Origin of the sequence: Lysinibacillus sp. BPa_S21 (genome assembly GCF_023337795.1) — a bacterium.
Lineage (GTDB): Bacteria > Bacillota > Bacilli > Bacillales_A > Planococcaceae > Lysinibacillus.
Genome location: NZ_JALIRS010000004.1, coordinates 288,357 through 346,027, shown reverse-complemented (window position 1 = coordinate 346,027; position 57,671 = coordinate 288,357). Strand labels below are relative to the sequence as shown.

Below are 57,671 nucleotides of genomic sequence, written 5' to 3'. Positions count from 1 at the left end.
TAATCCTTTACAAAATCTAAATTAGCTATTGTATGTATATCGCTGGATCGCTCTGATAACCAGCTTTCAAAAAAATATGTTTGGGCATCCAAATAATGCGTCATCTCTTCATTTTGATGTTGGATGGTTTGTCGATATTCAATATAAAGTGTTGGAATAAAAATACAAAGGCCAATAATAAAAGTAATCCAAACAAGAGCTCGATGAAGTTGACCTTTTATTGTGTTTGACTGTGGAAACTTTTTTAAAACCCTCAAAGCATTTACCTCCAAATTAATCTAAATATTTCCTTAAAATGGGCAATAAATAGTATTTTATTCATTAAAAATACCACAACCGAATGATTGTGGCAGTGAGAAATTTAACTTCTTTCAGCAAATATTTTCTGTAGCGTTAGCGAAGCGCCAGCTACAAATATTTTCTGTAGCGTAAGTGAAGCGCCAGCTACAAATGTTTTATTTAACGTAAGTCATAAAATTTATTGCAATAAAATTTGTAGAATTGTAATAAATACAGCCGTGACGATGGGCAATAGTTTCAAAGAGGTATAGCCGACTGAAGATGTACAAATTGGCTCTAACGGATCCTTCGTTGGTGAAGCTAAATATTGAATAAAACGTTGCCAGCGACTTTTCTTGTAGGTCATTAGCTGCTTAGGAATCTCCACTTTATCTTGATCTAAGCTGTCTTTTAACCATTGCTCCTTTTGAAATTCATCCTTAAGCATCGAAATCCTCCTTTAGCTCTTCCTTTAAAGTCCTAATCGCATTATGCAACCTTGATTTAACTGTACCAAGGGGAATGGACAAAATTTGTGCTATTTCCTCCTGTGGCAAATCATGATAATAAACAAGCAAAATAACAGCACGTTGCTTTTCGGGTAACTGGAGTATGGCTTCTTGTATCGTTAATTTTTCATCAGTTGATAGACGACGACTTTCTGTTGGTACTAAGAACGGAAAGAGTGTGCGCCACTTTTTACGTCGATTTAATTTATTGATCATTAAGCGATAAGCGATTTGAAATAAAAATGCTTTCACCGTTCCCTTTTGCTGGTCAAAGTCTTTTTTTATATATTGTAAACGCTCAAAGGTATCTTGCACAATATCAATGCTTAGCTGATTTTCCCGAGTATAGCGGAATAAAAAGCAGTACAACGGCTCATACAAACGACTATAGAGCTGTTCAAAGCCCTCGACTTGGCCGTTTTTGTAGGCCTCCATCCACTCCTCATTGCTTATCATCTAGCTCATCCCCCCAATGAGCCTTTATGGACTTTAATGTTATAGAAACACGAGATACCAAATAGCCTACTATTACAATGACCCATGCTTGCGATTGATTTGTAAAAAACTGTACATATGGATTTTCGATTGTTTGGCTACGAAATAAGAGCATATTTAACGCTTGTACACAGAATATTGTATAGATGGCTAAAACGAGCGTTAACGTATCAAATACATTCCAACGTAAATAAATTGTTGTTTTTTTATAATTAATTTTTCCATTTTCGCGAACAACATATTTTTTATCCATCGGGATTGTAAATCCTAAAATAATAATAGTAAACACTACAATTGCAATTAAAGATACAATAAATCCAATTCCCACCAAATCACCTACTTACTGATATATACTTTTTTAGCGATGGATGCTAACCCAAAGCTAATCACTGCTAAAATTATACAATATTGATACTGCGGAAGCCATGTGTCGTTAATTAAATTCAAGTACTTTTGCAAACTATCATTTAAATAAAGCATTGGATTCCAGCTTAGAAAAATATAATAATCATGTGGGTTTTTACCCCCAATTGTTAAGAACATCGTTGTCATCGTTACTGAAAACATGAATAAAATCATAATTGGCACTAGCATACTTTGAGCTACTTTCTCGTTTTTAAATAGACCTGCTAATATAAAACTCAATGGATATAATGCCAGTAAAACAAAATTACTAATCAAAATAATCATAAAGTAAGATGAAAGTGAAATATCAATGATGAAGGAATAACCAATGAGTAGTAACACTAAAAATACATTTAATAATGTAAAGACACCAATGCCCATCCCCATATAGTAAGTGTGTGGCTTAACGCCTGTTCGCTGTATCCATTGGAACGTTTTATTAGCCTTCATATCTGCCAAATATATAGTAGCGCTAGAAAATGCAAATGAAAAAATTAACATTAAAATTGAAACCGGTAAAAACTGACCTTTAACCAGATAATCAAATGCTTCTCCGGACATCATGTTTTTACAAATAACTGACATGATCAAAAAAATAAAGGCTGGTGACAAGTTTCCAATAGACATGCCTGTATTACGTATACTTTCTAACATATAAATTCGTGCAATTTGTTTCATCATCCCGCTCTTCCCCCTAAAATTTGTCCTGTCACTTCATAGTAAAGACCTTCGATTCCCGGCAATTTCGCCTCAGTGTATTTTCTATAAAGCTCATCTTGTGTGTTATTTTCAATAAGCTTCCCGTCCTTTAAGATCACTACATAATCAAATAACTCTTCTAATCCTGCTACCTCATGACTAATAATAATAATCATTTTGTTACGTCGACGAATTTCATCTTGTAAGTAAAACATCAATTGCTTTTTCTTCGTTAAATCTAAATCAGCAAATGGCTCATCTAATATGATAATCGGTTTATTTAATAAAAAGGAAAGGTAGATCGATACTGCTTTTCGCTGACCACCTGACGCATTTTTTAATAAGATGTGGTCATAAGTTGGTAATCCTAATATTTCATAAAGCTCTCCCAAATCAACCTTAGTGTTTGTCAATGTAGTAAAAAGAGCAATGACTTCACGAATTTTCAGATGCTGATAACTCGAAAAAAATTGGTACTGCAGTGCAACTTGCTCTTGTACATGTTGAGACGTCTCGTTGAATACAATGGTACCTGCATCAGGTTTTACATCTCCAGCTATACATTTTGATAATGTAGATTTACCCGCTCCATTCTGACCTAACAATAAATAACAATACCCCATTTCAAATATGGCCGACACACCATCCAAAACGTTCACACCATTATATTTTTTCACAAGATCCTTCACAATAAGCTCCAAAATAATCCCTCCTAATTTTTATATTCACTGACTATACAAACGGGAATTGCAAAAAGTTCATTTTATTTTTAAAAATATGAAATAAAATTAGATGTTTCCATAAAATTATTTTTTTATATAAAATGATTATTATTGGAAATTGAGTGAAGTTACAGGAATATCGCTATAAAGTGAGCTTCTACGACTTCTTTAAGACATCCATCTTTGCAATTTGTGGTTCCTTTGAAAAATCAACAAGTTCATTGCTCTGACGAAGCATATTATCTTTTAGCACAACAATATCGTAGATCGCCATGTATGGACTTAAATTAAGGGTTTCTTGATTAGAAATCATCAGGGGCACCAACAATTTTTTTAAAGGAAAGCGTGACTTGTTTGGAAAAGCATCGCTCGACTCCTGCGAGACAGATGAGACCCCTCACGAAGCGTAGGCGCTCGGCCGTGGAAAGCGAGCGGAATGCTTCGGAAAACAACAGTAGAGTCACAGTGCCAAATAAAAAAGCGAGGTATTTGAATACCTCGCGAAGTGAGAAGATATGGACTTTTTCAGTGCCCTCCGCAAAGGAAGGGTCTTTTTGTTGTTTAAGATTTCATTATTTTCCAAAACTCTGCTCCATAGCTTTTATTATTAAATTCAACAGTAGTTTGTGTTTTTACAAAATTCTCACCAACGTCTATCTTGTTTACCTGATTTTGTACTGGTGAGCCAAATGAAAATTCCAGTTGCAAATCAGTAAGGTTAAACAAAATTGAATGTACTGTTCCAAAGCTTTCTTTGTAATTATGGACGGATAATCCTTTAGGGAACTCTGTTAAAAGAAGTTCTTGGATTTCGCCTATAGATCTTTTTCCACTTTCTTTAAATTTCTCCTCTAAAATATCATATCTTAGTTGAGAATGCTCGAGCTTGCCAGGCTCCATTTCTTGTATTGCGGAAAATAGTCCGTGGTTAGTGGCAATAAGATAATCTAGTTCTGCACGTTTCACTTCTTTTATTCCGTCATATGTTCCAATCAAAGCTGCGTCGCCATTAGCATCAGCCAAAAGTAAATTCATATTCGTTCCTACTGGCATATTGTTAACCATATAAATTGCTTCTTCGACATTTTTACAATTTTCTAATAGGGCTCTAACAATAACCATAAACTGTAATCCAGGTACTACTGGTGGTCTCATGCCAGGATATTTGCCAATGGGCATGCCACACGATGCATAGGCAACACATAGCCCCTTCTCATTTAAACCTTCACTTCGACCGAATGTTGAAACAGAAAATCCTGTATGAGTATATTTCCCTTCCACACGAGTAGTACATAAGCGCATATCCGAAATATCAGGAGATAAATCATAATTTCTTAAAACATATGTTTTACCATCCGCCATTTTCCCAGGTAAAATAGCCCCTAAACTACACCCTCCAGGAATTAACCACGCATTTTGATAAAAATTTAGTTGTTCAGGCGCATAACCAAAGCCTTCTGCAAATCCTTCTAATTCTTTATTTAAACCTGGGCAATACTGCTCTATTTGTGCTTTCATTTCAAAATAAGCGTTGTTCGAAGTTAGTTTTTCCATAAAGAATAACGATTTTGCAAAAGGGTTTTTTTGAAACTCTCGCGCTTGTTGTTGTCCTATCTCGTATGAACTACCTTGAAGAAATGCAAACTGTCCTGTATTTGTTTTCATCGATATACCCCATTCTATATTTAAGTAGCAAGACATTTCTTATCTTGCTAAATACAGAATAAAGTCTCCATCTACTGGAGAGTTTAGCTAGTTTCTTATTTTCACAAATATTTTTGTCAAAAAATCATTTGGATGTAGCCCAATATTTGGTTTAATATTAATTGGATTTACTACTTCAGTTGGGATTAAGCCCTTTATGTACTGCTCCATAAATGTCCCTTCTGCCTGAAGAGCCTGCTCAGTCAGCCATTCCTGCAAGCGACTATAGCCAAAATGTAACTCTGAATACGATCCCTTTACATGTATGCAAGCATACCTGCCTTCGGGTATTACTTTAATATACTCTGTCAGTTGAGCTGCTTTTACAGGCAACAGTAGTTCAACATCCGCTATATTTTGCTTCCTATACTGTTGATGAAAAATTGCAGTTAGCTCCCCTTCTATCTCTAATTGATAAGCATAGATTCGTTCAAATAATTTTTGTACTAGCCTATCCATGTCCATTACATTAATCTTTTCACGGATGGCAAGCACCTGTATTTTTGGTCGTTCTTCTATGTAACAACTTGATAATATTGGCTTTGGATTAAACGTTTCAGCGTTCCTAATAGAATTTTTTACTTGGACAATATTTTGAATTTGTTCAGCAATTATTTCTTGTTGATGCTCTAATTCCAGAACTTTTTTATGTAATCTTAGCTCTAAATCTTGCCAATCATTTTTTCCTTTCATAATCTGTTCAATCTCTTTTAATGAAAAATGACAATTTTTTAGTACCTGAATCGTATTCAGTTCTTTCATTTTATCGTAATCAAAATAACGATAGCCGGTCACTTCATCTATAAAAGATGGTTCGAGTAATCCAATATCACTATAGTAACGAATAGTTTTTACAGGAACATTACACAGGTTCGAAAATTTCCCAATGCTATACATAAAAACACCTTCTTTTTAAATAGTTACATGTGCTATGTCATTCATTTTAAATGAATTAAAATAAACCTCTCCTTGCTTAGTTATTGTACGTTAAAGTAGTAGTATTTGTTTCACTATAATGAACTTATTAACATGGTATACGTTTTAACAAATATCATCGACAACTTGCTCAAAAAACAAAAGAGTATGCTCATCATTTTTTGATTTGAGCATACTTCTTTTGGTTATATACTAATTTATTTCGTACGGGTAAATACCCTGCTTCCGCGGGTATTTACCTTCCTTCCACGGGTATTTGCCCTGCTCCCGCGGGTATTTGCCCTGCTTCCGCGGGTATTTGCCCTGCTCCCGCGGGTATTTGCCCTGCTCCCGCGGGTATTTGCCCTGCTTCCGCGGGTATTTACCCTGCTTCCGTGCGCGGGTATTTACCTTCCTTCCGCGGGTATTCACTCTGCTCCCGCGGGTATTTACCCTTTTTATATCAAATTTTTCTAATACGAAAACTGGGTTTTCAACAAGTAAAATTGCAAAGAAGCTTTGAATTGCAAGAGGAATTATATATTCCAATTTGATAAGATTGTATAAACCATAAATCCACCTACTATTAAGTTCCCAATAATTATAAATGGTAAGTTTCCTTGTAATTTAGTATTTTTCTTTTTCCCTACTCCACCTAACGCAGTAATCCCTATAAATAAAGACAATGCAGGATATATAAAGATAAAATACTTACTGCCGTTTAAATTGGGACCAGCTATGTTGAAGGTAATAGGAATCTCATCCGATATATTTTGTACACCAATAATTGAAAACGCCAAAAACAAGGCACAAAATATCCAAGAAATTATACGTACTGACTTTTTAGATGTATTCATGATAATCTCCATTCTCTCCCGTGTCCGCTTCACGATACAAACAGTAATGAAAGCGAGTGAGCGGAACACTCTATTTTTCGATTTTTCAATTAATTTCAGTCTTTATTTAGCTTACTTTTTTCAATAATATTTAATAATTTCATCTTCACACTACTCTTCCCAAATTAAATAGGCTCACCATTTATTGTTTTTGCATATAACATGCTAGTTACGATGCCCAAGCATAAAATAATAATAACATCATATATACCTACTATCGAACCTAACCATAGTACTCTTGGAACTGCTGCAATGAATACCAGAATCGCTGCACCGAAAAACCCCAATACACTTGATATACTCCGCTTTACTACTTGGAGTTCTGATTGCCAACTATAATTGACAAATCTTAAATTAATAGCGACTCCGTATATTGCTGAAAATACTGCAAATGCACATGGAAGAAGTACTAATGTCATGGAATGAAATAATGTTGCTTCAAACACTCTTCCGATTATTATTCCGTTTATTATTGTAAGAGGTATTGTAAGCGTAAGATTAACAAGTATCTTACTCTTTACAACCAATTCTTTCGACAATGGAAAAGTTTTGATTATCCAAATATTTTTACCTTCAAGTGAAAAAGACACGCTACTTGTATTTGATAGGCATACCATCAATGACATTATATACGGTGTTACGCCATACAGAGTCTCTACTGTATTAATAGTATTTATCGGCATATTTTCCATCACTTTTGTAATTGAAATCATTAAAGAAATCGTAAAAATAACCATCATGATCATTCCGAATGTTGTGTTTATTAAGTACGTTGTGGACGAAAATAGTCGTTTGATTTCTTTCACATATAATGCTTTTAATTTACTTGATCTTTTTAATGTGTTTATTTCATATTTTTTGTTACTACTCATTGATCGAATTTTAGTATTTAGTCCTTTGTATACAAACGAGAGACCTATAATGAAAATCACTGTTAACACTATTGAAACTGCTATATATATAAGAAAATCTCCCACTTTTCCTGTAACCAGTATTTTATTAAACAAATAAAACATTGGATACACTTGGTTAGCCTGATTCAATATATTTGTTAAGATCAATTTCATATCGCTTGGGTCTAATTTATAACTACTCAATGTTGGTGCTAATACTAAAAATAAAATAATACACATATAGCTAAATGAAGAAACCGCACGAGAATATTTTGCTCTCGATGAAACTTCTAAAACTACTATACTAACAATTGATGCTATAATTGATGGCACTATTGCAACTGTAAGTATCCCAATCAGTATCTTTATCCAAAAAACGCCGCTTACTGTTCCTGTAAAGAAATATACTGCTCCCATTAGAATCATGATTATTAAAGATACTACCGTATTCAAGAAATATATATATAAGAATCTACTTACTACTATTATCGATGTTTTAATAGGAAGTGACATTAATGTGTCATAATCTCTTTTTCCAAAAAACTCATCACTAGCACTAAAAAATGCTATAAACAATGATATAAGAGTACTCACTAAAAATGAATATGCAAGTATGTGTTCTCTCATATTATATTCATTCAGCAAATATCCAAGACTTGTAATATACGCTAGCCCGAAAGCACACGCAAGAAATATACCAACAATAGCCATTTTATCACTAAAGTTGGCTTTACCTTTTAGGGTATTAAGTCTCACTAGTGAAATAATCCTAATTTTCAGAAGAATCGATAAGTGTTTCATCTTTTAACTCCTTCATAAAGAACTCTTCCAATGTTTGATTTTGTATTATGTCATCCATCGTACCACTATAAACTAGCTTTCCACGATTAATCATGGCCACCTTATTACAAAGCTTTTCTGCAACATCTAAGACATGTGTTGAAAAAAATATTGCATTCCCTTTAGCAGTCATTTTCTTCATTATCTCTTTTAAATCAACTACTGCTTTTGGATCAAGACCTACAAATGGCTCGTCCAGAATCAAAAGCTTTGGTTCATGAATAATAGCCCCAGTTATTGCTAACTTTTGCTTCATTCCGTGAGAATAAGAGGATATTAGATTTCCAAGACTTTCTGTTATTCCAAACATTCCAGAGTATTCTTTTATTCTCTTTACTCGAACATCTTCCGGAACTCCGAAAATATCTGCTACAAAATTTAAATACTGGATTCCTGTCAAATGTTCATATAATTCGGGACTATCAGGAATATAAGCAAATTTCGATTTGCATACAAGCGGCTCTTTCTTAATAGAATGCCCATCAATGTAGATGTCGCCTTCTTCAAAATCTAGGATTCCTACTACTGATTTGATTGTTGTACTTTTCCCTGCTCCATTATGACCTATAAATCCAAAAACATCGCCATTTTCAACACATAAACTAATGTTATCGACAGCTTTTTTTTCACCTTTATACACTTTTGAAAAATTTTTAATATCTAGGATTCCCATTCTTTCATCTCCTTACCTTATTATTACCGATCGATTACTTACAACCTCGCTAATGACCTTCGTAAAGCTTTCACGGAAATCATCACAAGTAAATGAAAAAAGTGGTTATCATCAAACGTTTGAAGTTTAAATCCATCTGGAACTTTGCTTCAGAATAGGGGTTATCATTACTTACTATTGGTTTTGAATGGGAGCTTTGCAAACTCTAATTTTTCAAGTGGACTGTTGCTAAATGGCTTTCGGATAGTCTTCGTTCTGATCTCTACGATTCTCTATTTTATGCTCACAAAGTACAGTTAGATTCAGAACTTATAGTTTAACTTGGCTTACTTCCTATGATTGAAAGTAAACCAAGTTCTTTTCTATTATTTTTTATGCTCAGACCATCTTTCAAGTCCTTCCTCACCTTTGAAAGCGCATTCTCTTATATCGCTTTGGATTGGTGAAGAAAATATAATCGCACTTTTAATTTCGCCTAATTGTATATCAGAAACTTTCACTATCGATTCCTTTGTAGAATCAGACCTTCTCCATTCCTAGTCTCTATTTCTTAATAAATTGCTGGATGGCTGGCAACAATTCTTTATGAAGTGGTAATGATGGGTCTGAATACGTCGCTAAATTTTTCGAGCGATCGGCTGGAGCATTTTTTAACACATGATTCATGCCGTCCATATATACAAGTTCGGCATCTGGTTTACCTTTCTTTAATGCTTCCGCATCCGTTGCAACTACTTGTAAGTCAGTTGTTCCTTGAATAATTAAAACTCGGCTGCTTACTTTTGCTAACTCACTTGCAGGGTTATATTTTAACCATGAAATCATATATGGTTGAATGGAAGAGCGGAAGAGAGATTGTAATTCTGGTGAAACGTTCTTCACTAGCTTCCCTTTTTTCAAGGATGCAAGAGCATCTGTTGATTCTTTTAGAAGGGCTGGTGTAAACTGACCTTTTACTTGCTCTAACAGAACTTCATCTATTGGTCTTCCAGTGCCTGCGATGGAAACAAAGGACTCTACCTTTGCTTTTTGTGCGGCTAGCAAACCGATCAGTGAGCCTTCGCTATGACCAATAATATGAACACTTGAATAAGCTTTGTCGGCTAACAGGGTATTAATTACTTGAACTGCGTCATCTACGTATTGGTCGATCGTTAAATCCTCTTCCTTTGTTAAAAGAGATTGATTATCGCCAATTCCACGTTTATCATAGCGGACAGTTGCAATACCATCTTTTGCTAAGCCTTCTGCAATCATTTTTAAGCTATTATTTTTACCAGCTAAGGCTGAATTTCCATCCTTATCAGTTGGACCAGAGCCTGCTATAATAAGCGCAACTGGAGATGATTGGTTGCTAGCCTTTTGAAGAGCCGCTGTTAACTCACCATCTTTGACGGGAACCTTTAACGTTTCATACGTAACTGGTTGTTTTGGCTGTTCTTTGAATGGCTTTAAGACAAGTGGGAATTTGCCACCATTTTGTTGGAATGTTGCTTCTATTTGCCCATCTTTTAATATGCCTTTAATTTCAATTGCAGAGCCATTTAAGTTGATCGAAACATTCACTTGATCTCCATTATATGTAATGCTTTTAAATAGATAATTCCCTTGCCCAGGTACTGATAGTTTCCCGTTATCTTTTTGCAAATCAACAATAATTGGAAATGCTCCATTCGGTGTCTCAATATTCCCTTCCCATTTACCTATTAGTTGTTCATTCATTTTATTGTCCCCTTTCGTCTCTTTCCCTTTTGTGTTGTCTTCCTTCTGAGCGCATGCTGTTAATAATAAAAGTGCACAACATAAAACTAATAGTTTTTTCATAAAATCTCTCCCTCTATATGAAAATGACTAACAAGATTGGTAAAAATATGACAAGTAAAATGATATAGCTCCATTTATTCGCCATATTCACAGTCCAACCAATACCGTATTTCTTTTCTACTAATAGTGAAGGGTCATTTTTATTACTATAAAAAATACCCCATTTCCAGTATCGATCATCGGCTGAAGCTGTTTCGTTTGTATGTAAATCATCAAAGCGCTCATTACTTTTACTTAATTTCCAATTGAAGAGGATAAGTCCCCCTAAAGAAACGATCATAGATACAATAAAAAGAGGGAAGAAATAAGGAGCTGTTTGATCTTTTAAAATCACTGTCGTGTAATGTAAAACAACAAAAAGAATGGTCATATTATAATTAATCGCCGCTAAATACCAGCTGCCATATTTACGCTGAGTAAGCTCTCTATTGGCCGAAGCTTCTTTCGCCTGTGCGCTCAATTGAATTTTGGCACTTTTCATACCAAAACTTATAATGAATAAGCTAATTTGTGTCCCTAGTAAAATAAGTGGCATGACAATTACAGAGATCCACGTTTTTTCAGTCCAACCGTCTGCCTCACCTGCTGCATTCCAATGGGTTGCAAACACATCCGGAATGGCATTGTAATTCATATAGGTAAAGGTAATCAACGCTAACGTGATAATAATTGGTAATGCGAAAAATACAGGTGAAAGTACTTCATCTCTATCACGTATAGATAGATCCGTCACATAAACAGTTTTGACATGTGCCTCCCAATTTTCTTGTTTTTTTAGTTTTTTTATTTTTATATGATAAGACATAGAAAGAGCAGCTGATAGGAGAAACATGACACATAGGAATATAAAGGATAGTAAAACAAATTTCTCTTCCTGAATGGACGTCAATAATAGTAAAATTTGGCCTAAAAGAAATGCAGCTGCGATGCTCCCTACAAACATGCTGTAGTGCTTTTTAAATAGTTGTAATTGCTGATGTTGCACATAGGGCTCTGGAATTGACACACCAAACACTGTTGTTTTTCTCGACAAATATGGTGTTACTGTTTCCAGTACCCCTACAAAGATAAAAATGCCTATTATAAAAAGCATATTTCCCCTACTTCCATTGTTTTAAAATTCGATGAAACAAACTTGTCATCTGATCTTTTTCGAGGCCACGTGCAAAGGCCTCTGCCATAATTGGTTTTAATGCATTTTCTACTTTTTCAACTTCCGTCTCTTGCAATTCTTTTTTTTGACCACCGATAATGAGAGCCTTTGCTTTCGGCTTTAATTCGATTAACCCTTTTTCTTCGAGTTCGTGATAGCTCTTACTTACCGTACTGACATTAATGCCTAAATCTGCAGCCATTGAACGAACTGAAGGTAATGTATCACCATTTTTTAGCTCTCCCTTAGCAATTAACTCAATTAACTGATTTGCTAACTGTTTGTAGAGCTGTAATTCACTGCTTGGATCTAAATGAATATTCATTTTACCCCTCCAATCTGTACCGCTTATCACCAAACAGAAATCTGTCATACTTAGAGTAGTACAGATTTTTGAAAAAGTCAAATTTTTCTATAAAGTAAAACTGAATCAGCGGGGTTTTTTTCCGCTAAAAAAAGGACCCAGAAAAATTCTGGATCCAAGAACACTTATTTCTATTTGATTTGATCTGTATCGGTTTTTGCTTCTTCTTAAGATACAGTAAAACAGAATATCCTCTGCCTCACCTTTTCCTTAAGATTTTAGAAGCTCACCCTATACAGTTGTGGCGGACTTTCCTGAGATTCCTGGTCTTTGGGTGTTAGACTACTCATTCTACATCCTCCTAATCACATTAGATTAATAAGTGGTTCCGCTTTTAATATGAACTGTTTCACGAATGTTTATTCACCTGATGCGCCTTTTTATTTAAAATCCTTCGTATAGCTTGAAACATCAAGAAAATTTTACGCTCCTTCTTTAAAAACCTGTTGCGCTATCATTAAAGCATTTTGTACACGTGGAAAACCTACATATGGCACTAATTGTAATAGTGCTTCGACAATTTCTGTCTGAGTCAAACCTGCATGTAAACCACGTTTAATATGTGTTTTTGTTTGTGGGGCAGCACCTTGCGTTACTACTGCCGTAATGACAACTAGTGCACGGCTTTTTGCATCTAGCCCAGGTCTTGAATAAACATCCCCATAGGCAAATTCAATAATCATTTTGCGTAAATCTGGTGCAATGTCAGCTAGTATATCCGCCTCAAGCATTCTTGCCGCTTCTTCATTTGTCACATACTGTTTAATTGTTTCTAACCCCTTTGTCAAACGCTCATTCATTGAAAATCCCTCCTATTATTATTTTTATTACACAAAAACCCCAATTCCGCGTCTCCAGAATTGGGGATTGTCCTTTACCTATGTAAGGGGCTCTTTTTCGTTTCACCCTCTGGCTCTAACAAAAAAGGAAATGTTTTTTCATAGTGCCTCACTGGACAGCTTTAATGAATATCTATGCAAAGTCACAAGGACACGCACGCAACAATAATGATTACATAAGACAAGCTTTTGCCTTTTCGATTTGGATAATTACTTGGTCAAATCCTGTTCCACCTAATGAATGACGACGACGAACCGCAGCTTCAGGTGCTAATACATCATAAATATCAGCCTCGATAAGCTCACTTTCTTTTTTCATGTCTGCAAGCGGTAAATCTAATAAATAGATGCCCTTTTGAATACATGTGAATACAAGTTTTCCTGTCACTTCATGTGCTTCACGGAAAGGCATACCTTTTGTTGCTAGATAATCTGCAAGCTCCGTAGCGTTGGAGAAGTCAGCGTGTACTGCCTGGTGCAAACGCTCTGTATTGACAGTCATCGTGCGAATCATACCTTCAAAGATTTTTAGTGAACCTAGAATTGTATGGACTGTATCGAACATACCTTCTTTATCTTCCTGCATATCTTTGTTGTATGTTAACGGTGTTCCTTTTAAGACTGTTAATAGGCCCATTAAGTTACCGTAAACACGTCCTGTTTTCCCACGGATTAACTCCGCCATATCAGGATTTTTCTTTTGTGGCATAATAGAAGATCCTGTTGAGAAAGCATCATCTAATTCAATAAATTTGAATTCATCTGTCGACCACAATATTATTTCTTCAGCAAAACGAGATAGATGCGCCATTAATAATGATGAATTACTTAAAAATTCAACGATAAAATCACGATCACTCACTGCATCCATAGAGTTTGCATAAACCTCGCTAAAGCCTAAAAGCTCGGCAGATTTTAAGCGGTCGATTGGGAAAGTTGTACCTGCCATGGCACCTGCACCTAAAGGCAAAATATCGATACGCTTAAGCGACTCTGTAAAGCGCTGTTTATCACGCTCTAACATCCAGAAATAGGCCATTAAGTGATGTGCAAATGAAATTGGTTGTGCACGTTGTAAATGTGTATAACCAGGCGCAATTGTTTCCACATTCTCTTCAGCCTTTTCTAGCAACGTCTTTTGGAAGGTCTCGATTAAACCGATTGCTTCCTTCACACGTTTTTTCAAGAAAATATGCATATCCGTTGCAACTTGGTCATTACGGCTACGACCTGTGTGAAGCTTACCACCTACAGGACCAATTAAATCAATGAGCATTTTTTCCAGATTTAAATGTATATCTTCATTTGCAACTGTAAATTCAAGCTCACCTGCGCTTGCTTTCTCTTTTAATTGTGCAAGTCCACCAAGAATAGCCTCTACGTCCGCAGCTGGTAAAATTCCTGTTGAGCCAAGCATCGTAACATGCGCAACGCTGCCTTCAAGGTCTTCTAGAACAAGCTGTTGGTCAAAGCCAATCGATGCGCCAAATTCGTCAACCCACGCTTCTGCTGATTTTTGGAAACGTCCGCCCCAAAGTTTTGTCATAACAGCTCACCTTTTCCTTTGTATAAGGTGCAGCATAACACAAAGCTATCCCACACCTTGCTTGTCAAAAATTGTTTTTATTTATTTACAGAAGAATTAACCACTGTTGGAAGGCCCCATAATTCGATGAAACCTACTGCTGATGCATGGTTGAATTGGTCTTCTTTAGAGTATGTTGCTAGCTTTTCACTATAAAGTGAATTTGGAGATTTACGTCCTTCCACAATTGCATGACCTTTGTAAAGCTTCACACGCACAGTTCCGTTTACAAATTTTTGTGATTCAGCAAGGAAAGATTCCAGTGCAACACGTAATGGAGAGAACCATAAACCATCATAAATTAATTCAGATAATTTTTTCTCAATGACTGGCTTGAAGTGCGCTAACTCTTTTACAAGTGTTAAATCTTCTAGCTCTTTATGTGCAGTTAATAGCACTTTTGCTCCTGGAATTTCATATACTTCACGAGATTTAATACCAACTAATCGGTTTTCTACGTGATCGATACGACCAACACCGTGTGCACCAGCTACTGCATTTAGCTCTTGAATTAAATCAGCAAGCTTCATTTCTTTACCGTTTAACGCTACTGGCTTACCAGCAACGAATTCAAGTTCTACGTATTCCGCTACGTCTGGAGCGTTTTCCACAGAAACGGTTAAACCGTAAGCTTCTTCTGGTGGAGATACCCATGGATCCTCCATTACACCCGCTTCGTTTGCACGGCCCCATAAGTTTTGGTCGATAGAGAACGGTGAATCTAACGTTGCTGGAATCGGTACATTATGTTTCATGGCATATTCGATTTCTTCATCTCGACTCCAGCCCCACTCACGTACAGGTGCTAATACTTCTAAGTCCGGATTTAACGCCTTGATAGAAACTTCAAAACGAACTTGGTCATTCCCTTTACCTGTGCAACCATGAGCTACTGCATCCGCTCCGACTTGATTCGCAATTTCCACTAATTTTTTTGAAATTAATGGACGAGAAAGTGCCGATACTAATGGGTATTTTTGTTCGTACCAAGTATGAGCTTGTAATGAAATTAATGCATATTCTTCTGCAAACTCATCTTTCGCATCTACCATATATGATTCAATTGCTCCTACTTGAAGAGCTTTATTTTTTACGAATTCAAGGTCCTTACCTTCACCAACGTCAAGGCACACTGCAATAACATCCCAACCTTGTTCTTTTAACCATGGAATTGCTACAGAAGTATCAAGACCACCTGAATATGCTAAAACTACTTTTTTATTTGCCATAAAAAATGCGCCTCCAATTAATCTATAAGTTATGTATGTTTATACATCCAACTAAAAGTTTATACACGAATAGTATCATGTTATAAAAATAAAAACAAGTGTATTTTTATAAATTAATAGACTTTTATGTTTATTGTAAAAAGTGTGTCATTCCAATACTTTAAGTGCTTGTGCGAACTATGTATATTTTTACTCGGAAAAACGATTTTTTACTTATAACTTGAATATATATAGTATAAATTTCGGGAGTAAATGGCTCTTTTGCAAAATGAGGGGTTGATTTCCGTTCCGACTGGGCGCTTTGTAGCTGACGCTTCGCTTTCGCACAGAGCAAAGCTTCCTGGGGGCGTCCGATGAGCCGCTTGGGCAAACACGATTTTGGTCACGAAGGCGTTATCACAGGATGTGATGCTCTTAGCCTTCGTTCCCCTATCGCTAATCCCCAAGGAGTCGCCCAGTCTCCACTCCAATCAACTGATTCACATAGCATGTGTTTCTGGCATGTCTCTATAATTTATTGTTTTTAAACGCTATTAAAAAGAACCCATTGCGTAAAATGAGTTCTTATGTCTACAAAAAGGTCAATATTAATTTAATGTGTATAAATAAGCAAAGGTTGGTTTTTAACTCTTCGTTGGCGCTTTCCACTGGTTTGGCTTTAATCACCTTGATTAATTTATACATTTGAAAGGGTACGCTCAATTGGTTCATCTAATATTCTGAGCAATAAATAAGGCTTTTTTTCTCAAAGATTGTTGCTTCTGCCTTGACTATCTTCTTCAACTTAAGCTCTCCGATAGTTGAAGAAGAACTATAGTTTTTTACCACAATCACACCTAATAAACATTTATTTGGATATCCATTCATATTGAATATCAGCTAAATTTTCTTCATTTTCATGCCCTCTCCCTATGATTTCAAATCCTTGTTTTTCATAAAATCGTTGTGCATTTTCATTTACTTCGAATGTATATAATGTTAATCTCCCACTTGATTGTGCTTTAACTTTATCAAGTAATGTATGACCTATCCCAATTCCTTGATAATCTATATGAATATATAGTTGGCTTATTTCCCTTTCATTATAGGCAATCATTCCAACTACTTTTTCATCAATTAACGCTAAATCTATTTGGAACTGTTCAGATAATATATGATTTAAAAAATAAACGTGACTTTCAAAGCTGTGACTTTCTTTCTGACCAATAGCCTGTTCCTTACTATTTCGCCACATGTCCACTGTTTGTTCAGCGTATTTGGGATTATACGAAGTAATTATCACTTTGTGTTGGTTCACTACAATACCTCCTCAAATTTTGTTTACTTTATAATTGTTTTCCTACTATAAAGTCGATGAATACTACCTGTTGCAGGTATTTTAACATTTGCAAAGCTTTTTTCTAGTTTCTACTTACTCCGTTAGTTCAATAAAAAAAAAGAGCTGCATATGCAACTCAATGATCTCTGATAAATGCCCCGGTTAGTTGAAGAAGAAAAGAAATCTTACTAAAGTATTTTTTTATTATCTTTCTCTTTTTATTAGACTCTCTATAAATTCGTAGAAATCGCTATTCCTCATTTCGTAGTTTATGAAATAACCTACATCTTCATCTTTAGTTGTAAAAATGATTGTTTTGCCGTTGCCGTAAATATAAGTTGTAAATACCATCTTTCGATATCCACAATCAAAGTAACTCTTTTTTTGAAGTGCGATGGAATTTTAAATTCTTTAATGATTGAACGATAGTATCTTTGTCTTCTTTTTACATTTCAGCTTTATGCAAAGTATAAAGCTTTCGTCTACAAATCTATGAATTAATGATAGCTAACGGTTCTATTTGTTCTCAAATTAAAAAGGCGTATAAATGTTATTTTCCTTTAAGCACGTGGTCGTTTATTTTTCTAGCGATCGTTTTTTGATCGTCATTGATAACGGTTAATATGTCTTGCTTAATCGTTACAAGGACACCTAAACCACGTAGGAAAAATTCATCCACTTTCATCGCATGTAACTCAAGTGGCATTGTAGCTGGCAGGAAAATATATAAGCGATGATCCTCTTGTAACGCTATTTCCACAGCATGTTCAGGATGCTCCTGGAGTTGGTATTTACCTTCATAGCTTTGTAAAACTTCAATTGGTAAATGTACAGCTTTATATTGCTCAGGCCTTTTCGGCAAATGGAATTCATGTGTCGTTAATACTTTTTCAATCGCTTCGCCGATAGCTATCTCATAATCTATTTCTTGCTCTTTACTGCGTAAAAATACAAAGACCGTCTTAGATTGCGGATAAATTTTAAAGGTTGTTGCATACCCCGGCCATCCTCCGTTGTGCCATATACATTTTCCAAGTTGTTCATCCTCGGAAATAATCCATCCCATCCCGTAAGAAAAAGGCTGGTCTACTGTAAGAGTTGAAGGTGTAAAGGCTTGCTCAAGTAAAGCTTCATCCCACAGCTGTGCCTGCATAACAGCACGCCCTAATTTCCATAAGTCCTCTACCGTTGAATAGATTCCACCATCGCCAGTAATATAGTTCAAACAAGTAGTACCTTTCGTTTCCTCAAATTCTGAAGGGTCCACGTGTTGTCCGGCATACACATCATACACATAGCCCTGTGCAATTTCATTCGTATATTGTTCAGTAAAAGTAGTTGATGTTACCGTTGTGTTTATCATATTTAATGGTTGAAAAATAGCTTCATCCATATATTCAGAATAGCTTTTATTGGTCACACGCTCGATTAAAAGAGCTAGTAAGACGTAACCTGTATTGCTGTATTCCATTCGCTCACCTGATTCAAAAAGTCGCGGTGGTGCATATTGAATTAGTAGCTGTAACGCGTCTTCATTTGTAGCAGCTGTTGTTTCATCCCAATTTGAAAACAATGCCATATAATCAGGTAAACCTGATGTATGATGTAATAAGTGACGTACAGTAATATTTGAGTAAGGGAAATGATCGAACCATTGATGAATATCATCATCAAATGATAATTTCTTTTCTTGTACTAAAAGTAAAATGCCCAATGCTGTGATTGGTTTTGATACTGATGCTAAGTTAAAACGTTGATGGAGTTCCATAGGTGCGTGTGTTTGAATCGAAGCTTCGCCATAGGCACCTTGTAATAAAATGGTCTCATCTTGTGCAAGCAACACAGTACCATTAAACGTATCATCAAGCTGTTCTTTCACTTTATTCCAATCCATTTGAAATTTCCTCCTCAACAATTCGATTTAAGCGCTGGATTAAGCTACGCAATTGTTCTAAATCTTCCACCGGCATTTTGCTATAAATCTTTTCAATAATGAGTTCATTAATTTGCTCATCGCGATGATAATACGCATCTCCATTTTCAGCCAACATAACAACCACTTCTCTGCGATTGTTAGGGTTAATATCGCGTTTTAAATAGTTTTCTTTTTCAAGTCTCGATACTATTTGACTCACTGCACTCGGGGAGATTTCCATATAGTGAGCGATTTCGCCCATTGTACACTTCTTATGCTTGTGTACAAAATCAATGACCAGCGTTTGTTTCATCGATAAATCATCTGTAAATAGAGCTTCTTGAGCCTTCGCTAATTTTACATTCATTTCATAAGTATATTGATTAATGTCATCTACAATTTGCTTAATTTTCTCAGTCATTTTTACCAACCTTAATATTTTAGTTAACTTAAATATTAACCAAACGAAGTGTTTTGACTACTTATTTTCATTTTTTATTGTTTCAGTTGTCCTAAATGAATTAACTATCTCCCCAACATTATCAATAATTCCATCCAACTCTTTCGTTATTTCTTTTACTTCAGGATCCTTATCCACATCTACTACTCCAATTCTAAATATCCAATCTTTTTTCTTTTTAGCCATTTTTGCACCCACTTTATCGTTTAATTTTCTTCCTATAAAATTTCAAATATGTTAATTCCAAAACTAAACAAATAATTCACCTAACAAAAACCTTTTCAATTAAAACAATATTTATTCTTCTTAATATTTTATCTAACTTAAATATTAATGAAAATAAATGATTTTGTCAACGAAATGGATTTTTAAAAATAAAAAAACTGTAAGCATACTCGATTTTTACCCGAATATGCTTACAGTTAAATACCTATTTTTTATTAAAAAATGATTTCCCTAAAAATTCAACGGTTGCAGGTGCGATTGCATAAAGTTTACTTGATAACCCCATGATTCGTGGTAAATTAACCTCTCGTACAGGGCGCTCGATTGTTTTTATCGTCGCGCGTGCCACTTCTTCAGCGGTTAATAAAAACCTTCCTAAAGACTCGCGATAGCCACTTTCATCACTTGCCTTATCTAAAAATGGTGTATCAATTGGACCTGGATGAATCGCAGTGACTTTCACATGATAAGGAGCTAGCTCCATGCGAAGTCCATTCGTAAAGCCAACAATCGCATGCTTTGTTGCTGCATAAACACTAGCCTTCGGTGTCGCTACCTTTCCTGCCTGTGAGCCGATGAAGATGAGCTGCCCTTGCTGACGTTGTATCATAGGCGCTGCTAGACGTTTTGCTAAATACATCGGTACACTGACATTTAGTTCTACCATTTGTTTAATCGCTTCATCTGATAATTCAGGTGCCATACCGAATTTACCTACCCCGGCAGATAAAATAGCTACATCGAGCGGAGGTAGCTGTGCGCATACTTCATCTATAGTAGCTACATTCGTTAAATCTGCTTGAATCACGTTAGCACCTACGCGCTCTAATGCTTTCAATGCCACCGTATTGCGTCCTGTTGCATAAACTGTATGACCTTGTGCTACTAATAATTCTGTTATTTTCAGTCCAACACCACTTGTTGCACCTGTCACAAAGATTGTCTTTTTATTCACGCGCATGTTTACACCTACTTTCTATGAAATAAATAAATACCTTCTTCCGTTTTTGTAGATGTAATCAAATTGTTGGCCTCTAAGTAATCTAAATAACCGAGCGTTTTAGACAGTGTCAGACCAAGTTGACGTTGGAAAATTGCTGGGTAAAAGCGCTTCGTTACTTGTACAGCAGTTAATGCTTCGTCACCAAATAATTCGCAAACCTTCAAAGCTTGCTGATGCTGGCGTTGTAATCGTTTATCAATTAAATCAGGAATATTCTGCAACTCTGCACCATGTCCTGTATACATTGTTTTAACTGGTAACCGTCGTAATATTTCTAGCGATTCATTATATTGTAGTAACGATTTCGTACGTCCTAATGTACGGTCTAGTGGTGGCTCAATTAACGGGTTTGGCGTTATTTTTTCAAGCAATAAATCTCCACCGATTACATCATGCGTTTTTTCATCCCAGAAGATTAAGTGACTTTGTGCATGCCCTAATGTTTCAATAGCCGTTAATCCTGGATGTCCTGGCACTTCATCCCCATCGTTAAGGATTTGTGTTAATGGTCGTTCACCTACAAGCTCTATTTCACGGCGGACATGTACACTCGGCTGAATATATTCTTGAGGAACACCGTGCTCAAATAAGCGTTCACTGTAAAACTGTACATGGTAACGTAAAAAATCGTCGTCATGACGAAGCCATTTATCGTTATAGGCATGCCCTAAAATTTCTGCGTTTGGAAAGGCATCCACCCAACCTGCATGATCTGGATGATGATGGGTTAACACAACCTGTTCAATATCTCGCATGTCAAAGCCCGCTGCGCGAATACCCCATTTAAGCGCATCATAGGCTTCCATTGTTTTTGGACCAACATCAAAAATTGTCAACGCATCGCCTTTGACAACAAATGCATTCACATCTCCTACGTCATAGGGTGTTGGTATTTCTATTTTGTATATAGACAAAAGCTGTTTCCCCCTTTTATGCAACTAGTGAATACCGATTCATTCTATTTTACAAGTTTTTCTTCTTTTCGTCACCCTTCTGTTGACAGGTTAATGTATTATCAATATAATTTTGAATAATCTAATTATTTTTATGCGTTGATGAAGCCAAGTACGTAATTGGTGAAGGTGTCTTAGAGAGTGTTACATTTGCTGAAAGTAACATCACCCGCTCCCATTACCGAACCTACTTCTGAGCAGTTATGAAAACATAACCGTTTCCCTTGCGATAAAAGGGCTATAAGTTGTGCCAATTGGCAAACAAAGGTGGTACCGCGGAAACAAAAGCGTTTTCGTCCTTCATTATAAGGACGAGAGCGCTTTTTTTATCTTTATTCAGCTACAAATGTTTTCTGTAGCGAAAGCGAAGCGGCAGCTACAAATGTTTTCTGTAGCGAAAGCGAAGCGGCAGCTACAAATGTTTTCTGTAGCGAAAGCGAAGCGGCAGCTACAATTACGCCAAGGCGAAATTGATTTTGAGAACTGGAGGTTTTATCGTGAAAAAAATACTATTTATAGGTGCAGGCTCTATGGCAGAGGCCTTGATTCAGGGTTGGATAAAAGAAAAAGTATTTACAGCACAAGAAATTTACGTCACCAATCGCTCAGACAAGGAACGTTTAGCGTTTTTGCATGACACGTATGGTGTAAATGGCCATATTGACCATGATATTTATCAGCGCGCTGATTTAATCATTTTAGCGATGAAGCCTAAGGATGCCGTTGCAGCGATGCGTGAACTAAAACCTAAAATAGCAGAGCACTCAGCCGTTCTTTCTATTTTAGCCGGTATCGCGATTACTACTATTACAGAACATTTAGGTGCTCGCCCAGTCGCACGCGTTATGCCTAACACTTCTGCAACTATTGGGATGTCTGCAAGTGGAATTGCCTTTAATGATAAAGTGACTACCGAACAGCGCTCCACTTTCTTACAGCTTCTAGAGGCGGTCGGTTCAGTTATTGAGGTAGATGAGGATCAATTACATGCTGTAACGGCTCTTTCAGGGAGTGGCCCAGCTTATATTTATTATTTAATGGAGGCATTTGAACGAGTTGGTACAAAGGTGGGTCTCTCGAAGGATACAGTACGACTTTTAATGACGCAAACTCTTGCTGGTACTGCGGAAATGCTGAAGCAATCCGTCGATGAGCCTGATGTCTTACGCCGTAAAGTCACAAGTCCAGGTGGTACAACAGAAGCTGGAATAAAGGCTCTTGAACAATATCAATTTAATGAAGCGATAGAAGCATGCATTAAAGAAGCAGAAGCTCGATCTCGTTCACTTGCAAATAGTAAATAATGGGTGCAAAATAGGGTGTATCACTAGGGATTAGGGGGCTTTATTTTGGCAAAATTATTTGAACCTTATCAATTACAAAATATCAATTTAAAAAATCGTGTTGTCATGGCACCGATGTGTATGTACTCAGCGCAGGATGATGGGCTTGTCACACCATTCCACCAAGTACATTATGCAACGCGGGCTGCTGGTCAAGTTGGTTTAATCATTGTCGAAGCGACAGGTGTTGTACCAGAAGGTCGTATATCTAGTAAAGATCTTGGAATTTGGGATGATGCTCATATCGAAGGTTTACGTCAATTAGTTCAAGGAATGAAGGCTTACGGAGCAAAAACTGGCATCCAGCTCGCACACGCTGGACGTAAAGCAACTGTTGATGGAGAAATATTTGCGCCATCAGCCATTGCTTTTAGCGATGCTTTTAAAACGCCAACGGAAATGACATTAAAAGATATTGAATATGTTGTCGAAGCATTTAAACAAGCAGCTGTCCGGGCAGCTAAAGCAGGCTTTGATGTTCTTGAAATCCATGGAGCACACGGCTATCTAATAAGTGAATTTTTATCACCAGCAACGAATAAGCGCAACGACCAATACGGTGGCTCCGTGGAAAATCGTTATCGATTATTACGTCAAGTCATCGATGCTATACGTAGTGTTTGGGAAGGTCCTTTACTTGTGCGTGTTTCTGCTGAAGACTATGCAGAAGATGGGACAACAATGGATGACTTTATCGTCTTTAGTCGCTGGATGAAATCGCAGGGTGTTGATTTAGTGGATGTTTCTACAGGTGGTGTCGTGCAAGCTCATATAAATGTTTTTCCAGGCTACCAAGTGCCTCATGCTGAAGCGATTAAACATGGTGCTGATATCCCAACAGGCACAGTCGGCCTAATTACGACAGCTATTCAAGCAGAAGAAATTTTGCAAAACAATCGTGCCGACTTAATTTTCTTAGCACGTGTTCTTCTACGGGAGCCCTATTGGCCACTTCATGCTGCCAAGGAATTAGGTGAAGAAGTTCAACCTCCAGTGCAATACGTACGTGGCTGGTAAAAAACAAAGTGCACACTTGCTAATCATCACAAAATAAAAAACAGCTTGTTGATGTATGTTAACAAGCTGTTTTCATTCAATAAATCGGTTATTGTTTTTTCTCCATCTCTTGCCTTCACTAACGTCTCTTACACTTCTTCATTGATGAATGCGAACATACTTTGCTCACAATTTTTCAATTGCTGTGGCTCTTTCTTTTTCTTAAGCCTATGTTAAATAATACTGTTAATTTATTAAAATAAATAACGGGAACTTCATTTCTCAGAATTACCACCTTTAATTAAAGCCCCTTTTATGGAACAAGGCTAACAATTCTTTATACCGAGCTTTACTGATAATGTTAATTTTTCTTTAAACTCTCCAGAGTTAGAAATATCAAGCAGGGCTTCTCTAAGCTCACGTTCAAATAGCTCGATGTTATTTCCAAGAAAAAGTTTAGAACCATAAGATGTGGAATATAGATTTCCGAGTATTGACTCGATGGTCCAAGTTATTTCGTATGTAGGTAAATTGTGTATCTCAACATTAAATTTTGAATTTGACAGTACTTCTTCATGACTCATAATGGGATGAGTATAGGTAGCCTTACCAGCTCTTCTATCTTTCCCGTACCATTTTTCTATGATTTCATTTGTTTTTTCTTGCCATTCAGTTAACGATTGGTTTGGGTCATAGTTATCAATAATAGCTACTCCACCACCATCAGTAACCATATTGAATAGTTCATCTAAAACCTTTGGTCTATCCATCCAATGAAAGGCTTTTGCTATGATTACGAGATTAAATTGTTCATTGTGTTGTGCTTTATATTGTTCTAGTTTTCCATTAAACCAATGTATTTGCCCCATTCTTACCTCTTGATGAAGACGTTTTGCTTCATTAATCATTTCTGGCTCAGTGTCTATTCCAACTATTTTATTACACCAATCCGAAAATCTCATTGTAAGTTGTCCTGTACCACATCCTAAATCAAGTAGGTTCTGCTCCCCATTCAAAGAGAATTTTTCTACCAAGAACCTTATTAGAGAAGAAGGATACATAGGTCTGTATTTAGAATAATAGATTGCTGAACCTTTAAATAAATCCTGACCATACTTATTCAAATTACTCAACCTCCAATAATTTAATTTTAGTCTTCCAAGTCCGTTAAGTACCCTTTAACGGAAAAACGCTTTGACAATCAATTGTAAGATTCTGATAATCCGAGTTTATCATAGGTCACATTGTTGAGAACAGACAGCTCTCAACAATCATCTTACTAACACCCTTTCTTATCAAGTAGGGCGATTAATCGCTACCAACATAATCACCCCTAAACATACTATAATTACCATAAAAAGTTTTATATTTCCACATTGGAAATAACATTGTTATAAACGTTATATGTAATAGTAATAGCCAAGATGCAATAAGCTTCTTGGCTACTACTATTACATATTCTTTTTTAAACTCACTAAAAACTCAATCATGCCACCTTCTATTTTGGCCGTGGCACTTCCACCTAATTTTTCTGCTAGCAGCTTAACTATAGATAGCCCTAAACCAGTGTTTTTACGTCTGGAATTGTCTGTTGTATAAAATCGATCGAAAAGCTGGTTAGGATTTAGTTGAATATTTTCGTCAATCGGATTTTGAAAACAGATATATGCATATTCCTCTTCTAGCCACAACTTAATAGTTACATCACCTTGAGCATGCATGATGCTATTTCGTACTAAGTTTTGCACAATACGTAAAAGCATTTCTTCATCAGAATTAATGATGAGAGGCTCGAATTTAGGTAAGTTGACGGCTATTCCTTGTTGTTCAAATTGCGCAAAGGCACCAGCAATTTCTTCAAATACAATATTGGATATATTGATACGATTTTTTTTAGGTTGATCTTCATTACTGTGCAAATAGGAATATTCAAAAAATGTTTCTACTAATTGCTCTAGTCTTCCAACATGTTTTTGTGAAATTTCAAGCTTTGTAAGCTGCTTTTCTGTTAAGGGTTCTTTTAAAAGCATTTGTTGATAGCCCTTTATTGCCGTAAGAGGCGTACGAAAATCATGAGAAATGTTTGAAATCATTTCCTTAAAGTATTTTTCTTCCCGTTTAATATACGACCTTGATTTTTGTGATTCTAATAATATGCGATTTATATTGGCCACTAGTTGATTTACTTCTTTGTTTAATAGCTCTACGCTAATTGGTTGCGTATATTGCTCATGTAGACGTTGTGACAATTGTACGTTCATCAATCGTAGTTGCCTTTGTAGATAAAAAATATAAAATAGTAATCCTACAATGATTACAATTGCCACAAACCACATTCCCTACATCCCCTTACCTGATTTCTGCTTTTCTAAATGTCATGAATGTTAAATACAAAACTACTATTATAAAGATTACACAAATGGAAACGGCCGAAATTATATCACCTTTACTCATGCTTACATTAATCGTAATGAACTCCACTGAATATGGTGTAAAGGATAATATGTTATTCATTATCTCAAATGAATTCTGGAAGCTCGCTACCTGTCCAAAGAACATGGACATCATATAATACGCAGCTACGACAAGAACGGATTTTCTTAAGACAAAGGCAAGTAAAATACAAATCGTTAACTGGGCAAGATAGACCATTGTCATTGTGATCATTATTGTTACGTATTCGCCAAAGCTACCACTAGTAGTCAATGTTAGAATGCTTAAAAAACCTGCTGCATTCCTCCCCATACTAAACGTGCTGTCCATTGATAAACCAATTATAGTTACGATGATATACGGACTTACAAGAACAAGTAGTAATAACCAGTAAACAATCGCTTTACTTATGATAATTTGGATTCTTGCAAACCCACTTATAATAGGATGATGGATATTTTTTGTGTCAAAATCTGAACAAATAAGTGTCGTGGCAAGTACTGCACCTACTATTGACATCATATTCATATCAGATAATAAAAAACCAATATTACTGATGTTTTCATTGATTGACTTATTGCCGATACCATAGGCAATACTAAACATTGCTATTGCAGAACATGTTGTAAGAGCCAGTAAGACCCAAAATATTTTAGATTTAGTTGTTTTATAGAGGTAAGCACGTACTAAATTAAACATGTTGCTCACCTCCAATTAACGTTAGGAAGTAGTTCTCTAATGTATCTCCTTGTAGACTAAATTCGGTAAGCGTTATCCCATTTTCAAATAACGCTGTTGATACATCTCCGAGGTCTTCTAAGAAATCATACAATTTAATCGTTTTATTAGGCATGACTTGAAAGTTTTGTGTTTTAAGAACTGCTTCTAATACATGTACACATTGTTCTGGAGCTGTACAACCAATGCGAATATAATGTCTACATTCTTCATCAAGCTGTTGTTGAGTCATTTGTTTCATAATTTTCCCTTTATGAATAATGATATAATCAGTCGTTGTTAAATAAAGTTCCGGTAAATTATGACTTGAAATTAATATCGTCATCTGTCGCTCTTCACAAAGGCGTGTTAAAAGCTGACGAATTTCCACAACACCTTGTGGATCTAGCCCATTTACCGGTTCATCTAAAATCAATAGCTCTGGATTAGTTAATAATGCAATAGCAATGCCTAATCGTTGTTTCATTCCTAATGAAAAATGCTTCGCTTTCTTGTTGTTTGTACCCGTCAATCCAACCAATTGTAATATTTCATCTTCAAGCTCCTCGTTCGGGATCCCTCGCATGTAACGATGATATTTAAGATTACCTTTTGCCGTCATATCAGGGCTAATCGCCGGTTGTTCAATCATGCTGGCAATACGTTTTCGTTGCTGCTGTATTTCCTTGTCAGATGATTTTCCAAATAACTCAAATGACCCTTCTGTTTGAAAACTAATCCCTGAAATAATCTTCATTAAGGTTGATTTACCCGCACCATTTTCACCAATAAGTCCATAAATACGACCCTCTTTTAATTCAATTGATACGTCGTGAAGTACTGGTTGTTTTTTATATATTTTAGTTAATTGATTCGTTTTTAATATGGTTTCACCCATACTAAGCACCTCCCTTTCATATTCATAGATTACTCATGAAAGGTATAGATAAAGTAAAGATGGCGTATAGATTTCGAATAATTTATGGACGTAAACGATAGCCAAGCCCTCGAAGCGTCTCGATATAATCCACCTGTGGATTTTTTGCCTTTAATTTTTGACGTAGATTACTAATATGGATTTTAATAATATGTTCATCCCCTAAGTATTCTTCTTGCCAGATCGATTCATACAAATTTGCTTTCGTGAATACTTTCTCTTTGTTTGTCATAAACAATTCGAGCAATGAATATTCCTTTGCCGTTAGCAAGACCTCTTCACCACTCACTGTCACTCGCTTAGCGACATCATCCAATACTATATCTTTGAATTGTAGCTGCTTCATTGGTGTAGCTTGTTTTTTAACACGACGTAAGATCGATTCAATACGGGCAAGAACCTCACCAAGGTCAAAAGGTTTCGTAATATAATCGTCCGCTCCTAATCGAAGCAAATCAATTTTTGTTGATACTAAATCTTTAGCTGAAATCATAACAACAGGTACATCCGAAATAGCGCGAATTTCCTTTAGCAATTCATCCCCACTTTTATAGGGAAGCATAATATCAAGAAGCACAAGATCAAACTCATTTTGCATAAATGCCCGCTGACCTGCTACCCCATCCATCACACTTGTCACCTGATAATCTGCTTGCTCAAATAACTCTGTTAACATTGCATTTACATCTTCATGATCCTCAACCATTAAAATTCTCAATACCATCACACCTTTGTTAAAATATCCCTATTCATAGTATATAAAACTTTATGTTAGTCAACATTAAATAATTTTAATAGCTATCATCATAACGTGAGTTGATTTCCGTTCCGATTGGGGCGCTTTCCTGAAGTAGCCCAGCCTCCACTCCAATCAACTTTACATAGCATAGATTACAAAATGACTTCCCTACTGACTTCCCTACTTTTGATATGAACCATTAATAAAGATATGACCTAAATAAACAATACGAAATTGTTAACGATAATCACAAATAATCCCTCGTTTGAAATAAACAAACTAACTCTTCAGGAACCTTTACCGAATCCTTATAAAAAAGGTATACAGGAACACTTGGTAAAGCTATTTCATCGAAGGGAACGATATTAAAGCGCCCCTCCATACGTTCTCTTCTAACAATCATCCGCGGTAAAAATGACATACCTAATCCATCTTTTATTAAGCGTTTTACCACATAAGATTGAGATATGGACACTTGCTTTCTAACTACAAATTTCTCCTGTAATTTATGTAATAAATCCTCCCAAATAGTCGGATGATGATGTGTAAATAACGTGTAGGTTTGAAATAATTCCTCATAATCAATATAAGCTCCTGTCTCATCATCGAAAGCATCTAGCGGAATAACCAATTCTAAAGTACTTTCTACAAGAAGCTCTTGATGCCAATGTCGATAACGAGTTGGCAATAAGGATATACCAATATGCGCCTTATCACGATTGATTAGATCCTCAATTTTTGCTGAATCCTCCACTAGAATCGATATTTCAATGGACGGGTGTTCATTGATAAACTGATAAATTACATGAGGTAATATCGTTTCCACCATTAAAGGAGTCATTGCAATAACTAACTTTTCTTCAATTCCTTTTGTCGCTAACTGAAAACGTTCAATACTTTTATCCCATTGATGGATAATTTGCTGAGCTTCCATGAGAAAAAGGTGCCCTGCCTCCGTTAATTGCACACGGTTTTTTTCACGTTTAAATAATTTAACATTCAAAAATTGTTCTAACTGATGAATATGAACTGTGATACTTGGCTGCGATAAATGTAGTTCTTCTGCTGCCACTCTAAAATTACTAGATTTAGCTGCTACTACAAAAGACTGTAACCATTTATAATCCAATATCTCCTCGTCCCCTTCAATTAATGTTTTTAATCAACTTCATTATCTATATTTAATTTACTAAATTATCCAACAATAATAAACTAAAATAAGATCCATTTACTTTTACACACAAAGGGGAGAATCGTATGTTAGCTAAATTAAGTAATCAATTCCGTACTTTTGCAAAAAATGAATGCGAAAATTCAAGTCCGTTGTATGAACATTTAGCGATTAAGATTGCTGATGATGATGAACTATTAAACATTGCGACATTTATTCCTCAAGGACAACCTGTACCTAATTTACTATTAGCTGGTGTTCAGTATTTGCTGTCATCATCAGAGGACGAATTAGTGCATTTTTATCCATCTCTAACGACAACACCCAAAGCATTAAATGAAGTGTACCCAGTTTTTAAAGCATTCGTCTTGTCACATTCAGACGAATTGAAGACTTTATTTCAAGAAAAACTTGTTCAGACAAATGAAATTCGTCGTTGTTCTTACCTTTATCCGATGATGACCGAAATTTATGAACGCCACAAAAAACCTTTAGCCTTCATAGAAATCGGTGCAAGTGCAGGACTTCAACTTGGCATGGATCAATATAATTACTGCTATAATCAACAGCTTCATATAAATAATTCTAATAGCGATTTTGTTTTATCCTCAGAAAATCGAGGACAACCGCTCCCAGCTTCCATTACAAATACTCCCGTTGTTTGTAAGCGAGTAGGCATCGATTTAAACCCTATTGATATTCATAATGAGGAAGAGCTCCGATGGCTCGAAGCATTAATTTGGCCAGAGCATCAACAACGAAGACTTTTGTTACATCAAGCACTCCCTATTCTAAAAGAGCTCGATTTACAACTGGTAAAAGGCGATGCCATTAAACTGATAAAAGATATTAGTAAAGAGATAAACCAAGATGCGATGTTAGTTGTATATCATACACATGTGGCAAACCAAATCCCTCTGGAATTACGCCTTGAATTACTGGAGCAATTAAAAGAGATCAGCATGGAACGACCTCTATTCCATTGTTATAACAATCTATTTGATACGCAACTGCATCAAGATTTTATGGATCAAGGAGAAATAGAATCTATCCGTATAATGGAGCGACCTGATGGTCATGCTCGATGGTTTAAGTGGTCCAATTAAAAATAAAAATGGCTACGAAAAAACGCTGCGTAAGATTGCCTTCTTATGCAGCGTCATTTACAATAAAATTAAATTTTCTATTTATTAAAGTATGGTTCTCTTTTCTATCTATGCCTTATTTTGCTGTATATTTTTTAATCGCAGGTAAAATATCGTTCCCGATAATTTCGATATTTTTCATTAATTTATCGAATGGTACACCGCCAAAATCAATTTGTGCCATAAATCGTTGCATACCATAGAGCTCGTATTGATATAGTAATTTTTCAATAATTTGTTCTTTACTTCCAACCATTAAGGCATCTTGTGTATCTGGCGCTTCCGCAAATTGTTGCTTTGGATAACCAGCGCCACGAATTGCTTGGAATCCACCATTTAAATGTGGGTACATCCCTTCTAGTGCCTCTTGCGTCGTATCCGCAACGTAAAATAGGCTTGCTGTAGCAATTGGTAACTCTTTCGGATCAAAACCACTTCGCTCCGCTGCTTCTCTGTAGGCATCAACTGATGGCTTAAAGTTTACAGCGGGACCACCTAATGTCGTTAACATCATTGGAATGCCCATATAGCCTGCTTTAATGGCACTAGCAGGAGGGCCACCGACAGCTCGCCAAATTGGGAACGAGCCATTTTTAGGTTGCGGCAAAATTTGCGCATTGTGAAGTGGCGCACGGAATTGCCCTTCCCAAGTAACAAGCTCATTGTCATTTATTTTTTTCAGTAGCGCTAATTTTTCTTCAAAAATGTCTTCATAGTCCTTTAAATCAATGCCTAGTAATTGATATGCACCTACTCGAGAGCCACGACCAGCTACTATTTCTGCACGTCCATCTGAAAGTAAATCAATCGTTGCAAAATCTTCATATACACGTACTGGATCAGAAACGCTTAGTACCGTCGCAGAGCTTGTTAATTTAATTGTTGATGTAGCTTGTGCGATCGCCCCTAAAACAACCGTATGTGCCTGTGTAGTAAAGTACGATTGATGACTTTCACCCACACCAAACACATCAATACCTGCTTGTTCTGCAAGCTGACTTACTTCAACTAGCTCTTGGATTCGTTGCTGAGCTGAAATTCGTTCACCTGTTAATGGATTTGGAATATGATCCCCTAATGAATAGAGGCCAAATTCGATGCCTTTCGATTGATCAATGCGGTATTTTTCCATGATTAAACCTCTCCTTAATCTAATGGTTCTAAATTAGCTTCGATTTCTGCACGTCTTTCTTCTAAAAATGGCGGAAGATCAAGTTCCTTACCAAGATCCTCTACTGCCGAATCAACAGTAAACCCTGGTCCATCTGTGGCCATTTCAAATAAAATGCCATTTCGGTCTCTAAAATAAAGACTTTGGAAATAATAACGATCTACAATGCCAGTGCTATCAAAGCCCTGCTCCTTAATTTTGGCATCCCATTCTTGTAATTCTTCCAATGTTCCAACACGTAGTGCAAGATGATGAATACTTCCACGACCAGGTTTCTCACTTGGCCCTTCTAATTCTTTCACGACGACTTCTCCAAGTACTTCACCAGAAATGGATTGCAACACCGCTTCTTTTTCATTTTCTGCTACGACTGTGTAGCTAAATAGCTCTTTTAATAAGCTTACTGTCCGTTGCAAGTAGCGAACTGTTATTTCAACTGTACCCATCCCTAAAATGCGATGTTCCGCAGGGATTTCGGAGCCATCCCATGGTTGCCAATGAGCAGGTGTTTCGTGACCATGATTGTTTAAAAGCACCATTCGTAATCCTTCATGATCCTCAAAAAACAATGCATCTTTACCTGCATAAGTTGTAATCTCACTATGTTCAACCTCTAATTTTTGAAAGCGATTTTTCCAATATTGCAGACTGTCATAGTTCGGCACTAATAAGCCAATACGTGTAATAGCATTAGTTCCTCGAACTGTTCGTCCTGCTACGGGCATTTCAAAAAATGTTAATTCTGTACCTGCAGCTCCAGTTAAGTCTCCATAAAATAAATGATACATAGAAGGTGAATCTTGGTTGACAGTCTTTTTCACACGACGTAAGCCAAGAATTTTTGTATAAAAATCATTATTACGTTTGCCGTTTTTTGTTAGCATTGATATATGGTGATGTCCGCTTAATTTGTTCATAAATGTTTCCTCCTTATTTTCACTTGACTAAGCAAGTGATGTTGTAAAAAAAAATCACGCTGGTGGTAGTTTTTTTTCACGGCTATGCTTCTCTAATTTTGACATTAGTGTATTTAAAGTTTTCATTTCATCTTCTGTTAATACTTCTTCAAAAAATGAAGATTGGAATTGTAGCTGACTTGGTGTTGCCTCATCAATCACCTGCTCGCCTTTTGCTGTCAGTGAGATTGTTTTGGTCTTCCAATGTTGCTTACGTTCAATAAGTCCCTCTTTTTCAAGACGAGCAAGCATCCGAGATATACCACCTTGCGTCACTGTCACTTTCTCTGCTAGCTGTAATTGCGTTAACGGTGCATATGTCTTTATTTGTATGAGGACATCAAATTGCGCAGTCGTTAAGTCAAAGCGCTTTAAAAACTCATTGGATAGCTGGTTACTTTGATTGGTAAAGCGCATCATTCGAATCCATGTCAGTGATCCAAGTGTATGTTTTCGCATCGCTTTCTCCCCCTCTCATTTATCACTTTACTACGCAAGTGATAAACAAGCAAGAAAAATATCTTGAATTCGAGATATTATCTAGTGTGAAGCCTCACACTAGATAATGCCATGCGTTGTAACCGGATATAAGTTTCCTTTAAAGGCAAAAGAAATTCTCCCTGTTTCTTCAGACACTACCATAACAAGCGCATCACTTACTTCGCTTAACCCTAATGCCGCTCGATGTCTTGTGCCTAATTTCTTTTCCCCCGTATATCTGTCTGAAAGTGGCAGTACATTGGCTGCTGACTGAATTAGATTTTGGCTAACTAAAACTGCACCATCATGAAGCGGATTTCCAGGAAAAAAAATAGATTCTAATAAGGAATGCGTTACTTCTGCACCAATATGAATACCAGGCTGTAAAAGTGATGCCAGAGAATCCTCTCGTTCAATCACAATTAGTCCACCGTGTCTTCTTTTCGACATGTTTTGTACGCATTGCGAAAGCTCAGGATATTTTTCAGTAAACGGGGAAAGATAGCAATTTAAATAAAATGTTGCAGCTTTCATTTCAATCGTTAAAAACTTCTCTTTAATTTTTTCAAAATTCCCAAGAAGACAGTTTGCATCGGTATCCATTGCTTCTACACTTTGCTGTAATGAATTAATAACTTGCAAAAGCTCTTCCTTCAATGTTTGTTTCATTGGCGAAAAATCGCAATTAGTTGGATCCACAAAAAACACCCCACTTTTCAAATTTATTATGTATTTATTTTTTAGTTTCTCTTATTGAAATTATTTTATTCGCTTGAGGTTTCATTCAGTCTTCTTTCTGAAAAAAATGATTCCGAAAATTTAATTTACTTATCAAAATGAAATTAAAAAACACGTGTAGCCATTAGATGATTTAACGAATACACGTGTTGTCATTTAGCTTACATTTGCCCTGTACGAATTTTCTTAATAATGCTAAATGTCGTATAAGCAGCAGCTGGTGCAAGTACAAAAATAAAAATAAGCCAAACCGTTAAGTTGTCCGTAGCCTTTAACGTGTCATAATTTGAGATAACAAAAAAGATAAGTCCAAATAATAATAAATAACTCAACACATTTGGAAAAATAACTATTAAACGCGCTAGTGCTGGCGGCACCTTTTGCTGATTCATATAAAACCACTCCCCTTTAGTCAATTATACGAAACTCTACTATTAACCGCATTATTTTTCTCTAATATTCTAAATCTTTGTAATACAACTTTTCCTACATGATCTTTTTCACTTAATAGGTCGAGACAATGTACGTTAATGATAAAAATAAGAGCCTTGCTACATAATTGTAGCAAGGCTCTTCAGCTTGTCGACAAAAGGATGAATACAAAAAATGTAAATTAATCCTTTTCAATAATTCCTCTTCCAATAATAATTTGTTGATATATTTACAAACTATTATTTAATCTTTTTTTAGATGGCACAAATAAAGTTAAAACAAATGCAAGTATCGCTAAGATTGTCATGAAATAATAAGCATCACTTGAACCTAAGATGGAAGCCAGTTTGCGAATACCTTCAGCCGTAGCATTTGGTGTTTCGGCTAACAATGTTTTCGCATGGTTTGTTGTTTGTGCTGTAAAAATTGTAATAACTACTGCCGATCCAATGGCACCTGCGATTTGGCGTAATGTATTATTCACTGCTGTACCATGTGTAACAAGTGTCTTCGGTAAGGCATTCAAACCAGCTGTGTTCAATGGCATTGTGATAAAACTCAGCCCTATTCGTAGAAAAATGGTACGTATCATTAAAAAACTAAAGGCTGTTGTTTCTGTTAAATCTGTTACAACCCACATGGAAGGAATGACAAAAATCAAACCTGTAATAAATAACGGCTTTGCACCAAAGCGGTCATACATTTTTCCTGTCACTGGAGACATAAAAGCATTTACAAGAGCACCCGGTAATAATAATAAGCCAGCATCTAATGCCTTAAACCCTCTTCCATTTTGTAAATATATCGGTAATAAAATCATATCTGCATACATCATCATTGTGACAATAATATTAATGATAGATGTTAGCGTAAATAATTTATTGTTAAAAACGGATAAGTTAAGAAGTGGATCAGAAGATTTCATTTGACGAAGACAGAAGATTGCCGTAGTCATGATCCCTACAAGTATAGTACTTATGACAACTTTATCATCCCAACCATGGCTTCCTGCATTACTAAAACCATACAAAATAAGACCGAAGCCAATTGTTGATAAAATAACACTCATTATATCTAACTTCGTGTTAGCTGTTTCTGAAACATTAATTAAATATTTCATTGCCATGAATATAACGATCACAACAAATGGAATAATTCCGATAAATAACCAACGCCATGAATAATAATCTATTACAAAACCTGCTAATGTTGGTGCAATGGCTGGAGCGAAAATCATAGCAAGCCCAATTAACCCCATCATACTGCCTCTTTTTTCAGGAGGGAAAATAAACATCACAATGCTCATTAGCAATGGCATAATAATTCCTGCTCCAACCGCTTGAATCATACGACCTATTAATAAAGTGGTGAAGTTTGGAGCTACTGCACAAAAAATAGATCCTACTAATAAAAACAGCATTGAACTTATAAATAATTGGCGTGTTGAAAAACGTTTCATTAAATATGCTGTAATAGGGACTAGCACCCCATTTACTAACATAAAACCAGTAGCTAACCACTGAACAGTTGTCGCAGAAACGGAAAATACGTCCATTAAATTACTTAATGCAACGTTTAACAGCGTTTGATTTAGTGTAGATAAAAAACACCCGAAAATTAAAACTGTTAATAGTACTTTTTTATTTATCGATTCTGACATTACATTCTTCCTCTTTCTACTTGTTTTATTAACACTATGTCAATAAAATAGATAATAACACGTTTATTTTTTGATTCCTATTTACAATTTTTCAAGAAGTGTCAATTAAACAACAAAATTAAAAATACTATTCATTAAATTTGTATTTAATAGATAGATAAAGGAGAATTAAATTGACTACACAAAAAAAGCAAGACCCACGAGCTATTCGCTCTAAACGGGTATTTAAAGAAGCTGTCGTAGAAATATTAATCGAAAATCCAGATATTTCGAAACTTACTGTACAAAAAATAGCCCAACGTGCCGAGCTAAATCGAGCAACATTTTATTTACATTTTATCGATATTAATGATTTATTAAAGCAAGTAGTTTACGACATTTTCGACGACCTGTTGTCGAAAATGTCTCCAACTTTACAAATTGATAATTTAAATAATCAAGAACAATTAATCACGTTTTTAGATTACTTTTATAAGCATCGAAAAATTTTAGCTGTGCTATTTGAGCACCCTGGTTTCATAAAAAAAATGCATATGACATTAACGGACTTGATTGTCGTACAACGTAAAAGTGAAGGCGCTGATAGTACTCTATCAATGGATATTCTCGCCTCTTCAATACTTGGGATCCTCATGTGGTGGCTCAGAAATGGGGTTCATTTTAGCTCCGAATATATAGCAAACCAAATTGTTGAATTGTATCGGTGATTATTCCTCATTCACCTTTTCAATTTCTAATTGGCTAAAAACATGAATGATAAAAAAAGTACCTTTTAAATGACGCTACATTTAAAAGGTACTTTATGTGTTTTTGATTAAGTTAATCTATTGTTATTCCATGTAAATACTGATTGATCGGATGTAAGGAAGGTTTGTGGGAAAATCTCCTGAGCATCCGCTAAAAATTTCGGTAAATCATGTGGTAAAAAACGCGCACTTAAATGGTTGAGAAGTAAATAGTTTGCGCCCGCTTGTTGTGCCACTTTTGCCGCTTCTATATTTGTAGAGTGGCCATAGCTTGCTGCTAAATCTGTCGTCGTGCCATCAAAGGTCGCTTCATGAATTACGATATCTGCTCCATTAGCTAATGAAATAGCCTCTGGACAGTATTTTGTATCGCCCAATATTGTAAGCGTAAAGCCTTTTTTCGGCGGAGTAACAACATCTATTGCATAAACAATCGTGCCATCCTCCAGCTCAATATCTTTCCCAGCTTTTAATTGTCCTAACAAAGGACCTTTTGGAACACCAAGAGCCTGTGCTTTTTCTATTAACAGCTCGCCAGGCAAATCCTTTTGCTCAATTCGATAGCCGAAGCATGGAACTACATGTCGCAATTCACTTGCACTTACTGTGAAATGTTCATCTTCATAAATAACACCTTCACGGACTTCAACAAATTGTAATGGATAGGTTAAATGCGTTTTTGACAAGGCTAACGTTTGCTCAATCCATTGCTGTAAACCTTGTGGACCAAATATCGTTAATGGCTCATCTCCACCTTGAAATGAACGAGAGCTTAAAAAACCAGGTAATCCAAAAACATGGTCACCATGTAAATGTGTAATGAATATTTTCGTTACTTTACGTGGCTTTAAGGACGTATGCAAAATTTGATGTTGGGTCGCCTCCCCACAATCAAAAAGCCACATTTCCCCCACTTCATCTAAAAGCTTTACCATTAGGGCACTTGTATTTCGTTCCTTTGAAGGCATTCCTGCGCCTGTTCCTAAAAAATGTAGTTGCACATATGCCACCTCACTTCTATATCTATATCGCTTTATTGTACCCTATCGCTCCCAATAAAAAAAACCTTTGGTCACTAGTTTTGTCCAAAGGTTTCATAATTATTTCGGTTCCCATGATACGAGTGCAGCGTGGAAATCATGTCGATAATAATAACGCCCATTCTTTTCCTCAATAAAAGGCAAAAGCGACTCTTCAACATGTGCTCTATGAAAAGTATCATTTAATATTTTTTTACTCTGTGTTGTGACAAGTTGTTCATAGCTGTCATATTCATACACTCGTTCTAACGGTATGATTTTGCACTCTGCATAAATATCCATTTCATATAGCAAATTTAAAAATTCTATATAATCTCTTCTTGGAAATTTAATATCGTAGCCATACTTTTCGTATAAAATTTCATAATGAGGTTGAATCGGCCCAGTCGTCATGCCAATAATTGCGCGCTTTTTAGCTAGACGATTCATATGGAAAAGTGCTGCTTTAATTTCATACATACGATAAAAGCAATTGACCCCGATGACGATATCGTGTTCTTCTATTTCATCGGCAAGGCATTCCCATTTTGCATGAATATAAGAAACGTGTTGCTTATCCTCCAGGCAACTTTCTAAGTAGCTAAGGATACTTTCTGAGCTATCTACACAAGTTAGCTTTCGCGCATGATTTGCTAGCGGAAACGTATAATTGCCCCAGCCAGGGCCAATTTCCAATACCGAGTGCTCGGGTTGAATACTTTTTTTAATTTCTTGAAAAATTTTCGCAGCATATGGATCTGTTTGTCCAGCCTTTTTTCGGGCGATTGACTGCGCCCAAAACTGCTCCTCTAGTTGATCATTGACCATTCTTTCAGGCATTTGGCCATGCCAGTCTTTCATACCTTCCTGCCATAACGCTTCATAATCAATGGCTAACGGTCCTTTTCTTGTCATATAGGTACCTCTAAATTCATGATTTCGTATACTTTTTTCATATCGAGATTCGCACGCACATGCTTTGCAAGCATATTGTAAGCATCCTCTCTACGTTCTGCGTCACTTTTAACATCACTTGGTAAAGCAGCAAGGCCCTTTTTCACGCGAATGTCGTTGATGAGCTTTCGTGTAAAGGTACGATTATGGAATAAACCATGGAAATATGTTCCGACCACTTGTTCATCTGCACTTACTGCCCCATCTACACGACCATCTGCCAGTTGTAAAAATGGTGTTACTTCATCACGTAAAATTTTTGTACGCCCAAGATGAATTTCATAGCCAGTAAACGTATCCTGCCCTCTTGTTCCCGTCATTTGAACAGTTTTTTTATCGCCCACAAATACAGTTTCCATTGGCAATAATGCTAGACCTTGCGCTGAATCGCCATTTCCTTCTACAGCATCTGGGTCTAATAACGTTTCGCCAAGCATTTGGAAACCACCACAAATCCCAATAATTTTTGTCCCTCTTGCGCGTAATTCAGCAATCGCTTGATCGAAGCCTTGTGACTTTAACCATGCTAAATCATCCATTGTACTTTTTGTTCCAGGTAGTATAAGTAAGTCGGGTGTACCTAGCTCATTGACATTGCCAATTAAACGGACACCAACTTCTGGCTCATCGAAAAATGGATCAACATCTGTAAAGTTTGAAATACGTGGCAAGCGAATCATGGCCACATCCACTGCAAACTCTCCAGGCTTTGGCTTTTTAAAGCGTAATGAAGATAATGCTAGTGAATCCTCAGCCTCAATATTGACCTCTACATACGGGACAACTCCAAGAACAGGAATTCCTGTTTCACGCTCCACCCATTCAATGCCATCATCCAGTAACTCACGCATTCCTCTGAATTTATTAATAATCAGACCTTTTACACGTGCACGTTCTTCTTCATCCAGTAATGCGAGCGTTCCAACAATCGATGCAAATACTCCACCTCGATCAATATCAGCAACTAGCACAACTGCTGCATCTGCTAGATGAGCCATGCGCATATTGGCTATATCACGGTCTTTTAAATTAATTTCTGCCGGGCTTCCCGCTCCTTCAAGGACAATGACATCATATGTATTTTGTAAAGTTCGCACTGACTTTTCAACTATTGGCATCGCTTCTTGCACAAATTGATTGCGATAGCTTTTAGCGTCCATATTTAAAAAATGCTTACCATGAACGATTACTTCCGAAACCATATCCTGCTTCGGTTTTAGCAATATCGGATTCATATCCGTCGTTGCAACAACTCGCGCTGCCTCTGCTTGTACACCCTGCGCACGGCCAATTTCCCCGCCATCTTGGGTGACAAATGAATTAAGGGCCATATTCTGTGATTTAAATGGTACTACCTTTAGCCCATCATCAGAGAAAATACGGCATAGCGCCGTACAAATCATACTTTTCCCTACATCAGAAGCCGTTCCTTGAATCATGATAGATGTTGCTGGCATAGTCTTTTCCCTCCTTTATTTATAGTTGATGCGCGGGGACAGAATTTACTTCGCGGGTATTTCACTTCAAAGCGCGGGTATTCTGCTCCGTTCCGCGGGTATTTCACCACAAAACGCGGGTATTCTGCTCCGTTCCGCGGGTATTCCACCCTTTAGCGCGGGTATTGCTCCATTCCGCGGGTACCCATCGATACGAGAGAATCTAATTAGAACTCTAGACCTTTAACAGCTGGAATGCCTTCGTCATAATAATGCTTGGTTGCATCGATTGTTGAGACTAGATCTGCCATTGCAATAAGTGCTGGGTTGGCGCTACGTCCGGTTACGACTAAATGCATGGTAGTTGGGCGCTGCTGGATGGCTTCGATGACTTCGGTTAATGGGAGCACATCAGCGATTGGGAATTTTGTAATCGCAAGCGCGTTGTTGAGCTCGTCTAATACGAGTAAATCAATACTGTCGTCTTGTAGGGCAGCCTTTGTTTTTTCCCATGCCTTTGCTAAAGCGGCACGATGCTCCTCTGGTGTTTTTGTCCAAGTAAAGCCAATGCCCATTTGCTCCATTTCTACGCCAAGTTTACGAAGAGCAATTTGCTCTCCGTATGTACGCTCTGGTGATTTAATAAATTGCATATATCGGACATTTAGGCCTCGGCCAACTGCGCGCAATGTGACACCAAGGGAAGCTGTTGTTTTACCTTTCCCTTCACCTGTATAAACTAAAAACAAACCTTTTCTAGCCATTTTTCAAGCCTCCCCTAAAGCCATGTTGTTTTTTCTCCAAATGATGTACGTTGCTTGTCTTTAAGTTCTTGCTCTTCTGGATAGCCAATAAAGATCGTTCCGACTACCTTTTGAGATTCACTTGCACCAATGAATGCATGCATACGTGGATCATGGACAAGCCCTACCCCTCGTGTACGCCATACAAAGCCAAGTCCTAGCTCCTCTGCGGCAAGCCACATAGACATGATGGCACTACATACCGCGAAAACATTATCTGCTGTCGCATCAGCATCACCCTCGACAATATCTGCTGTTACAACTATAGCAACAGGCGTTGTTTGAACTACTTTTAATGAGCTTTCCACTAAATTCGGTTTTGTAGGAAATCGCTCTTGTAAATAAGTATTTGCCATTTCTTCATAGCGTCTCATCGCATCGTCTTGAATAACATAAAAATGCCAAGGCTCACGCATACGATCATTTGGAGCATAAGTGGCAGCTTGTAAAATTTGCTCAATCTTCTCTTTTTCAACGGGCTGTGTCGTGTAATTGCGAATTGCACGACGTTTTTTTAATGCCTCGATTACTGTCATGATGTAATTCCTCCTTATGCTTAAATACGTTTTATTCCTTTATGTAAAGGCCAGTCCTTGCTCTTCAAACCATTGAATTTTCTCGCGTACATTGACGACCTCGCCAACAACAATCATGGAAGGGTTATGGTAGCCTTCTCGTTCAATAATGCTCGCAATTTCATCAAGCTGACCTGTAATAGTACGCTGTTGATCTGTTGTTCCCCACTCAATAACGGCGACTGGAGTAGTTGCCTTGCGACCATTTTCGATGAGCTTTCGAGAAATATAAGCAATATTACCAACACTCATATAAAAAGCGACTGTATCGATACCGGTTGCAAGTGCAGGCCAATTTAAAAAGTCCTGTCCTTTTTCCTCACGACCGTGTCCTGTTACAAGAGCAAAGCTAGTTGCAAAATCTCGGTGTGTTACAGGAATACCAGCATACGCCGGAGCAGCAATCCCTGCTGTAATACCTGGTACAATTTCATAAGCAATACCATGATTTTTTAAGATTTCCGCTTCCTCTGCACCACGACCAAAAACGAAAGGATCGCCACCCTTTAAACGTGTGACAAACTTGCCTTCCTGCGCCTTTTCAACAAGTAATGTATGAATCTCATCTTGAATTAAGTGATGCTTACCAGGTAATTTACCACAGTACACAAGCTCAACATCTTGTTTCGCAAACTCTAGTAATTTCGGGTTCACAAGACGGTCATATGCAATGACATCGGCCTTTTGAATACATTCGAGTCCGTATACTGTAATGAGCTTCGGATCTCCTGGTCCGGCTCCAACTAAATACACTTTTCCATCTTTCATCGCGCTACTCCCATCAGTATTTGTTGTAAAAATGCTTCCCGTCGATCAATGTCTCCATTGCGTGTCCATTCTAATAAGCTTGGTTCCAGTAATGCTTGTAAAGCTTTACGTCTTTCAGGACCCTTTTCAAACTTCGCAGCTATCATTAAACGTGCTTGCTGAAGGAAACAAACATAGTCATCATAAACCTCATCAAATTGCTCTTCGAGATCAGCTTTGATTTTCCGAGCTAGTGATGGACTGGCACCTGATGTTGATACAGTTAACACTAAAGGACCACGGCGTACTGTTGCAGGCGTTATAAAATCGCTCTCAGCCTGTGCATCAGTACGGTTAATGAGCTGCCAATGCTGAGCCGCTTCTTGAACAGCCTCATTTACTGATGTATCATTTGTTGCGGCAATAATAAGTGATGCATCATCTAAGTCACGCGGTTCAAATTCTTTTTCATGCCATGTAATTTGCCCGGATTCCGCAAGTGGCACCAATGAGTCATTTAGGGCTGGGCTTACAACGACAATATTGGCTTTAGCCGGGAGTAGTGACGCTACCTTCTGTGCTGCTACGTGACCTCCACCAACAATTACTACAGTTTTATATTCAATATTGATGTGAATAGGAAAATAATTAGTCATGATTTTTCACCTTCTTACAAGCTGTTAACCAATTGTCAACAAGCTTTGGGTTTGATACAAAATGAAAATGCGTATAGCCGGCTACTAAATTCCCTGCTTGATAGCCTTCTTGTTTGTTACCAAAGCGTCCCTTCGTTTCATAGGCCGGCGTATTATGCGAGCCGCTATATTTTGAATAGTGGAATTCATGTCCCTTTGCTTCTTCATCTGTACCAATTAAAAAATTATGTTGTGTGCCAAAAATTTCACGGTAACCAAGAGCCGCTAGCTTTGATTGCATCGCTACCTCACCTGGAATAACACCTACCATGTCATATCGGTCACCATTGCTATTCGTGATAGCCTCTGTCAAATACATGAAGCCTCCACATTCAGCTAATGTCGGTAGACCTTTGGCAATTACTTCACGAATAGATTTTTTCACATCGGCATTTTCCGCTAATAGATCAGCAAATTCCTCTGGGAAGCCCCCACCTATATACAAACCGTCTGCTTCTACGGGAACAGGCTCATTTGCAAGTGGTGAGAAAAATTGCAGCTCCGCCCCTTTTGCACGTAGCAGCGCTAAATTTTCTTCATAATAGAAGTTAAACGCGGCATCCTTTGCTACGGCAATGCGAATATTTTGCGATGGCTGTTCTGCAAATAGTTGCCCTGATTCTTGTAGAACTGGAGCCTTTGTTAATGCAAGTAATTGATCTAAATCAATCGTCTCTGCCATTAAAGAACCTAGTTTATCAAAAAATGTATCGAGTTCTCCTCGTTCAATCGCTGGCACTAAACCTAAATGGCGGCTAGGAATATCAATCCCTTCCTCCCGCTTCAAATAGCCGATCACAGGAATTCCACACTCCTGCTCAATAGCAGCCTTCGCAATTTCATAATGGCCAACACTACCAACTTGGTTAGCAATAACGCCAACGATATTTGGCTTATCAGACAACAATTGAAAGCCTTTCACAACTGCCGCTACACTGCGTGCCATACTTGCACAATTGACTATTAAAATAACAGGGCTCTCTGTCACAACACTAATGTCTGCTGCAGAGCCAGCATCTGATAGCGGACTTTTTCCATCATAAAAGCCCATAACTCCTTCAATAATAGAAACATCAGCGTCTTTACTTGCACGCGCAACAATATCACGCACCGCTTCATGTGAAAACATCCAGCTATCGATATTGCGCGATACCCGTCCTGTCACAGCAGTATGATAGGTAGGGTCAATGTAATCGGGACCACATTTAAAGCCCTGCACAATTTTCCCCTTTTCTTGTAATGCTTTCATTAGCCCAATGGTAAAGGTTGTTTTACCAACTCCACTGCCAGTACCAGCAAGTACAAAGCGATTCGTTTGCATAGGCTTCCTCCTTAAAATAATAATCTAGCAACCGAGATGGTAGCATTGCCTGATTTTTTCTTTTCTAGCACAAGCGACTCCACCTGTGCATAACGCAATGCTGCCGGTTCACTCACCCCGTATACTCCTGTATATTTAAATACAGTTTCCGAAGGTGAAGGGAAATCAATTTCATTTAATTGCGCCGGTGAATATGTAACAAATTCCCAATCGTATTTTTTCGTTATTTCAAGGAAGCAGTGTTCGTCCTTTTTTAAATCGATCGTGCATAGCGCTTTGACACTTTTCTTCGAAAGTTTTAACTCCGCAAGAGTTTCATCAATGACCTGCTCAACTTCTTCCACAGATGTTCCTCGATTACAGCCCATGCCAAGCACAACCGATTTTGGTCGATATATAACACCATTTTCAAGAAGCACTTCTTCCTCTTGATCAATGATACGGTCAGTAATGAGCAGTGTCGCATGTGGTTTCGCTTCAATCGCTGCATATGTCGACGGGTAAATCTTAATGTGCTCTGGCATCGGTGTGTCACGCATCCACCAATCACCTTCCCCCGTTTCCTGAACGATGGCAACATGCTCCTCATTAACAACAGATGCACTGACAGGCGTCAGTTTATCGGCACTATCCCATACCCAGCCAAAACGTGCTCCAAATAAATCAACTGGAATGGTCTTTTGCACATCGGAAGCTGTTGTAATAATTGGATTTGCTCCAAGTGCTGCAGCTACTTCATGCGTCAACTCATTGGCGCCACCTAGATGTCCCGATAAAACACTAATCACATTTTCACCACGGTCGTCAATAACAACAACACCTGGATCTGTCTTTTTATCCTTTAAAATCGGTGCTATCATGCGGACAACTGCACCGAGTGAGATGATTACAATTAAGCCTTTGTATTGCTTAAAAAGAGTAGGAAGCAGTAGACGGACAGTACCTGTAAACATTTGAATATGCTTTTCTGCTTCATCGCCCTGCTCAAATTTACTCATGTAATATAAGTCGCTCGCAGCAAAAGTCTGCTGCAAACGACGACCGATTTGAACACCATGCTTTGTAATAGCTACAACCGCATAAGGATTTCGTTGGTCAACCTCTGGTAAGATGCCCTCTTGTAACTCAATCACTTGTCTTCACACCTTTTCTGAAACCATGTGTAAAGGTAGCATCATATAATTTCGAACGATATTGATCTTTATCATGAATAGTCGGATCTAATGCCCAGCCAGCTAAAATCATCGCATGCTTACGAATACCGTTCACACGCATTGCTTCATCCAGTTCAATTAATGTTGTACGTACAATTTTTTGATCTGGCCAAGAAGCTCGTTGAATAACAGCTACTGGTGTGTCATCTGCCCAGCCAGCACTTTGTAATTCTTTGACGATTTTCTTTGTTAGCGTTGCGCTCAGGAATAACGCAATTGTACAGTGATGACTCGCTAAATCGCGTAGCTTTTCGAATTCTGGTACAGGTGTACGCCCTTCGGCACGCGTTAAAATAAGTGTTTGTGTTAAGTCAGGAATTGTTAATTCTGCCCCGATTGCCGCCGCAGAAGCGAAGACAGAGCTAACACCAGGAATGACCTCATAGCCAATGCCCTCTTTTTTTAATAGGGCCACCTGCTCCATGATCGCGCCATACATAGCAGGGTCCCCTGTATGCATACGAGCTACTACTTTACCCGCGTTAACACGATCTACCATAACCGCTACCATTTCCTCTAAATGCATCCCTGCAGTACGAATAACCTCTGCATCTGGTTTTGCTTTTGCAATAAGGTCCTCACTCACTAAAGAATCTGTATACATTACAACGTCTGCCGTTTGTAGCATATGTAAGCCTTTCACTGTAATTAAATCCGGATCACCAGGACCAGCACCGACAATATATATTTTCTTCATTATTTGCGCACCACCATTAACGTTAAATATTCTAAATCGACACCGTCTAGCTCCCGTACATCCCAAATGATTTCCTCGTCAGATGTTACCTTCGTTACGACGGATGCCTTATCTAGTAAATCTAAATCACGTAGTACCTCAAGCATTAAATCAATAACCTTCGCTACTTTTATGAACACTACTGCATCGTGACTTTCAATCGCTTCACGCATTGCCTCATAGTCATCGTGTGCAGGTACAATAGCCACACGGTCATCGCCATCCGCCAGCGCAATTCCCAGTCGTGATGCTGAACCATTGAACGAAGAAATACCAGGAACCGTTCGAATTTCAACGTCAGGATGCATGTCCTGCATAAGCTTCATCATATGGATGAACGTACTATATAATAATGGATCTCCCTCCGTTACGAATGCAACGTCCTTACCTTCTTGTAATTTTTCATAAACAAGTTGAACTGATTTTGTCCATTCTCGCTCTAAAACAGCCTCATCCTTGGTCATTGGAAATACTAGGCCAAGCATATCCTTTTCTTCTGGGTTAATGTAGACATCTACGATACGATGGGCGTAGCTTTTACTGCCTTTTAGTTTTTTCGGATAAGCAATAACAGGCGATTCCTGAATGACACGGAATGCTTTGACTGTAATTAACTCTGGATCGCCAGGCCCTACGCCCAAGCCATATAAAATACCAAGATTACTCATAATTTTCTTCCTTTCGATATGCAGAAATAATATAAATCGGATTTAATGGGACAAAACGTGTCATATCTAATATTGGTTTACTGCGCGCAAGCTGTGCCTGCAATATGTCTACAGCAAAGCCACAAGACTTAAATGCTTCAACTGCCTTATATAAATTTTCAATTGTTGCAGCATTCAAGACAATACGACCATTTGGCTTTAAGCGTGTACAGCACAATTGTAATAACTCCACCATTTCTCCTCCTGTACCGCCGATAAAAATCGCATCCGGATCAGGGAAGTTTTCAAGTCCTGCTGGCGCTTTACTATGAATAGCTGTAATATCTACACGGAACTTTTGCTGATTTTGCAGGCAATTTTCTAAATCAGGTGCGTTTTTCTCCACTGCAAATATTTGACCTTCTGGCGCAAGCTTACCAGCCTCAATAGCCATCGAACCTGTACATGTACCAACATCCCAAATGATACTATCCTTTTGTAGTTGCATTGCTTGTAAACTTAAGACACGAATTTCCTTTTTCGTAATTAAACCTTTGTCTGGCTTTCGCTGCGAGAATTCTTCATCATCGATACCAAGCACATACCGTTTCGGCACTGAAGTTTGCTGTAGAATGACAACATTTAAAGAAGAAAAATCTTCCGTTTCTAATTCATCCAGTGAGTACCAGCCGAATTTTTCATTTGTACCTTGTAAATTTTCTGCCACAAACGCACGGTATTCTGTCATACCAAAATGCTTTAAATAACGGGCTAGCGCATTAGGGCTATTCTCTGCATCTGTTAACAGTGCCACTTTCTTTTTACCATCAATTCGTTGTGCTAAACCTTTCATGGAGCGACCATGAATACTTGTGACATAAGCATCCTGCCAGCTTTCCCCCACCTTTGAAAAAGCAAGCTGGACTGAGCTCATATATGGATAAACTTCAATGTCTAGCTTTTTCGCTAAATAACTACCGATTCCATAAAATAATGGATCACCTGACGCTAAAATAACTGTATTTCTTGTTTCTGCAGATAATCGTTCAACAAGCGCTGAAAGACCACCTTTAATCAACATTTTTTCTCCAGTAAAGTTCGGGAAAAATGCTAAAACGCGCTCTCCCCCAACAAGCACCTCACAGTCTTCAATCCACTGTACATACTGTGGTAGCAAGCTTTCTTGTCCGTTATCCCCGATCCCAATCAATTTCATCGATCGATGCAATGTCATCAGCCCTTCCTAATAATTGTCCCTGCATCGAATAGATCGATGTGGAAAGCGATAAACCGCCTTTAATATGATGTAATGATGAATAACAGCAAGCCTCACATAAACGGTGAAAGAAAGCATCATAGCCACTTTCCGCCATAATTTCTCCGACCTGTGAAGCTGTGTTTGCCTCTCGTACGTTCGCTATGGTCTTCTCATCAGCCCCTATATCCACTGCTAATTGTGCTAAAAAGTTAAAGTCAATAGGAGCACTTTTGGAGTGCACCATCATGACACCTTGTGCCACCTTCGAGAATTTCCCCATCATCCCAACAAGCGATACTTGCTTCATCCCAAGTCGTTTACAATGCTTTAATGTAAAGCCTACAAAATCGCCCATTTCTATAAATGCTTCCTCTGGCAAATTAGGGTACTGTGCCATTGCGAACTTTTCACTACGTCCACCTGTCGTGACAACTAAATGCTGACAACCAGCCTCTTTTGCAACACTAATCGCTTGGACAATGCTGGCCATATAGGCGGAACTCGAAAAAGGCACGACGGTTCCCCTTGTGCCTAAAATGGAGATGCCTCCAATAATACCAAGGCGCCCATTTAACGTTTTTTTAGCCATTTCCTCACCCTCTGGAACAGAAATAACTACGTTAACGCCTCGTTTAATGTGAAATTCATCTAGTACGCCTTGTACAGTACTATGAATCATCTTTCGTGGCACAGGATTGATGGCTGCTTCTCCGACAGGTACTGGTAAGCCGGGCTTTGTTACGCGCCCGACACCAATTCCACCGTCCAGATGAATGCCTGGTATATCCGCCCAGCTCACTGTGCCAATAATGAGTGCTTTATGCGTTGCATCCGGGTCATCACCTGCATCTTTAATCGTTTCACAGCTTACAGCATCATTCTGAAATGTACATTTTTCTATCGTAAAGGTCGCATCTCGTCCAATTGGCAAATGAATTGTACTTGTTTCTTGCTCTTCATTTGTAATTAAAGCAAGTAATGCAGCCTTCGTTACCGCAGTTGCACAGGCTCCCGTTGTATAACCGTGACGCATGTCCTTGGGATCCTTTTTAGGCTTCCGCTCCATTATTTTTTCGCCTGTTCATCCGCTAAAAGTGAGACAGCATTCAATGCGGCAACCGTCACTGTACTACCGCCTTTACGACCAACATTTGTAATATAAGGAATACCTTCTAGTTTTAATAGCTCTTCCTTCGATTCAGCGGCTGAAACGAAGCCAACTGGCATACCGATAATTAAATCTGGTTTCGCTAAGCCTTCTTTAATTAAACGAATTAATTCCAGCAATGCTGTCGGTGCATTCCCAATTGCATATATACCGCCTTCATGTAATTTAGCGGCCTTTTGCATGGAGATAATCGCACGTGTAGTGTTTTGTTTTTTTGCTTCAACTGAAACGTCTTCATCTGCAATATAACAGTGTAAATCTCCTCCATGCTTTTGGAAGCGTTTTTTACCTGAACCACTTTCAATCATTTGTACATCTGCAATGACATGGCGACCTGCAAGAATTGATTTAATCCCAGCCTCGATTGCGCCCGGGGTAATAATCACGCTACGTCCTAATTCAAAGTCAGCAGAAGCGTGAATAATACGACGTACAACTTTCCACTCGTCTTCTGAGAAATTATGCTCGCCCATTTCTTCTGCAATAATTGAGAAACTGTAATCGTAAATTTTATCTGGGTCTACTGTTAATGGTTTGAAATCTGTTTTAAAATCCATCGGAATTGCCTCCTAAAGTGTGTTTTGTACAGCTTGTAATACATCTTCAAATGTTGAATATTGCTGTCCGTATTTTATATTTGGTCTTGCAATTAAAATCGTTTCGATGCCACATGCAAGAGCAGCCTCTAGCTTTTCATCCACCGAGCCTACCTTGCCGCTTTCTTTCGTAATCATCAATGTCACATCATATTGACGAAATAGTGCCTCGTTTAATTCCTTTGAAAAAGGTCCTTGTATGGCAACAATATCTCTTTGTGCCACACCAAGTGCTTCACATTTTTCCATATTATCGAGTCGAGGAAGCATACGCGCAATCACTCGCGTATTCTCTAAGCCATGCAACACCTTTGTAAAGGTCGCTAACGTCTTACTGCCCGTCGTTAGCATAATGACACCACGTTTTTCTGCTGCTAATTGGGCAGCCTCCTCATAATCTTTCACAACCGTAATGAGTGGATGGGCATAATGCCAATGTGCACGTTCATAGCGAATATACGGAACATTTGCTTGCTCCGCTGCCGCCATAGCATTTTTCGAAGCTTCTTCAGCAAATGGATGAGAAGCATCTACAACTAAACGATATCCCTGGTCCTTCATAATCGCCGCCATTTCTTCCGCTGTTAAACGACCAACTAAATGAGGTAGTCCCACTTCTGCAAGGCTTGAGGCGGCTGAATCCGTCACAACAGTTGCTGTCACAGCGTAATTTGCTGACTGTAATTCAAGCGCTAAATTCCTTGCATCACTCGTCCCTGCTAACATGAAAATCATTTCACTGGCTCCTCTTCATGGTGATGATGATGGTCGTGATGGTCATGCTCATGATCGTGCTCATGGTGGTGATGATGATGTGCATGTCCATGAACTGCCGCATAAGCACGATAATTTTCCAAATCTTGCATGCCTGTTGATGTGCCATTTACAGCTTGCTCAATACGCTCCAATAGCACATTTTGCAAACGCTCATGATAGCCAAAATAGTTGGCAATTTGAATTTCACAATCCACATATTTTTCGTTAAATTGCTCACACATACCATTCATTCGTTCCATTAGGACCCCTGTGAATAAGAAATACGGTAGCATAATGATTTTTTTAGCACCCAGCTTCACACAGCGCTCCATTCCTTCTTCAACACGAGGATCTGTGACTCCCATAAAGGCGCTCTCTACATACTGAACCGGGAGTTTTTCCCACAGCAAACGTGTAATTTTATAAAAATCACCATTTGCATATGGGTCACTACCGCCTCGTGCAATTAATAAAATCGCAGTATCCTTATGTTCTTCTTCTGCATTAAAACCGATTTCTGCAAGACGATCTTCTAAAATCGCAAATATTTCTTCATGAATACCGATTGTTTGACCATATGTGAACGTGATATTCGGATAATGCTCACGCGCATGCTCGATCTCTGCAGGAATGTGCATTTTTGAATGTCCAGCATGAAGCAGGATAATCGGAATAACATGCACCTCAGTAGCACCCTTTTTCACACAGTTCGTAATACCTTCTTCGATGTTTGGCGAAGCAAACTCTAAAAAACATGTTTCTACTAAAAAACTTGCATCAATGCGAGGTGTCATTTGCTTGATAAAATTGCGTACCTCTTCATTTCCTGCTTCTAAACGGCTCCCGTGGCCGACAAATAAAATTGCTTTCATCTCATTACCCCTCACTAGTCGCCGCATGGAGCTGGCTCAACTTTTATTTTTGAAGACATATCCTGATACGTAAAATGTAGGATCTTTTTCACACGCTTGAAGTATTTAAACAAACGTTCATTTGGATGTGCATTTGCTTTATATTCTTCGATAATGTCGGTGATCAGCGGTATGAGCTGTTCAGGCTCTAATCCCTCCACAACCGGCTGGGCCGCATGTGCTGTTCGTCCAACCGGCTTGGCCCCAATAAAAACATCAAATTTACTTTTACGATAAACAATACCAATATCATCAAATACTGCTCGATAACACGCCATACCACAGCCGTTAAAGCCAATATTTAATGTTTTCGGTAATGCCATACCACCGAGCTTTTCTTGAATCTCTTCTGCATAAGGAATCGAATCGACCTTTTCTCCGTAACAGAAGTCACAAGCCTTTAACGACAGCACGTCACCAATTGGGGCTAGTAAAAACCCAACTTGACGAAGCTTTGCTGTAATGTCTTCAGGCGCTGACGTAGGAATTTTCAAATGAATTTGATGGTCTGGTGTATACTCCATCGTTCCTTTCTCACCAACTACCTCCGCTAACGTCATCATTTGTTGAGGCGTAAAAAATTTATTGGCTACCCCTGGACTAACAGCTAATTCAAAAATGGATTCGATTCTTTGTTGCACGAGCTTAGGTGTTGCTTTCACAGCGCTAGTTCCCTTCACTAAAGCAAGAGCTGCTGTCGCCATTTCAAGTGAAGATTTTTTAGGCTTTGGTTGTGGTGTTATAGCTAAACTGGGCTTCATACGATTGGCATTGGGATCTGTCGCAAAATCACTACGTGCAGAACCTGTTTCTTGATTCATGGCCCATGGTTCATTTTCTTCCTTCAGTCGTTGATGCGGTCGTAACGGTTGTTTTTCTTCACCAAGTGTATATTTACGCTGATAACCACGTGGTGTAATCATTTTATTGTCATAGAAAAATGTTGTTGAATTCCCGATAACCACTGTTGTTAACATACCGATATCATGTTCAAGCATTTCTGATAAAGTCGTCATCGTTATTTCCTGACGGTCACGATACGCGCTTTTCACAAGTCCAACCGGTGTATCTGGCGAACGATATTCCAATAAAATTCGTTGTGCCTCTACGATTTGTCTCGTACGGCGTCCACTTTTTGGGTTATAAAGAGCAATAACAAAATCCGCCATCGCTGCTGCCTCTACTCGTTTTGCAATTAAATTCCAAGGTGTTAAGTGGTCACTTAAACTAATCGTACAGGCGTCATGCATAATTGGAGCACCTAGTAAACTTGCACATGAATTAATAGCAGAAATACCAGGAACGATTTCAACCTCGATACCAGTTGCTTCTGTCCAGCCTAGCTCGATTAAGACCTCATATACTAATCCAGCCATTCCATAAACGCCTGCATCTCCACTAGAAATAACCGAGACGATACTTCCAGCCTCCGCTTGACGTACTGCTTCCTGCGCTCGAGAAACCTCCTCTGTCATACCAGTACTAATAATCGATTTTGCACTTACTAAATCCTGAATTAGTTCAACATACGTTTTATAGCCTATGATCATATCACTTTGTTGTAGTGCCTCTACAGCACGAGTCGTAATATGTTTAAAGTCTCCAGGACCAAAGCCAACTACGAAAATCTTACCTTTTTGCGCCATTTTGTTACCCCTCTTTCACCTTTTCAATACCTTTAATGGCTGTTGTTTGTGCTGTACGCTGTAGCGAACCTTCACGCATTGTAAAGACATGCTCATTCTGTAAAGATTCATGATTTAAATCTTGAACGAGTGCTCTTCCATGCTCCTTTGTCGGCACACGGTACCAATTCCCTTGAGGATATGCAATGACCACACAAGCATCCTTACACCTACCATTGCACCGAGTCCTCGTCGTATGTATTTCCTGATCAAGCGCTAGCAACTGAATCTCATCACGGATTGCCAGTGTAATATCCTCAGCATCTTTTTTCATACAGCTACTACCATTACAAATAAAAAGATGCGTTTTCATCCCCTCTAAATTCCAAGTTGTCATCGTTGTTCTCCCCTCATTTGCTTTAAGAAAAAGAAAAAACCTCTACTCTAAAACGAAGAGTAAAGGTTTTGTAGAAGCCAAATAAAAACGAATATTACGGATACTCGCTCTCGCTTCAACTTCTCCCTCCGAAAAGTTTGCATGCATTATCACATAAGCAGGTTTCCTGACTTAAGCTTCCTTTTACTTTCGCGCCTTCCTAGTTTTCACTAGTGGCATCCGCGATTTCATCAGCTTTTACAGTAGCGGGGGCTGTATCGGATTTTCACCGATTTCCCTATTATCTTGAACATATTCAAGCACTTATGGACGTTTTATATAAATTTATGTAATTGAAAACTGTTTCTATCATAGCTTATTTTTTTAAAATTTCAATATTTCTTTCTTAATTTGTGACATTTTTATTCATTTTTTTAGAAAAATGAGACATTCGTTTACTATTTATCCGAATTTTCTACATAGATATTCAATTTTAAATTTTTTCACAAAAAGTATAGCATATTTATGGAAAATCATGTTACACTTTGTCGTGAAATCTCACAACTTCATCTTTTTTCGGTGCGAATTGTTCAGCATTTCGCTTAAAAGGGAAGCCGGTTTAAGTCCGGCGCGGTCCCGCCACTGTACTAGGGAGTTTTATAGAGAATGTCACTGTCCAATGGATGGGAAGACCTATAAAACGTTGAACTAAAGCCAGGAGACCTGCCGAAAAATATGTGATCGTTTCAACCTACGAGGATGGGTGTGCGGCTGAGCAGATTAGAATTTTATTTGCATTTTTTAGCTATGCACTTTTCCACTATCGGAGAAGTGCTTTTTTCATTCAGAAGAGACTCCATCTCAATATGGTAGATGAGTACAGATATGGTCCCAATCGGGCCAAAACACCTACTGAATGAAAAAAAGCCTCTGGCGGATGTCACGGATTTTGAAAGGAATGAATTGTGATTGCACAATTCAAAATCCGAACGCATTGTTTATCTGTGCGAAAGCGTAGCGACAGCTACAAATGGTTTCTGTAGCGAAAGCAAAGCGACAGCTACAATTACGCCAAGGCAAAATTATATAGCCTCGCATACTATTTCGAAAAATTTTAAAGCTAGGAGGAGAGATTTTTGAAATTTTCAGGTTGGAAGCTTAGTTATTTCTTATTGGCATTTTTATTCGTGCCAAATCGTGCATTTGCGATGCACATTATGGAAGGCTTTTTACCAATTGAATGGGCCATTTTTTGGTGGGTGGTATCGATACCATTTATTATTTTAGGATTACGTTCTATTCGTAAAACTATTGAGGAAAATCCTGAAACAAAAATGATATTAGGTCTATCGGGTGCCTTTGCCTTTGTGCTATCAGCCTTAAAAATCCCTTCTGTAACGGGGAGTTGCTCGCATCCGACAGGAGTTGGGCTTGGGACAGTTCTTTTTGGACCATTGGCGATGAGTGTTATCGGGACAATCGTATTATTATTCCAATCTTTACTTTTAGCACATGGTGGACTTACAACTTTAGGCGCTAATGCATTTTCTATGGCAATTGCTGGTCCTATTATTGCTTATTATGTTTTTAAGGGTTCACAAAAAATAGGTTTATCATTTTCGGTTGCCGTCTTTTTAGCAGCCATGCTTGGTGATTTAGGGACATATGTTGTCACTTCTGTACAATTAGCTCTTGCATTCCCTTCTGAAGTTGGTGGCTTTATAGCTTCATTCACAAAGTTTGCTGGTATTTTTGCGTTGACGCAAGTTCCTCTTGCTGTTAGTGAAGGTCTTTTAACAGTGATCGTTATGAACTTCCTGAAAAAATACAATGTCAGTGAATTAAAAGCTTTACGTATTTTCTCAGCAAAGGAGGCTCATTAAAAAATGAAAAAAAACTTATTGCTTTTAGCCATTGTTGTATTGCTAGCAATCTTCCCTCTATTCATTCAAAAAGGCGCAGAATTCGAGGGGGCTGATGGCGAAGCAGAAGCAGCAATTGGTGAAATCGATGCTAGCTATGAGCCATGGTTTGAAAGTTTATGGGAGCCACCAAGTGGTGAAATTGAAAGCTTATTATTCGCTCTGCAAGCTGCTATTGGCGCTGGATTTATCGGCTATTTTATTGGCTTAATGCGTGGCAAACATAAAGAAGGTTAAACGCCATGTTACTCATTGATAAGTATGCTTATATGAATAAACTAGCATCTGTTCATCCGCTAGAAAAAATGGCGTTATCCCTTGGACTACTTTTATTGTCGCTTATCATGAGAGATGAACGAATTTCACTCATCACATTTCTTGTGATGAGTGCTTTTATCATTTTAGTCGCAAAAATCCCTGCCAAATATTACGGCAAATTATTATTGCTACCTGGATTTTTTTTACTATCAAGTTTAGCATCCATTTTAATTTCTATAGGGCCAGCAACAAGTTCGCTCCCTTCAAACATTTGGTCATTTTCTCTTCATAATTGGACAATTTTTGTAGGTAGTGCGAGCCTAGTGACAGCACAACAGCTTTTTTTCATCGTCCTTGGCAGTATTAGCTGTTTGTATTTTTTAATTCTCACAACATCTGTTCAATCCATTTGTTACGTTTTGCGACAATGGCGACTTCCTACTCTGTTTGTAGAGCTAGTAGAGCTAACGTATCGTTTTATTTTTATCTTTTTAGATAGTATGCAAAAAATTCACCTTGCCCAACAGGCTCGATTAGGGTACAGCTCCCCTATGCAATGGCTTCGCTCCGTATCAATGTTGATTGCAGCTTTATTTGTCGAGATGTTCCAACGAAGTCGTGAGCTGAATAATGCGATGGAAGCACGTGGTGGCGAAGCTGTCTATTGGCAGCAGGATGTCAGCTATAACATAAATAATTGGCTAGGTATTGCCGCTATTTTTATACTCCTTATCATTTATGGAGGGTTTTTCTAATGACAGACTTATACTTTGAATTAACAGATTTATCTTACGCTTATTCAGATGGAACTCATGCCTTAACAGATATTACACTTCAGATTCCAAAGGGGAAAAAAATCGCTTTACTTGGTCATAATGGGGCTGGAAAATCAACGTTATTTCAGCATTTAAACGGTATTTTAAAGCCTACTAATGGAAGTATATCCTTTTGCGGCAACGAACTTAAGTATAGTAGAAAAGCATTAAAAGAATTGCGTCAACAAGTTGGTATTGTTTTTCAGGATGCGGACAACCAGCTTTTTTCTGGCACAGTTAAGCAAGATATTGCATTTGGACCGCTGAATCTTGGCTG

Annotated in this window: 61 protein-coding genes and 2 riboswitches (2 of these 63 cut by a window edge); of the genes, 8 read left to right on the top strand and 53 right to left on the bottom strand. The window is 37.8% G+C overall.

What is annotated here, in order from left to right; all coding sequences use genetic code 11:
* From MOK21_RS10095 to MOK21_RS09985, 23 genes are all read right to left on the bottom strand, one after another.
* Window positions 1-257, bottom strand: partial view of a sensor domain-containing diguanylate cyclase gene (locus MOK21_RS10095; RefSeq protein ID WP_249073804.1) — the beginning only. 1,393 nt of this gene lie to the left of the window's left edge; only the first 257 of its 1,650 coding nucleotides appear in the window; its start codon is at window positions 255-257; the stop codon falls past the left edge of the window.
* 221 nt (window positions 258-478) lie between these two features.
* A complete protein-coding gene (locus MOK21_RS10090) occupies window positions 479-727 on the bottom strand; it encodes a hypothetical protein (RefSeq protein WP_249073803.1) in 249 nt (82 codons plus the stop codon).
* Window positions 720-1,223 (bottom strand): RNA polymerase sigma factor, encoded by a 504-nt coding sequence (locus MOK21_RS10085; RefSeq protein WP_374110145.1) that lies wholly within the window; start codon window positions 1,221-1,223, stop codon window positions 720-722. The genes MOK21_RS10090 and MOK21_RS10085 overlap by 8 nt, the downstream gene beginning before the upstream one ends.
* A gap of 7 nt (window positions 1,224-1,230) precedes the next feature.
* Entirely contained in the window at window positions 1,231-1,611 is a 381-nt protein-coding gene (locus MOK21_RS10080; protein WP_249073801.1) for a group-specific protein, read from the bottom strand.
* A gap of 8 nt (window positions 1,612-1,619) precedes the next feature.
* Entirely contained in the window at window positions 1,620-2,369 is a 750-nt protein-coding gene (locus MOK21_RS10075) for an ABC transporter permease (protein ID WP_249073800.1), read from the bottom strand.
* Window positions 2,366-3,088 (bottom strand): ATP-binding cassette domain-containing protein, encoded by a 723-nt coding sequence (locus MOK21_RS10070; RefSeq protein WP_249073799.1) that lies wholly within the window; start codon window positions 3,086-3,088, stop codon window positions 2,366-2,368. Before MOK21_RS10070 ends, MOK21_RS10075 begins: the two co-directional genes overlap by 4 nt.
* A gap of 582 nt (window positions 3,089-3,670) precedes the next feature.
* Window positions 3,671-4,774: a C45 family autoproteolytic acyltransferase/hydrolase gene (locus MOK21_RS10065; protein ID WP_249073798.1), complete on the bottom strand. Its 1,104-nt coding sequence runs from the start codon at window positions 4,772-4,774 to the stop codon at window positions 3,671-3,673.
* Window positions 4,775-4,861: 87 nt separating this feature from the next.
* Entirely contained in the window at window positions 4,862-5,710 is an 849-nt protein-coding gene (locus tag MOK21_RS10060; RefSeq protein WP_249073797.1) for a MerR family transcriptional regulator, read from the bottom strand.
* A gap of 554 nt (window positions 5,711-6,264) precedes the next feature.
* Window positions 6,265-6,585, bottom strand: a complete 321-nt coding sequence (locus tag MOK21_RS10055) for a hypothetical protein (protein ID WP_249073796.1) — start codon at window positions 6,583-6,585, stop codon at window positions 6,265-6,267.
* Window positions 6,586-6,749: 164 nt separating this feature from the next.
* Complete coding sequence (locus tag MOK21_RS10050) at window positions 6,750-8,318, bottom strand: putative ABC transporter permease subunit (protein WP_249073795.1); 1,569 nt, start codon at window positions 8,316-8,318, stop codon at window positions 6,750-6,752.
* Window positions 8,287-9,024: an ABC transporter ATP-binding protein gene (locus MOK21_RS10045; RefSeq protein ID WP_249074091.1), complete on the bottom strand. Its 738-nt coding sequence runs from the start codon at window positions 9,022-9,024 to the stop codon at window positions 8,287-8,289. The genes MOK21_RS10050 and MOK21_RS10045 overlap by 32 nt, the downstream gene beginning before the upstream one ends.
* 549 nt (window positions 9,025-9,573) lie before the next feature.
* Entirely contained in the window at window positions 9,574-10,854 is a 1,281-nt protein-coding gene (locus MOK21_RS10040; RefSeq protein WP_249073794.1) for an alpha/beta hydrolase, read from the bottom strand.
* 13 nt (window positions 10,855-10,867) lie between these two features.
* Window positions 10,868-11,947 (bottom strand): DUF1648 domain-containing protein, encoded by a 1,080-nt coding sequence (locus MOK21_RS10035; protein ID WP_249073793.1) that lies wholly within the window; start codon window positions 11,945-11,947, stop codon window positions 10,868-10,870.
* Window positions 11,948-11,954: 7 nt separating this feature from the next.
* A complete protein-coding gene (locus MOK21_RS10030) occupies window positions 11,955-12,332 on the bottom strand; it encodes a GntR family transcriptional regulator (RefSeq protein ID WP_249073792.1) in 378 nt (125 codons plus the stop codon).
* Between the two features lie 461 nt (window positions 12,333-12,793).
* Window positions 12,794-13,171, bottom strand: coding sequence for a carboxymuconolactone decarboxylase family protein (locus tag MOK21_RS10025; protein WP_249073791.1), 378 nt, complete (start codon window positions 13,169-13,171; stop codon window positions 12,794-12,796).
* Window positions 13,172-13,382: 211 nt separating this feature from the next.
* Window positions 13,383-14,756 carry an argininosuccinate lyase gene (gene argH, locus MOK21_RS10020; RefSeq protein WP_249073790.1) on the bottom strand — a complete coding sequence of 458 codons (1,374 nt, stop codon included), beginning with the start codon at window positions 14,754-14,756 and terminating at the stop codon, window positions 13,383-13,385.
* A gap of 77 nt (window positions 14,757-14,833) precedes the next feature.
* On the bottom strand, window positions 14,834-16,024 hold the full coding sequence (locus MOK21_RS10015) for an argininosuccinate synthase (RefSeq protein ID WP_249073789.1): 1,191 nt from the start codon (window positions 16,022-16,024) through the stop codon (window positions 14,834-14,836).
* Window positions 16,025-16,871: 847 nt separating this feature from the next.
* Window positions 16,872-17,321 (bottom strand): GNAT family N-acetyltransferase, encoded by a 450-nt coding sequence (locus MOK21_RS10010; protein ID WP_249073788.1) that lies wholly within the window; start codon window positions 17,319-17,321, stop codon window positions 16,872-16,874.
* A gap of 571 nt (window positions 17,322-17,892) precedes the next feature.
* Window positions 17,893-19,236 (bottom strand): serine hydrolase domain-containing protein, encoded by a 1,344-nt coding sequence (locus MOK21_RS10005; RefSeq protein ID WP_249073787.1) that lies wholly within the window; start codon window positions 19,234-19,236, stop codon window positions 17,893-17,895.
* Window positions 19,223-19,678 carry a MarR family winged helix-turn-helix transcriptional regulator gene (locus MOK21_RS10000; RefSeq protein ID WP_249073786.1) on the bottom strand — a complete coding sequence of 152 codons (456 nt, stop codon included), beginning with the start codon at window positions 19,676-19,678 and terminating at the stop codon, window positions 19,223-19,225. The genes MOK21_RS10005 and MOK21_RS10000 overlap by 14 nt, the downstream gene beginning before the upstream one ends.
* Window positions 19,679-19,735: 57 nt before the next feature.
* A complete protein-coding gene (locus tag MOK21_RS09995; protein ID WP_249073785.1) occupies window positions 19,736-19,903 on the bottom strand; it encodes a hypothetical protein in 168 nt (55 codons plus the stop codon).
* Between the two features lie 244 nt (window positions 19,904-20,147).
* Window positions 20,148-20,903 carry an SDR family NAD(P)-dependent oxidoreductase gene (locus tag MOK21_RS09990; protein WP_249073784.1) on the bottom strand — a complete coding sequence of 252 codons (756 nt, stop codon included), beginning with the start codon at window positions 20,901-20,903 and terminating at the stop codon, window positions 20,148-20,150.
* 8 nt (window positions 20,904-20,911) lie between these two features.
* The gene (locus MOK21_RS09985; RefSeq protein WP_249073783.1) at window positions 20,912-21,859 is read right to left on the bottom strand and encodes an MBL fold metallo-hydrolase; all 948 of its coding nucleotides are present in this window, start codon (window positions 21,857-21,859) and stop codon (window positions 20,912-20,914) included.
* Window positions 21,860-22,395: 536 nt separating this feature from the next.
* On the opposite strand from MOK21_RS09985, the gene proC reads away from it, so the two are divergent.
* Window positions 22,396-23,202: a pyrroline-5-carboxylate reductase gene (gene proC, locus MOK21_RS09980; RefSeq protein WP_249073782.1), complete on the top strand. Its 807-nt coding sequence runs from the start codon at window positions 22,396-22,398 to the stop codon at window positions 23,200-23,202.
* 45 nt (window positions 23,203-23,247) lie between these two features.
* The gene (namA, locus tag MOK21_RS09975; protein ID WP_249073781.1) at window positions 23,248-24,258 is read left to right on the top strand and encodes an NADPH dehydrogenase NamA; all 1,011 of its coding nucleotides are present in this window, start codon (window positions 23,248-23,250) and stop codon (window positions 24,256-24,258) included.
* A 305-nt stretch (window positions 24,259-24,563) separates the two neighbouring features.
* Here the strand turns inward: namA and MOK21_RS09970 are convergent, their stop codons facing one another.
* The 6 genes from MOK21_RS09970 to MOK21_RS09945 form a co-directional block, all read right to left on the bottom strand.
* Window positions 24,564-25,361 (bottom strand): class I SAM-dependent methyltransferase, encoded by a 798-nt coding sequence (locus MOK21_RS09970; protein WP_249073780.1) that lies wholly within the window; start codon window positions 25,359-25,361, stop codon window positions 24,564-24,566.
* Between the two features lie 327 nt (window positions 25,362-25,688).
* On the bottom strand, window positions 25,689-26,573 hold the full coding sequence (locus MOK21_RS09965) for a sensor histidine kinase (protein WP_249073779.1): 885 nt from the start codon (window positions 26,571-26,573) through the stop codon (window positions 25,689-25,691).
* Between the two features lie 13 nt (window positions 26,574-26,586).
* Window positions 26,587-27,369 carry a hypothetical protein gene (locus MOK21_RS09960; RefSeq protein WP_249073778.1) on the bottom strand — a complete coding sequence of 261 codons (783 nt, stop codon included), beginning with the start codon at window positions 27,367-27,369 and terminating at the stop codon, window positions 26,587-26,589.
* Window positions 27,362-28,285: an ABC transporter ATP-binding protein gene (locus tag MOK21_RS09955; RefSeq protein ID WP_249073777.1), complete on the bottom strand. Its 924-nt coding sequence runs from the start codon at window positions 28,283-28,285 to the stop codon at window positions 27,362-27,364. The genes MOK21_RS09960 and MOK21_RS09955 overlap by 8 nt, the downstream gene beginning before the upstream one ends.
* 82 nt (window positions 28,286-28,367) lie before the next feature.
* Window positions 28,368-29,042, bottom strand: a complete 675-nt coding sequence (locus tag MOK21_RS09950) for a response regulator transcription factor (protein ID WP_374110136.1) — start codon at window positions 29,040-29,042, stop codon at window positions 28,368-28,370.
* 268 nt (window positions 29,043-29,310) lie between these two features.
* Window positions 29,311-30,192 (bottom strand): LysR family transcriptional regulator, encoded by an 882-nt coding sequence (locus MOK21_RS09945; protein ID WP_249073775.1) that lies wholly within the window; start codon window positions 30,190-30,192, stop codon window positions 29,311-29,313.
* Window positions 30,193-30,320: 128 nt separating this feature from the next.
* Between MOK21_RS09945 and MOK21_RS09940 the strand changes: the two genes are divergently transcribed.
* Window positions 30,321-31,340, top strand: coding sequence for a DUF2332 domain-containing protein (locus tag MOK21_RS09940; protein WP_249073774.1), 1,020 nt, complete (start codon window positions 30,321-30,323; stop codon window positions 31,338-31,340).
* A gap of 115 nt (window positions 31,341-31,455) precedes the next feature.
* Here the strand turns inward: MOK21_RS09940 and MOK21_RS09935 are convergent, their stop codons facing one another.
* The 6 genes from MOK21_RS09935 to MOK21_RS09910 all read right to left on the bottom strand — a co-directional run bounded on the left by MOK21_RS09935 (window position 31,456) and on the right by MOK21_RS09910 (window position 36,816).
* Complete coding sequence (locus MOK21_RS09935) at window positions 31,456-32,511, bottom strand: LLM class flavin-dependent oxidoreductase (RefSeq protein ID WP_249073773.1); 1,056 nt, start codon at window positions 32,509-32,511, stop codon at window positions 31,456-31,458.
* Window positions 32,512-32,525: 14 nt separating this feature from the next.
* Window positions 32,526-33,467, bottom strand: a complete 942-nt coding sequence (locus MOK21_RS09930) for a ring-cleaving dioxygenase (RefSeq protein WP_249073772.1) — start codon at window positions 33,465-33,467, stop codon at window positions 32,526-32,528.
* A gap of 54 nt (window positions 33,468-33,521) precedes the next feature.
* Window positions 33,522-33,965, bottom strand: a complete 444-nt coding sequence (locus MOK21_RS09925; RefSeq protein WP_249073771.1) for a MarR family winged helix-turn-helix transcriptional regulator — start codon at window positions 33,963-33,965, stop codon at window positions 33,522-33,524.
* A gap of 99 nt (window positions 33,966-34,064) precedes the next feature.
* Window positions 34,065-34,685 (bottom strand): sporulation-specific diadenylate cyclase CdaS, encoded by a 621-nt coding sequence (cdaS, locus tag MOK21_RS09920; protein WP_249073770.1) that lies wholly within the window; start codon window positions 34,683-34,685, stop codon window positions 34,065-34,067.
* A 200-nt stretch (window positions 34,686-34,885) separates the two neighbouring features.
* Entirely contained in the window at window positions 34,886-35,116 is a 231-nt protein-coding gene (locus MOK21_RS09915; protein ID WP_249073769.1) for an acyl-phosphate glycerol 3-phosphate acyltransferase, read from the bottom strand.
* Between the two features lie 269 nt (window positions 35,117-35,385).
* A complete protein-coding gene (locus tag MOK21_RS09910; protein WP_249073768.1) occupies window positions 35,386-36,816 on the bottom strand; it encodes a DHA2 family efflux MFS transporter permease subunit in 1,431 nt (476 codons plus the stop codon).
* Between the two features lie 173 nt (window positions 36,817-36,989).
* On the opposite strand from MOK21_RS09910, the gene MOK21_RS09905 reads away from it, so the two are divergent.
* On the top strand, window positions 36,990-37,523 hold the full coding sequence (locus MOK21_RS09905) for a TetR/AcrR family transcriptional regulator (RefSeq protein WP_249073767.1): 534 nt from the start codon (window positions 36,990-36,992) through the stop codon (window positions 37,521-37,523).
* Window positions 37,524-37,630: 107 nt separating this feature from the next.
* Here MOK21_RS09905 and rnz read toward each other — a convergent pair whose 3' ends face one another.
* From rnz to MOK21_RS09815, 18 genes are all read right to left on the bottom strand, one after another.
* A complete protein-coding gene (gene rnz, locus MOK21_RS09900; RefSeq protein WP_249073766.1) occupies window positions 37,631-38,563 on the bottom strand; it encodes a ribonuclease Z in 933 nt (310 codons plus the stop codon).
* Between the two features lie 99 nt (window positions 38,564-38,662).
* Window positions 38,663-39,496 (bottom strand): class I SAM-dependent methyltransferase, encoded by an 834-nt coding sequence (locus MOK21_RS09895; protein ID WP_249073765.1) that lies wholly within the window; start codon window positions 39,494-39,496, stop codon window positions 38,663-38,665.
* Entirely contained in the window at window positions 39,493-40,992 is a 1,500-nt protein-coding gene (locus tag MOK21_RS09890) for a cobyric acid synthase (protein WP_249073764.1), read from the bottom strand. Before MOK21_RS09890 ends, MOK21_RS09895 begins: the two co-directional genes overlap by 4 nt.
* Before the next feature lie 206 nt (window positions 40,993-41,198).
* A complete protein-coding gene (locus MOK21_RS09885; RefSeq protein ID WP_249073763.1) occupies window positions 41,199-41,735 on the bottom strand; it encodes a cob(I)yrinic acid a,c-diamide adenosyltransferase in 537 nt (178 codons plus the stop codon).
* A 14-nt stretch (window positions 41,736-41,749) separates the two neighbouring features.
* Window positions 41,750-42,310 (bottom strand): nitroreductase family protein, encoded by a 561-nt coding sequence (locus MOK21_RS09880; protein WP_249073762.1) that lies wholly within the window; start codon window positions 42,308-42,310, stop codon window positions 41,750-41,752.
* A 39-nt stretch (window positions 42,311-42,349) separates the two neighbouring features.
* Window positions 42,350-43,117 (bottom strand): uroporphyrinogen-III C-methyltransferase, encoded by a 768-nt coding sequence (gene cobA / locus MOK21_RS09875; protein ID WP_249073761.1) that lies wholly within the window; start codon window positions 43,115-43,117, stop codon window positions 42,350-42,352.
* Entirely contained in the window at window positions 43,114-43,752 is a 639-nt protein-coding gene (locus tag MOK21_RS09870) for a precorrin-2 dehydrogenase/sirohydrochlorin ferrochelatase family protein (protein ID WP_249073760.1), read from the bottom strand. Before MOK21_RS09870 ends, cobA begins: the two co-directional genes overlap by 4 nt.
* Window positions 43,745-45,112 carry a cobyrinic acid a,c-diamide synthase CobB gene (locus MOK21_RS09865; protein ID WP_249073759.1) on the bottom strand — a complete coding sequence of 456 codons (1,368 nt, stop codon included), beginning with the start codon at window positions 45,110-45,112 and terminating at the stop codon, window positions 43,745-43,747. The genes MOK21_RS09870 and MOK21_RS09865 overlap by 8 nt, the downstream gene beginning before the upstream one ends.
* A gap of 11 nt (window positions 45,113-45,123) precedes the next feature.
* Window positions 45,124-46,245: a cobalt-precorrin 5A hydrolase gene (locus tag MOK21_RS09860; RefSeq protein ID WP_249073758.1), complete on the bottom strand. Its 1,122-nt coding sequence runs from the start codon at window positions 46,243-46,245 to the stop codon at window positions 45,124-45,126.
* On the bottom strand, window positions 46,238-47,023 hold the full coding sequence (cobM, locus tag MOK21_RS09855; RefSeq protein WP_249073757.1) for a precorrin-4 C(11)-methyltransferase: 786 nt from the start codon (window positions 47,021-47,023) through the stop codon (window positions 46,238-46,240). The genes MOK21_RS09860 and cobM overlap by 8 nt, the downstream gene beginning before the upstream one ends.
* Window positions 47,023-47,730 (bottom strand): precorrin-2 C(20)-methyltransferase, encoded by a 708-nt coding sequence (gene cobI / locus MOK21_RS09850; RefSeq protein ID WP_249073756.1) that lies wholly within the window; start codon window positions 47,728-47,730, stop codon window positions 47,023-47,025. The genes cobM and cobI overlap by 1 nt, the downstream gene beginning before the upstream one ends.
* Window positions 47,723-48,943, bottom strand: coding sequence for a precorrin-6y C5,15-methyltransferase (decarboxylating) subunit CbiE (cbiE, locus tag MOK21_RS09845; protein ID WP_249073755.1), 1,221 nt, complete (start codon window positions 48,941-48,943; stop codon window positions 47,723-47,725). The genes cobI and cbiE overlap by 8 nt, the downstream gene beginning before the upstream one ends.
* A complete protein-coding gene (locus MOK21_RS09840) occupies window positions 48,900-50,033 on the bottom strand; it encodes a cobalt-precorrin-5B (C(1))-methyltransferase (protein WP_249073754.1) in 1,134 nt (377 codons plus the stop codon). The genes cbiE and MOK21_RS09840 overlap by 44 nt, the downstream gene beginning before the upstream one ends.
* Window positions 50,033-50,692: a precorrin-8X methylmutase gene (locus MOK21_RS09835; RefSeq protein WP_249073753.1), complete on the bottom strand. Its 660-nt coding sequence runs from the start codon at window positions 50,690-50,692 to the stop codon at window positions 50,033-50,035. The genes MOK21_RS09840 and MOK21_RS09835 overlap by 1 nt, the downstream gene beginning before the upstream one ends.
* Before the next feature lie 12 nt (window positions 50,693-50,704).
* Window positions 50,705-51,466: a precorrin-6A reductase gene (gene cobK / locus MOK21_RS09830; protein WP_249073752.1), complete on the bottom strand. Its 762-nt coding sequence runs from the start codon at window positions 51,464-51,466 to the stop codon at window positions 50,705-50,707.
* Window positions 51,463-52,359, bottom strand: a complete 897-nt coding sequence (locus tag MOK21_RS09825) for a sirohydrochlorin chelatase (RefSeq protein WP_249073751.1) — start codon at window positions 52,357-52,359, stop codon at window positions 51,463-51,465. The genes cobK and MOK21_RS09825 overlap by 4 nt, the downstream gene beginning before the upstream one ends.
* A gap of 14 nt (window positions 52,360-52,373) precedes the next feature.
* Entirely contained in the window at window positions 52,374-54,044 is a 1,671-nt protein-coding gene (gene cobJ / locus MOK21_RS09820; protein WP_249073750.1) for a precorrin-3B C(17)-methyltransferase, read from the bottom strand.
* Window positions 54,045-54,048: 4 nt separating this feature from the next.
* Window positions 54,049-54,420, bottom strand: a complete 372-nt coding sequence (locus MOK21_RS09815) for a (2Fe-2S) ferredoxin domain-containing protein (protein WP_249073749.1) — start codon at window positions 54,418-54,420, stop codon at window positions 54,049-54,051.
* Window positions 54,421-54,559: 139 nt separating this feature from the next.
* A riboswitch (cobalamin riboswitch) is annotated at window positions 54,560-54,742 on the bottom strand.
* A 217-nt stretch (window positions 54,743-54,959) separates the two neighbouring features.
* Window positions 54,960-55,144, top strand: a riboswitch (cobalamin riboswitch).
* Window positions 55,145-55,535: 391 nt separating this feature from the next.
* On the opposite strand from MOK21_RS09815, the gene MOK21_RS09810 reads away from it, so the two are divergent.
* The 4 genes in view from MOK21_RS09810 to MOK21_RS09795 are tightly spaced (at most 5 nt apart) and all read left to right on the top strand, a layout consistent with a single transcriptional unit that may run on beyond the window.
* Window positions 55,536-56,282 (top strand): energy-coupling factor ABC transporter permease, encoded by a 747-nt coding sequence (locus MOK21_RS09810; RefSeq protein ID WP_249073748.1) that lies wholly within the window; start codon window positions 55,536-55,538, stop codon window positions 56,280-56,282.
* A gap of 3 nt (window positions 56,283-56,285) precedes the next feature.
* Complete coding sequence (locus MOK21_RS09805; protein WP_249073747.1) at window positions 56,286-56,558, top strand: energy-coupling factor ABC transporter substrate-binding protein; 273 nt, start codon at window positions 56,286-56,288, stop codon at window positions 56,556-56,558.
* 5 nt (window positions 56,559-56,563) lie between these two features.
* Complete coding sequence (gene cbiQ / locus MOK21_RS09800; protein ID WP_249073746.1) at window positions 56,564-57,334, top strand: cobalt ECF transporter T component CbiQ; 771 nt, start codon at window positions 56,564-56,566, stop codon at window positions 57,332-57,334.
* A protein-coding gene (locus MOK21_RS09795) for an energy-coupling factor ABC transporter ATP-binding protein (RefSeq protein ID WP_249073745.1) crosses the window boundary here: on the top strand, window positions 57,334-57,671 show its beginning. Its footprint extends 499 nt past the window's final position; the window shows 338 of its 837 coding nt (coding positions 1-338); it begins with the start codon at window positions 57,334-57,336; its stop codon lies beyond the right edge, outside the window. The genes cbiQ and MOK21_RS09795 overlap by 1 nt, the downstream gene beginning before the upstream one ends.

Bases quoted from the DNA above. Each gene is read 5' to 3' on its own strand.
- MOK21_RS10090 (WP_249073803.1), bottom strand. From the start codon at position 727: ATGCTTAAGGATGAATTTCAAAAGGAGCAATGGTTAAAAGACAGCTTA.
- MOK21_RS10085 (WP_374110145.1), bottom strand. From the start codon at position 1,223: ATGGAGGCCTACAAAAACGGCCAAGTCGAGGGCTTTGAACAGCTCTAT.
- MOK21_RS10075 (WP_249073800.1), bottom strand. From the start codon at position 2,369: ATGATGAAACAAATTGCACGAATTTATATGTTAGAAAGTATACGTAAT.
- MOK21_RS10065 (WP_249073798.1), bottom strand. From the start codon at position 4,774: ATGAAAACAAATACAGGACAGTTTGCATTTCTTCAAGGTAGTTCATAC.
- MOK21_RS10060 (WP_249073797.1), bottom strand. From the start codon at position 5,710: ATGTATAGCATTGGGAAATTTTCGAACCTGTGTAATGTTCCTGTAAAA.
- MOK21_RS10055 (WP_249073796.1), bottom strand. From the start codon at position 6,585: ATGAATACATCTAAAAAGTCAGTACGTATAATTTCTTGGATATTTTGT.
- MOK21_RS10050 (WP_249073795.1), bottom strand. From the start codon at position 8,318: ATGAAACACTTATCGATTCTTCTGAAAATTAGGATTATTTCACTAGTG.
- MOK21_RS10040 (WP_249073794.1), bottom strand. From the start codon at position 10,854: ATGAAAAAACTATTAGTTTTATGTTGTGCACTTTTATTATTAACAGCA.
- MOK21_RS10035 (WP_249073793.1), bottom strand. From the start codon at position 11,947: ATGCTTTTTATAATAGGCATTTTTATCTTTGTAGGGGTACTGGAAACA.
- MOK21_RS10030 (WP_249073792.1), bottom strand. From the start codon at position 12,332: ATGAATATTCATTTAGATCCAAGCAGTGAATTACAGCTCTACAAACAG.
- MOK21_RS10025 (WP_249073791.1), bottom strand. From the start codon at position 13,171: ATGAATGAGCGTTTGACAAAGGGGTTAGAAACAATTAAACAGTATGTG.
- argH (WP_249073790.1), bottom strand. From the start codon at position 14,756: ATGACAAAACTTTGGGGCGGACGTTTCCAAAAATCAGCAGAAGCGTGG.
- MOK21_RS10015 (WP_249073789.1), bottom strand. From the start codon at position 16,024: ATGGCAAATAAAAAAGTAGTTTTAGCATATTCAGGTGGTCTTGATACT.
- MOK21_RS10005 (WP_249073787.1), bottom strand. From the start codon at position 19,236: ATGGATTGGAATAAAGTGAAAGAACAGCTTGATGATACGTTTAATGGT.
- MOK21_RS10000 (WP_249073786.1), bottom strand. From the start codon at position 19,678: ATGACTGAGAAAATTAAGCAAATTGTAGATGACATTAATCAATATACT.
- MOK21_RS09995 (WP_249073785.1), bottom strand. From the start codon at position 19,903: ATGGCTAAAAAGAAAAAAGATTGGATATTTAGAATTGGAGTAGTAGAT.
- MOK21_RS09990 (WP_249073784.1), bottom strand. From the start codon at position 20,903: ATGCGCGTGAATAAAAAGACAATCTTTGTGACAGGTGCAACAAGTGGT.
- MOK21_RS09965 (WP_249073779.1), bottom strand. From the start codon at position 26,573: ATGTGGTTTGTGGCAATTGTAATCATTGTAGGATTACTATTTTATATT.
- MOK21_RS09960 (WP_249073778.1), bottom strand. From the start codon at position 27,369: ATGTTTAATTTAGTACGTGCTTACCTCTATAAAACAACTAAATCTAAA.
- MOK21_RS09955 (WP_249073777.1), bottom strand. From the start codon at position 28,285: ATGGGTGAAACCATATTAAAAACGAATCAATTAACTAAAATATATAAA.
- MOK21_RS09940 (WP_249073774.1), top strand. From the start codon at position 30,321: ATGTTAGCTAAATTAAGTAATCAATTCCGTACTTTTGCAAAAAATGAA.
- MOK21_RS09935 (WP_249073773.1), bottom strand. From the start codon at position 32,511: ATGGAAAAATACCGCATTGATCAATCGAAAGGCATCGAATTTGGCCTC.
- MOK21_RS09930 (WP_249073772.1), bottom strand. From the start codon at position 33,467: ATGAACAAATTAAGCGGACATCACCATATATCAATGCTAACAAAAAAC.
- MOK21_RS09925 (WP_249073771.1), bottom strand. From the start codon at position 33,965: ATGCGAAAACATACACTTGGATCACTGACATGGATTCGAATGATGCGC.
- MOK21_RS09915 (WP_249073769.1), bottom strand. From the start codon at position 35,116: ATGAATCAGCAAAAGGTGCCGCCAGCACTAGCGCGTTTAATAGTTATT.
- MOK21_RS09910 (WP_249073768.1), bottom strand. From the start codon at position 36,816: ATGTCAGAATCGATAAATAAAAAAGTACTATTAACAGTTTTAATTTTC.
- MOK21_RS09895 (WP_249073765.1), bottom strand. From the start codon at position 39,496: ATGACAAGAAAAGGACCGTTAGCCATTGATTATGAAGCGTTATGGCAG.
- MOK21_RS09890 (WP_249073764.1), bottom strand. From the start codon at position 40,992: ATGCCAGCAACATCTATCATGATTCAAGGAACGGCTTCTGATGTAGGG.
- MOK21_RS09885 (WP_249073763.1), bottom strand. From the start codon at position 41,735: ATGGCTAGAAAAGGTTTGTTTTTAGTTTATACAGGTGAAGGGAAAGGT.
- MOK21_RS09880 (WP_249073762.1), bottom strand. From the start codon at position 42,310: ATGACAGTAATCGAGGCATTAAAAAAACGTCGTGCAATTCGCAATTAC.
- cobA (WP_249073761.1), bottom strand. From the start codon at position 43,117: ATGAAAGATGGAAAAGTGTATTTAGTTGGAGCCGGACCAGGAGATCCG.
- MOK21_RS09870 (WP_249073760.1), bottom strand. From the start codon at position 43,752: ATGACTAATTATTTTCCTATTCACATCAATATTGAATATAAAACTGTA.
- MOK21_RS09865 (WP_249073759.1), bottom strand. From the start codon at position 45,112: ATGCAAACGAATCGCTTTGTACTTGCTGGTACTGGCAGTGGAGTTGGT.
- cobM (WP_249073757.1), bottom strand. From the start codon at position 47,023: ATGAAGAAAATATATATTGTCGGTGCTGGTCCTGGTGATCCGGATTTA.
- cobI (WP_249073756.1), bottom strand. From the start codon at position 47,730: ATGAGTAATCTTGGTATTTTATATGGCTTGGGCGTAGGGCCTGGCGAT.
- cbiE (WP_249073755.1), bottom strand. From the start codon at position 48,943: ATGACATTGCATCGATCGATGAAATTGATTGGGATCGGGGATAACGGA.
- MOK21_RS09840 (WP_249073754.1), bottom strand. From the start codon at position 50,033: ATGGAGCGGAAGCCTAAAAAGGATCCCAAGGACATGCGTCACGGTTAT.
- MOK21_RS09835 (WP_249073753.1), bottom strand. From the start codon at position 50,692: ATGGATTTTAAAACAGATTTCAAACCATTAACAGTAGACCCAGATAAA.
- cobK (WP_249073752.1), bottom strand. From the start codon at position 51,466: ATGATTTTCATGTTAGCAGGGACGAGTGATGCAAGGAATTTAGCGCTT.
- MOK21_RS09825 (WP_249073751.1), bottom strand. From the start codon at position 52,359: ATGAAAGCAATTTTATTTGTCGGCCACGGGAGCCGTTTAGAAGCAGGA.
- cobJ (WP_249073750.1), bottom strand. From the start codon at position 54,044: ATGGCGCAAAAAGGTAAGATTTTCGTAGTTGGCTTTGGTCCTGGAGAC.
- MOK21_RS09815 (WP_249073749.1), bottom strand. From the start codon at position 54,420: ATGACAACTTGGAATTTAGAGGGGATGAAAACGCATCTTTTTATTTGT.
- MOK21_RS09805 (WP_249073747.1), top strand. From the start codon at position 56,286: ATGAAAAAAAACTTATTGCTTTTAGCCATTGTTGTATTGCTAGCAATC.
- cbiQ (WP_249073746.1), top strand. From the start codon at position 56,564: ATGTTACTCATTGATAAGTATGCTTATATGAATAAACTAGCATCTGTT.